The organism is Streptomyces aureus (genome assembly GCF_000725495.1).
GTDB lineage: Bacteria > Actinomycetota > Actinomycetes > Streptomycetales > Streptomycetaceae > Streptomyces > Streptomyces aureus_B.
Window position 1 is genome coordinate 228,940 of sequence record NZ_JNZD01000002.1, and the last position, 55,417, is coordinate 284,356.

The following is a 55,417-nucleotide window of genomic DNA, read 5'->3' on the forward strand; positions in this document are numbered from 1 at the left end:
CCCGCCGTGCGCTGGAGAACCGCGGGCTGGCCTACGCCCTGCTCGCCGCCCCGGCCGAGGCGGCGGTGGGCGCGGAACGGCTCGACTTCCGGCGCCGCTACCGCGCGTTGTTCGCCGAGGTGGTGCGCGAGGGCATCGCCGCGGGGCTGCTGCCCGCCCAGAACGGCGAGATCACCGCCGCGGCGCTCACCGGCGCGGTCGGCGAGGTCCTCGTGGATCCGCTCGGCGCCCCGGGCGGGCAGTCGTCCGACGAACTCCTCGCGGAGCTCACGGCGATGGCGTTGCGGTGCGCGGGGGCGGCTGCCGCACCGGGGCGCTCGGACGAGCCCTAGGGCCTGTCTGACAATTCCCGTCTGCCCGGCCCTGTCGCCGGAGGCGTCGACCGCCGGGCCCGTCACGCGGGCTCGCTGGACCCGGCCCCCTCGGAACGGAGTCACCGCCGCTCCGGGTCCTGACCCACACAACTTCCCGCCTGCCCCTAGTCAGTTCCGCCGCTCCTCCACCCCGCACCCGACCTTCCGCAGCTCCGCCGACCGCCTACGGAGGCTTTCCGTATGACCGAGACCATCACGGAAGACGGCCGCACCGGCCGCACCGGCCGTCCCAGCGCCGTGACGCATGAAGTGACCAACCAGGCACCGCCGTTGACCGGTCACGACGCGGCGGCCGACCCCGTACTGCTGGAAGGCGTGAGCCGCGAGGGCGCCGCGTGGCACGTGGACGAACTCCACCGGTTCGGCCGGTACGTGGGCAGCGCGGAGGCGCGGACGTGGGCCGAGCAGGCCAACCGCCACGAACCCGAACTGCGCACCCACGACCGCTACGGCCATCGCGTGGACGAGGTCGAGTTCCACCCCGCGTACCACGCGCTGATGGACGCGTCGGTGAGTGCGGGCCTCGCGGGCGCCGCCTGGGCCGACGAGCGTCCCGGCGCCCATGTCGCGCGGGCCGCGGGCTTCATGCTGGCCACGATGCTGGAGCCGGGTCATCTGTGCCCGGTCTCCATGACGTACGCGGTGGTCCCGGCCCTGCGCCACTCCCCCGAGCTCGCCAAGACCTACGAGCCCCTGCTCACCAGCCGCGTGTACGAATCCGGGCTGCGGACCCCGGCCGAGAAGCCCGGCCTGCTCGCCGGCATGGGGATGACCGAGAAGCAGGGCGGCAGCGACGTACGGGCCAACACGACCACCGCGGTCGAGGAGGGCGACGGCACCTGGCGGCTGCGCGGCCACAAGTGGTTCACCAGCGCCCCTATGAACGACCTCTTCCTCGTGCTCGCGCAGGCGCCGGGCGGGCTCTCCTGCTTCCTGGTCCCGCGGGTGCTGCCGGACGGAAGCCGCAACACCTTCCGCATCCAGCGGCTCAAGGACAAGCTCGGCAACCGCTCCAACGCGAGCAGCGAGCCGGAGTTCGACGACACGGTGGGCTGGCTCGTCGGCGCCGAGGGGAAGGGCGTGCGCACCATCATCGAGATGGTGACCATGACCCGGCTGGACTGCGTGCTCGGCTCCGCCGCCGGCACCCGCGCGGCCCTCGCCGAGGCCGCCCATCACGCGCGTCACCGCTCCGCGTTCGGCGCCAGGCTGATCGACCAGCCGCTCATGCGCAACGTCCTGGCCGATCTGGCGCTGGAGTCGGAGGCCGCCACCACCCTCGCCCTGCGGCTCGCCGGCGCCGCGGACCGCGCCCAGCGCGGGGACGACGGGGAGCGCGCGTTCCTGCGTCTGGCCACCGCCGTCGGGAAGTACTGGGTCTGCAAGCGCCAGCCCGTCGCGGTCGCCGAGGCCCTCGAATGCCTCGGCGGCAACGGCTACGACGAGGCTTCGGGCATGCCCCGGCTGTACCGCGAGGCCCCGCTGAACAGCATCTGGGAGGGCTCCGGGAACGTCACCGCCCTCGACATGCTGCGGGCGCTCACGCGCGAGCCCGGCTCGATGGACGCGTACCGCGCGGAGGTCGAGGCGGCCACCGGCACCGACCGCCGGTTCGACGCCGCCTGGCGGGAGTTGCGGGACGAGCTCGTCGTCACGGAGGACGCTCCCCTGCGCGCCCGCCACGTCGCGGAACGCGCCGCCCTCGTCCTCCAGGGCTCCCTGCTCGTCCGCCACGCACCCCCCGCGGTGGCCGACGCCTTCTGCGCGTCCCGCCTGGCCGGCGACCGCGGCCTGGCCTTCGGAACCCTGTCCCCGGGTACGGACTTCGCGGGGGTACTGGAACGACTTCCGGCCTGACGGCCTGACGGCCTGACGAGCGGACAGGTGGACGACTGAACGGGTGGACGGCTCGGACCACCGACGGGGACCGGCCGGCGGTCCCGGCCACTCCGGCCTGTCGTCCCGGCCGGGCGTCGGGGCGGTGGCCCGACCCGAGCGGGGCTGAGGTCCCAACCGAGCGGGGCCGAGCTCCCACCCGAACGGGCTGATACCCCCGGCCCGTTCGGGGCGGCCGCCACCCGTGATCACATTGGCCAAAACCGCCCTGCCTGTCATGACCACGACCTGTGATGATCTTTGCTCGTCCCCCGGCCGACCGGGCCGGGGCGAGGGAGGGATCAGCATGCACATCACACGAACGGGCATGGGCACAGCCGTCGCGATCACCGCCGCTCTGGGGGTGAGTCTGGCGACCGCCGGACCCGCCGCGGCCGCGGACGGAGCCTGGCGCGCCTACGGCAACACGAATCCGATCACTTCCAGCTCCAGCACGTGGCGTTGCGCCAGTACCAAGGAGGTCGCCGACAATGTGCACGCGCAGGTCTGTGCGATCAGGTCGGCGGCAGGAAACTCCGTGCAGGGGGCGGTGATCGTGCGCAACGACCGGTCCAGCCTCTACAGCCTGGCGGCCTACATGGACCTGCGTACCTCCTCCGCCAACCTGGGCCTCTGGGAGTGCTCGTCCTCAGGGGTCGGGGCGAACTCCTGGTCGGTGTGCTTCGGGAAGACCCTCACCCAGAGCAGCGCGGTCGACTCGGCGGGCTCGGCCGGGGCCATCTCCCTTGGCGTGTCGCCCAGCGTCTGAGCCGGACCACCGTCACCGCGAGGATGGTGCAGGGCCGGCCGTCGCGTTCCGTCGTCCGCCACGGATCCCTTCCGCTCGCGTCAGACCCGCCGATGACCCGGGTCGCCCGCCGCCGGGCCGCCCTCCAGGACCGGGCGCCGGCGGAGCCGTACGGCGTCGATTATGTGCTCGCCCATCGGATCGGAGTCCAGGTGGGGGTGGGCGTCGATCCGGAGGCGGCGTCCGCCCTGGGAGACCACGTGGTAGGCGAGCACCTTGCCGCCGAAGAGCTTGGCTCCGGGGATCTGCCGTGAGAGCACGAGGCGGTCGACGTCGTCCCAGGTGACGGCCAGAGGGCGGCCGTAGGAGGTGTAGACGAGCCCGTTGGCGTACAGGTGCGTGCGGACGAACCCCTTAGGCATTCTCCACAGCATCACGGGAAGCGCGATGATCGTCAGGATCAGCCCCGCGAGCAGGTAGAGCACCAAGGTGGACGCCAGCTTGTCGAGGCCCGGTATGTCGGACCCGGTCTTGCTCAGGACCCAGTTCACCCCCCACAGCGCTCCTACGATCACCGCGCCGACGGCCACGACGCCGACCACGATCTCCAGCGGGCTGGTGTTCTTGCGGGTGAAGACGTGGTCGCCCAGGGAACGCTCCTCCGCGAGGCGGGTGACGCGGGCGGACGGGGCGTACCCCTTCATCTCGGCGGCGCCGGGGACTCGTTTGATGACGGCCACCCCCAGGACCGTGAGGGCCAGCCCCGCGAGAAGAACCGTGGCGGCGGACGAGGCCGGGGTGTCGCCGAAGATCAGCACCCCGAGGCCGTACAGCATCGTCGCCAGGCCGCCGAGCACCACCAGCAGCATCAGGCAGCCGAGGTTCAACAGAGGCCCCTCGGAGTGTTGTTGCGCTTCGTCCGTCATGGTGTCCCCCAGAGAATTCGTGGATGTCGACGCCGACGGTAGCCGCTCTCCGGTGGTCGGCCGGGCCTCCTGCCCCCGCCGTGACAGTGGCTCCCGCACCACCCGGGGCGCACCCTCTCCACGGGTACGGCTCAGTGGCTCGTGGGACGCGGGCGGCCGAGCGCGAACCGGCTCGGTCCGGGTTCTCCGCGGACCAGCGCGGCCGCCAACTCTCCGACGACCGAGGCGAACTTGAAGCCGTGCCCGGAGAACCCTCCCAGCACGGTGACCGGGCCCTGCCGGTCGATGACGAAGTCGTGGTCGGGGGTGGTGGTGTACAGGCAGGTCACGGCCTCGGGCGCGGTGTGGTCCACGCCGGGGAGCCAGCGCTCGGCGTACGCCGCCAGCTCCCGCAGGACCGCGGTGTCCGGGGTACGGTCGCGCCGGTCGGGGTCGACGACCGGGCCGACGCCGTGGAAGCCCGCCTTGACCCCGTCGGTGCTGCCGAGTCCGTACACCCCGTCCGCGGTGAGTCCGTTCATGGGCAGCGCGGCGCCCGGGTGATGAATGTAGCTGGGCCAGGCGAGCGGGTCCGCCGCGGGGAAGTGCGCGGGCTGCTCCTGGGTGACACGCAGCGCTGGTACGCCGCCGACCAGCGGAGTGGTGCCTCCGCCCAGCATTCCGGGCGCCCAGCCCCCGACCGCGACCACGACCGCGTCGGCCCGCAGTTCCTCCTCCGTGTCCGTGACCACCCGGACCTCGGCGTCGCCGTGCACCGACAGCCCGGTCACCCGGACGCCGTGCCGGACCTCCGCGCCGTGGGCCCGCGCAGCCTGCTGGAAGGCGGCGACCGCGTCGTCGGCGTGCAGGCGTCCGGCCTCGGGGTGGAAGACCGCACCGGTGTCGGCGCGCAGCCCCGGCCAGCGCTCGGCAACCTCCTCCGGGGCCAGCCGCTCGACAGGGCGTCCGGCGGCGGTCAGCGCCTCGTACAGTGCCTCGGTCGTGGCAGCCGGGCCGTGGTCGACAGCTCCGGTGAGGGTGAGCACCTGCCGTCCCGTCTCCTGCTCCAGCAGCCGCCACAGCGGCAGCGACCGCACGGCGAGGTCGACGTAGAAGGGGTCCGTGTAGGCCAGCCGGAAGATCCGCGAGGTGCCGTGCGAACTGCCCTGGTCGTGACCGGCCGGGAATCGCTCCAGCAGGGTGACCCGGTCACCCCGGGCAGCAAGCCGCCACGCGGCGGACGAGCCCATGACCCCGCCACCGATGACGACGACTCGACGAGAAGACACGACGCTCGATCCTTTGATGGACACCCCGAACCACCGGACAACCGGCCACCCCAGGACTTTCCGGTGGCTGCAACCCACAACTTTCTATCAGCCACCGCCCTGGCTTGGCCTCACACGGTCTCTCCGCCCACCGTGAGGCGGCGCCGCCACCAAAGGTCGGCACGCCACTGCCTGCGACGGGCGAAGGGGTCCGGCAGCGTGCGCTCGAGGTAGACGGCGTCCAAGTGGGCCACTTGGCGCTTCAGCTCGGCACTGGGCCGCGGGGGCAGCCGCTGCAGAACCTCCTCGAGGACGTCGCGGGCATGCCGCACATCGCGGAAGGAACATCCGCGGCACGAGCAGTGCGTGTCCTGGGGATACAAGGGCCGCCGCCCCGGCGGTTGCAGGAACGCTCGATAGCGCCGCAGCGCGCGGACCGTGGCGCCGGGGAAGACGTAGTAGTCGCTCGAGAGGCCCTCGACTCGATGTATCGCCAGGCTGGTACGGGCGGAGAGCCCGTGGATCCGGCTCGGCGGCGGGTCCTCCCGGACGCGAGGACCCTGACGCCGGGCGCGCAGGGCACCGGGCCGTCTACGCGGCATCGGCCTTTCGGTATGCGGTCATAGCTGTCATCCTGCCAGCCCCGCGCCTACGGAGCCGGGGATTTGCGGAGAAGCCTTCAGGTGTGCGACCGGAACCGAACAAGGCAGCGTGGTTGTCACCCACGAGGCACGCGGCTTGTCACAACCGCTCATTCGGCAGCCCGTCCGTCACCAGTCCAGCGGCCGGCGGCTGGAGGGGTGCGCAGCCGTGGACGTTCGCCCTGGGGCCCGAACATGATCAGATACTCGACCGGTCCGTCGGATCCGGCGTTCGCGACCGCGTGGGGGACGCGGGTGTCGAACTCGATGACCTCCCCGGCCGTCAGGACGAGGTCCTGGCCGCCGAGTGCGAGTCGCAACCGCCCGTACAGCACGCACAGCCACTCATAACCCTCGTGGGACACCTGCCGGGACCGCCCGGGCGGCCCCGCGACGGCGGGCAGGACGTGCTTGTGGGCGTGCAGGCCGCCGACGTACCGGGTCAGCGGCACCACCGCCTTGTCGTCGCCGAGGCTGCGTGGCGCCGTGCTGCGGGGCTCGGCCGCGGGGACGGGTGCGCTGCCGACCAGTTCGTCCAGGGCGACGGCGTATTCCTTCGCCAGCTGCAGCACCACCTCCAGGGTGGGCTTGCGCCGGCCGGTCTCGATCCGCGACAGCGTGCTGGGCGAGATGCCGGTCGCGCGGCTGACATCGGCGAGGGTGGCACCACGGCGCTCGCGCACGACCCGCAGCCGCGGCCCCATCGCCGCCAGCGTCCGGGCCACGTCGTCATCTGCCACCGTCCCCGTTCCTTCCCGCCGTGGCCGCCGTCCCCGCGTGCCGCTTCATCGCCCTGTCCTGCAAGCTTGCCAGAATGGCAACGCTGATCGCGCCGAGTGGCCACCGCACCGCATGATCGACGGGTACCCGCCGGCCGCCCGCGAACCGAGGAGAAGTCCCCCATGCGATCCGAGCCGACCGCCGTACTGCGCCACCGCACCGTCGAGGTCCCGGCCGGGCGCCTGCACCTGGCAGAGCAGGGCACCGGCCCGCTGATCCTGCTCGTGCACGGCTTCCCCGAGTCCTGGTACTCCTGGCGCCGCCAACTCCCGGCCCTCGCCGCGGCCGGGTACCGCGCCGTGGCCATCGACGTACGCGGCTACGGCCGCTCCTCCAAGCCCGCAGCGACCGACGCCTACCGCATGCTCGACCTGGTGGAGGACAACGTCGCCGTCGTGCGTGCCCTCGGCGAGGAAAGCGCGGTGATCGTCGGCCACGACTGGGGCTCCAACATCGCCGCCGCCTCCGCCCTGCTCCACCCCGGAGTCTTCCGCGCGGTCGGCTTGCTGAGCGTCCCGTACGCGCCGCCCGGCGGCCCCCGGCCCACCGACATCTTCAGCCGGATCGGCGGCCCCGAGCAGGAGTTCTACGTCTCCTACTTCCAGGAGCCCGGCCGCGTCGAAGCGGAGATCGAGCCCGACGTCCGGGGCTGGCTCGCAGGCTTCTACGCGGCCCTGTCAGCCGACACCATGCCGGCCGAGGGCGAGCCCGGCCCGCACTTCGTCTCCCCGGGCCGTCAGCTGCGCGACCGTTTCCCCGCCGGCCCGCTCCCGGCCTGGTTGAGCGAGGAGGACCTCGATGTCTACGCCGGGGAGTTCGAGCGCACCGGCCTGACCGGCGCCCTCAACCGCTACCGCAGCATGGACCGCGACTGGGAAGACCTCGCACCCCACCGCGGAGCCTCGATCGAACAGCCCGCCTTGTTCATCGGCGGCACTCGGGACGCCTCCACCACCTGGATGGCCGACGCCATCGCCGCCTACCCCACCACCCTCCCCGCCCTGTCCGCCTCCCACCTCCTGGACGGCTGCGGCCACTGGATCCAGCAGGAACGCCCCGACGAGGTCAACAGCCTGCTGACCGACTGGCTCGCCACGCTCCAGCACTGAACCAGGCGAGCTACCCGGGCAGCCTGGCGGTGCGTTCCGGGTGGGCCTAGATGGGCGCGTGCCCGTCCGCCCGCAGATGCCGAACAGCCGCCCCGCACGCACTCCACGACGCCGATGACAACAAGCGTGCCCATGTGACAACCACCCTGCGTCGGCTCACCAGCGGTCTTGTGAGCCTTCGGCTCGCTGGTGCCAACTGGACCGCGCGAGTTCCAACCAGAAGTCCTCGTCGCGCAAACGTGTGACCAGGCTCGATAGTTGGCACCAGGTCACGTTCGTGACCTGCACCGATGCCAAGTGGCTTGAGCGGCTGGCCGCATGAAATCAGCAAGATGGTTGGCACTTTGGTACACCGCAGGTCACAACGGGATGTCCTCAATCACCGCCCAGTCGTCCGAATCGCCGCCGCCCGCCCCCGGTGCCCGTCGGCACGCTCGACCGCGGTCGGCTCGATGCACCTCTTCGCCCTGACCGCCGGCTGCGGAAGTGACGGTGGTTTGATGGTGATCCGAGCCGCGTTGAGTCGCTGCCGGCTCTGCTCAGGGCACTCGATGGGCGCCTTGGGCAGTTTTCGGGCCAGTGGGGCAGGGAGCCACCAGACCCATGTGCCGGGCATCGGTATGGTCGCGGGAACGATGAGGCATCGGACGACGACGGCGTCGAGCAGAACGGCAGCGGCAAGGCCGGGTCCGAAGCGCACGCCTGAGGAAGCAGTGTGCGGGAAAGGAAAGTGGCGGCCCGGGGGATTCGGCACGGCCTACTCGGTCAACCGGCTCTGTGCGAACAACAGGAGGTCCTCGCCCTCGATCTCGCGGGGCCGGCCGTCCGGTGTGTCCCATTCCGCGATGAACCACGCCCCGTGCCACTCGACCCGCCACACCTTGCCGTGACGGTTCTCGAACTCGACGAAGCTGCCCTCACCGCCCTCCATCAGCCGAAGCTCCTCCAGCAGGCGCTTCGGTTCGGTCAGGCCGCGTCCCGGGTTGCCGCTCCGGCCCCGGGTGCGCGTATTGGTGTAGCGCATCTTGAGAAAGGGGAGAGGTTCGCGGTCGAAGTTGTTCATCTTGAGCATGCGGTACCGGGAGACGGCCTCTTCGAGGGTCTCGTCTCCGGAGAACTCGCAGGAATGGGCGGGAAACGTCAGGCGGACGTGCGGAGTGAGGTCGGGATTCTCGACCCGGTAGAAGCCGTGCACCTGCGGCCCCACTCCCGCCACCACGTCGAACCGCCTTCCCCCGGGCGCCACGAACCCGCCGGCCGAGCCCAGATGGGGACGGCCCGCGAAGATGTCCTCCTCGTGCTCCCGCGCGAACGCCAGTGTGGCGACAGCCAGTTCCCGGTCGTACGAATTGCGGGCGCTGAGCTGGAGCAGCCGCCGGCCGTCAGCGGAGAGCGCGCCCGCGAAGTCGATCCCCGGAGCGGGTGACCAGTGCCAGGCGTCCGCCAGGCCGGGAAGCGACTCCACATCGCGGAAGCCGCTCACTACGGCACGGATGTCCATGGTTCCTCCACGATCAGGTGCATGAGTAGCCCTCTCCGACTTCCTGGATGTAGGTGTCCGTCATACGGCCACCGCCGCGTGAGTTCTCGCTCCAGTCCATCGGTTCCAGATGATCCGTGTTGTTGTAGAAGCCGTTGCGCGCCGCCCTGTCACTGAAGCGTCCTTCGCGGTTCCAGTGCTGGACCACCGGGTCCAGATGCTCGCGCTCCGTCCGAGCTGGTCTCCGCCGACGGCCGACAGCAGACATGGCCGCGTTGTCGACGCCAGTGCCGTGGTCGCCATGAAGTTCGCGTCGACGGTCACCGAGCAGACCCGGTCTTCCTGGAGGCGCGGCGGTCGAGTGGTGGGAAGTCGCGTTGTCCGTTCCGAAGTGCGGCGGGTCTCACGGGCCGTGCCGGAGCCAGTAGGCCTGGGCGGCCGTCAGGCGGAGACGGCGGGCTTCCAACGAGCGGTCGACCGGGCGGCCCTGCAGAACGGCGGCTGCAACTCACCCCTACGGACAGGGACCGAGGCTGCCGACAGCGGTGACCGATTCGCCACTGAACTGAACTGCCCGGACGACTCCGGACAGCTCGCCTGTCTGCGGGCGAAGAGCCCCGCCGACCTACTTGCCGCCCGGCAAAAGGTCGCCCAGAGCTCCTTTGTCTACGGCACCGCCGTACTGCCGAAGGACCCCTTGGCCCTGCTCAAGGAACGGAAGCTGACCGATCTGCCGATCGTCGTGGGCGGCACCTCCGACGAGTCCCAAGGGGGCGTCTTCAGCGCCTACGACCACCTCGGCCATCCCCTTCACCGCCGACGAGGTCCACGATCTCGTCGACCCGATCTACGCGCAGGGCGCGGATCGAGTGAAGGCCACCTACCCGGTCGAGGACTACTGGTCGCCTTCCGTGGCCGCGGGCGCCATCCAAAGCGGCCAGAGGACCTGCCAGGACCAGACACTGCGCGAACGGCTCGCCGCCGACACCAAGACCTATGCCTACGAGTTCGCGGAGAAGGACGGGCCGTCCTTCACCCCGATCTGGAGACTGGGCAACAGCGACTATCCGTTCGGCGCCACCCGCGTCAACGACCCCGGTTACCCGTGGGACTACCTCGGCACCGCCCTGCCCTTCAGTAGAAGACAAGAACGCCCGGCATGCCCGAACCTCACCAGCCCTGAGAAAGCATCAGGTCAGCAGCCTCAGACAGCCTGCAAGCCAGACCCGCTACCCTCCAGTCCGTGCCGACGATTCGGTGCCAACCATCCCGCTTTTGTGCCAACTAAAAAGCCTCGTCACACAACGCCCTACCGCCGGACCCGTGGCATCCCCAAGCCGATCCACGAGATGATCTCCCGCTGGATCTCGTTGTTGCCGCCGCCGAAGGTGAAGATCACGGCCGAGCGGTAGCCCCGTTCCAGTTCTCCGTGCAGGACCGCGCCGGCCGAGCCCTCCTTGAGGACGCCGGGGGCCCCGACGATCTCCATCAGCCAGGCGTACGCGTCCCGGCGCGCCTCGGAGCCGTACACCTTGACCGCGGAGGCGTCCTGCGGGGTGAGCGTCCCCTCCTGGACGGCGTTCACCATGCGCCAGTTGAGGAGTTTCATGGCGTCCAGCCGGGTGTGCGTGCGGGCGAGGAGGCGGCGCACCCACGGCAGGTCGACCACGCGGCGGCCGTCGGCCAGCTTGGTCTCCATCGCCCAGCGCTGGACGTCGTGCAGGGCCCGGATCGCCATGGTGCCGTGCGCGGCGAGCGTGACGCGCTCGTGGTTGAGCTGGTTGGTGATCAGCCGCCAGCCCTTGTTCTCCTCGCCGACCCTGCGCGAGGCGGGCACCTTGATGTTCTCGTAGTAGCTCGCCGTCGTGTCGTGCGAGGCGAGCGTGTTGATGAGCGTGCACGAATAGCCGGGGTCCGAGGTCGGCACCAGCAGCATGGTGATGCCCTTGTGCGGCGGGGCGTCCGGATCGGTGCGCACCGCGAGCCACACCCAGTCGGCCGTGTCGCCGTTGGTCGTCCAGATCTTCTGGCCGTCGACGGTGTAGTGGCCGGTCTCCTCGTCGCCCTCGCGGACCGCCCTGGTCCTGAGCGCGGCGAGGTCCGTCCCGGCGCCGGGCTCGCTGTAGCCGATGGCGAAGTCGATCTCGCCGGACAGGATCCTCGGCAGGAAGTACGCCTTCTGCTCCTGCGTGCCGAACCGCATGATGGTCGGCCCCACGGTGTTGAGCGCCATCAGCGGCAGGGGCACCCCGGCCTGGGCCGCCTCGTCGAAGAAGATGAACTGTTCCATCGGGCTCAGACCGCGCCCGCCGTACTCCTCGGGCCAGCCGACCCCGAGCCAGCCGTCCGCGCCGAGGCGTCGGATGGTCTCGCGGTAGAAGCGCTTCTGCGACGCCGGGTCCGCGTAGCGGGTGTAGGCGTGGTCCGGTACCAACTCGGCGAAGTAGAGACGAAGTTCGGTCCGCAGCCGCTGCTGTTCCGGCGTGTATTCGAGATGCACGGCGCCTCCTGCCACCCGGGCCCGACCTGACGGCGCACACCGTAGAACGTGTTACAGAAATTGGGAATGCCGACGGCGCAGAACTCGGGCGGGCGGGTGAGCGAGGAGAGCGGCCGGGTGTTCGCCGTCGACGACGAGGGGGCGGCACCCGGTCTCCCGGGTACCGCCCCCTCGTACGGGCCGGGTCACCGGCCGTTGCGGTGTGCCGCCCCTCGCGCGCTCCCCGGTGCCGTCAGTGGCAGGGGAAGCCGAGCAGGTGGCGGGCGTCGTGCACCCATTCGTGGACGTTCTCGCCGGAGACGAGCGAGGTGGCACCCTGCTCGGCACCGACGAAGTAGAGCAGGACCAGCATCAGGATGCCGAAGAAGGCCGCCCAGGGGACGATCGCGCGGATCGGCAGCTTGACGGGAACGGCGGCGGGGGTGACGGTCGGCTGGACGACGGACTGCGCCATGGGGCAGAACCTCCTGGGGAACTCGCGTCCCATCTCGGTGGTGCACTGGACGACAGCCACGGGTCTGACTCGCCCACGTCCCCGCCCCTGGCCGGGGTGGCGTGCGCCGGGCTCACAGTGGCGCGACCGTGCCGGAATTCCACCGGGCTTCCGCCGAACCGTCGTCAATATCCACGTGACCGTACCGCGAAGCAGCACCCCGGCCAAGGGCGCACGCCCCCGGCGCCCTGTGAGAATGACGGCATGACGACCCGAGTGTTCCTGGTTTCGGCGGCGATCGGTGAGGCGCTGCGCGAGGCCCGCTTCGACGACGGGAGCCCGCTGGACGCGTCGGGGCTGCGGGCCGCCCGAACGGCGGCCGACGCGGGCGCCGTTCCGGCCGGCGGGCGACTGTCGCTCTCCCCCACCGTCCGGTGCCGGCAGACCGCGGCCGCGCTCGGCCTCGAAGGCGGCGCCGAGGCAACGGAGTTGGCGCCGCTGGACGTGGGCCGCTGGCGCGGGACGACGCTGGCCGAGGTGAGTGAGAAGGAGCCGGAGGCGGTGGCGCGATGGCTGGGCGATCCGACGTCGGCGCCGCACGACGGGGAGTCGGTGCGGGCGTTCTGCGACCGGGTCGCCGGGTATCTGGACCTCGCGGCCGAACACGACGGCAGGACCGTCGCCGTGGTGGAGCCCGAGGTCGTACGGGCTCTGGTGGTACGGGTGTTGGGGGCGCCGGAGTCCGCGTTCTGGCGCGTGGACGTACCGCCGCTCACCGTCACGGAGTTGAGCGGGCGCGCGGGCCGCTGGAACCTCCGCGCCGGCCGCCCGCTGGCCTGACGTCAGGGCCGGCCGTCCGTGGGCGTGACGTCCGCGCCGGCCGTCCGTAGGCCTGACGTCAGGGCCGGCCGTCCGTAGGCCTGACGTCTGAGGGCCTCCGTCCGTGCCGACCGCCCGTCGGCCTGAGGGTCCCACCCCCGGCCGGCTCGAGCCGCCCGCCCGGGGGTTCCGGCCCCTCGGCCGCTCCCCAAGGGCGACACTCGAGGGCGCTACCGAAGTCCGGCCCGCCGGCCCGGACCGGGGCTCGCACCACTGACCAGTGCCCGCACGGCCGGCGATTCCAGCAAGCGGACAAGGTGACTCCGCACCTCAGCCCAGCGTGGCGATGAAGTCCTCGCAAGCCTGCGCGCAATCACGGCATGTGCGTGCCGCGGCCTCGGCCCCGGGGCATCCGTCGAAGGCCTCGGCGCACTCCAGGCAGACGTCCCGGCACCACTCCACCTGGGCGCGGACGGTCCGCTCGTCCTGCGCCGGCTGCCGGGACAGCACATGACAGGTCGCCTCGCACACCTCCGCGCAGAGGATGCCCGAACGCCGGGCGGACTCCCGCTTCTTCGGGCCGCCGGGGTCCATCATGCTCGCGCGGAGCGCGGACGACCGGGCGCAGTCGGCGCAGGCCTGAGCGCACGCGAAGCGGTCCTCCAGGAACCGGAAGAGCTCCTGCTGCGAAGCCTCCTGCCGAACAGCCGCCGACGAAGGGGGCTTCGGCCCGGAGACCGCCTGCTCGGAAGCCTCTTGCCCGGAATCCCCCTGTGCCGAAGTCGCCCGCGATGAACCCGCTCGTGAAGTCGCCCGTGAAGTCGTCGCCACGACAAGCGGGTTGCCGCAGGACGCCGGTTCAAACGGCGCGAGACGGGATCCTCAGGCGCCCAGGGCGCGGGCGGGGGGGATCCTCAGGCGCCGGCCGCTTCCCGGGAGATCTGCTCGAACTGCGCCCCCATCGCCTCGGACAGCGCCTGCGCCGCCGACAACGGGCGCACCATCACCATGAGTTCGTCGATGCGGCCCTCCTCGTCGAAGTGCAGGAAGTCGCAGCCGTTGATCTCCTTGTCGCCCACCTTCGCGGTGAAGACCAGCGCGTGGTCGCGGCCGTCGGCACCGGCGATCTCGCGGACGTAGCGGAAGTCGCTGAACACGCGCCACACACCGCGCAGGATCGCCGCGGTGATCGGCTTGCCCGGGTACGGCTTGAAGGCGACGGGGCTGGTGAACACGACGTCGTCGGCCAGCAGCTCCTCGACCGCGTCGAGGTCCCCGGCCTCCACGGCCTTGCGGAAGGAGTTCATGACACCCGACCTCTCTTACTCAATTAATTGACTAGGTGCGGATTAGATTAGTCCTGTGGGCGCGGGCCGTCTAGCCTTGCCGGATGGCATTGCGCAACGCGGTACTGGCCGCGCTCCTGGAGGGCGAGGCGTCGGGCTACGACCTGGCCAAGGGGTTCGACGCCTCCGTGGCCAACTTCTGGATGGCGACCCCGCAGCAGCTGTACCGGGAACTCGACCGGATGGAGTCCGACGGGCTCATCGAGGCCCGGCTCGTGCAGCAGGAGCGCAGGCCCAACAAGCGGGTGTTCTCGCTGACCCCGGCCGGGCTCGAAGCCCTGGCCTCCTTCACCTCCGGTCCCGCGAAGCCCACCGCGATCCGCGACGAGCTGATGGTCAAGGTGTACGCGCTCGAGGTCGGGGACGCCGACGCCGTCCGGACGGCGATCGCCGAACGGCTGGAGGCGGCACGCGCCAAACTGGCCCACTACGAGCGGATCGGGTCCCGGCTGCTCGACGGGCGCACCGAGGACGAATACCTCGCGGGTGCCGAACGCGTCGGCCCGTATCTCACGCTGCTGGGGGGACGCGCCTTCGAGCAGGCCATCATCGAGTGGGCGGAGCGGGCACTGCGGGTACTGGAACAGCGGGCGGCTGCGGCCCGCTGATCGCGGCCCGCGCGCATTTGCCTGGTCGCGAACGGGATCCGTCGCGGTTCGGCACGATTCGGGCCGGTTCGGTGTGAGCATGCTGTGGTCTGTTCACATCGGTCCAGGTGCTGAGGAGGGCGGTCGTGGTGCGTACGCTTGGTGTCGCTGTCGTGGGGTTCGGCTGGATGGGGCGGGTGCACACCCAGGCCTACGCCCGCGTCCTCCATCACTTCCCTGACCTCCCCCTGCGGCCCGAACCGGTCACCGTCGCCGACGAGGTGCCCGGCCGGGCCGAGGAGGCCGCCGAGCGGTACGGCTTCGCCACCGCCGTACGCGACTGGCGGGAGATCGCCACGGATCCGCGTGTCGGGGCCGTGAGCATCACCGCGCCGAACTTCCTGCACCGTGAGATCGGTGTCGCGATGGCAGAGGCCGGCAAGCACATCTGGATCGAGAAGCCGGTGGGGCTGACCGCCGACGACGCCCGGGCGGTGTCGGGGGCCGTGGCCGAGGCAGGGGTCCGGGGCGCGGTCGGCTTCAACTACCGCAACGCTCCCGCCGTCATGGCGGCCCGCGAGCTGATCACAGCGGGCGAGATCGGCGAGGTGACGCACGTGCGCATCCGCCTCCTCAGCGACTACGCCGCCCACCCGGAGGGCGCGCTGACCTGGCGCTACGAGCGTGAGCGCGGCGGCAGTGGCGTCCTCGGCGATCTGGCCTCGCACGGCGTCGACCTGGCCCGTTTCCTGGTGGGCGAGATCGAGGCGCTGACGGCGGACACCGCGGTCTTCGTACCGCTGCGGGCCCGCCCGGCCGGCGCGACGGCGGGTCACACCCGCGCGGCGGGCGGCGAGCCGGCCCCGGTCGAGAACGAGGACTACGTCACCTGTCTGCTGCGCTTCGCCTCCGGCGCACGCGGCGTCCTGGAGGCGTGCCGGGTCTCGGTGGGCGAGCAGAACAACTACGGATTCGAGATCCACGGCACCACGGGCGCGGTGTTCTGGGACTTCCGCCGCATGGGCGAACTCGGCGTCAGCCGGGGGACGTCGTACCAGGACCAGCCGGTCAGCACCGTGTACGTCGGTCCGGGGGCCGGGGACTTCGCCGCTTTCCAGCCCGGCGCGGCGAACCCCATGGGCTACGACGACCTGAAGGTCGTGGAGGCGCACGCCTTCCTGCGGTCCATCGCCGACGACAGGCCCTACGGTGCGACGCCGGCCGACGCGGTGCGCAGCGCGACGGCGCTGGACGCGATGGCCCGCTCGGCGGCCTCGGGGGCGTGGGTGACGCTCGAGTCGTAGCCGGCCGCACAGGGGCGCGTCACCTGAGTGTGTCCGTGTCACCGCCATCTCGTAGGCTTCCGGCCATGAACGAGGGGGATTCCGGCAGACGGGTCATAGAGGGGCGCTTCGAGCTGGAGACACGGCTCGGCGGCGGCGGTATGGGCACGGTGTGGCGTGCGCGCGATCTGGTCCTCGACCGGGCCGTGGCACTGAAGGAGGTGCGGCCGCCCGATCCGGGGCTCGCCGAATACGATCCGCAGGCGGCGGCGATGCTGCGGGCTCGCGTCCTGCGCGAGGCAAGGGCGCTCGCCCGCGTCGAACACCCCAATGTGGTGACCATCCATCACGTCGTGGATGGCGGGCAGTACACGTATCCGTGGCTCGTCATGGAGTTGGTGACCGGCGGATCGCTTCAGGACCGGCTCGAGAAGGGGCCGATGGCGCCCGTCGACGCCGCCCGGCTGGGCCGCGAGGTACTGGCAGCCCTGCGAGCCGCCCACGACGTCGGTATCCAGCACCGGGACGTGAAGCCCGCCAACGTGCTGCTGCGGCCCGACGGACGTCCCGTCCTCACCGACTTCGGCATCGCCACCATCAGGGACTCGGCCGCCCTGACCGTGACCGGTTCCATCATCGGCACGCCCGACTACATGGCGCCCGAGCGCATCTCCGGCGGCGAGGGCGACCCGGGCTCCGACCTCTGGTCGCTGGCGATGATGCTGTACGTCGCCGTCGAGGGACATCACCCGCTGCGCCGGGGAACCACCCTCGCGACACTCGCGGCCATGCTGAGCGAGGAACTTCCGCCGCCCGCCCGGGCCGGAGTTCTGACCGGGTTCCTGAACGCCGTGCTCGTCAAGAACCCGGCCGACCGGGCGGACGTGACCACCGCGGACCGGCTGCTCGGGGAGGCGATCGAGAACGGCGCCACGGGTCGAAGTGCCCCCGCCGGGGCGGACGGGGCCACGTCGTTCAGGCTGGCGCCTCCCCCAGGTACGACGCCGGTACGCTCCGCCCCGATCGGCTCCGGACCGGCCCCGGGCTACGGACCGCCCTCGGGCTTCGGACCGGCTTCGGGCTACGGGGCGGCTTCGGGCCACGGAGCGGCTGCGGGCTTCGGGTCGGCACCCGGCCACGGGTCGGATTCGGGTTACGGGTCGACGCCCGGCCACGGAACGGATTCGGGCTACGGGTCGACGCCCGGCCAGGGGACGGTGTCGGGCCACCCTTCGGCTCCCGGCTTCGGCCCGCCGACTCCCTACCCGGCGGGCCCCACGCTGCCGACCACGGCGCGGCCGGGCCGGGCGAGGAACCGCCTGGCGATCGCCTCCTCCGCCGTCGGGACCGTGCTGGTGGGGGTCCTGGTGTGGACCCAACTGCCGGACGGGGGCGACAAGGACAACGGGAAGCCCTCCCATTCGTCCGGCGCGACCTCCAACAGGACGACGGGCCCCTCGTCCAGGACGACCAACCCCTCCTCCAAACCGTCCCGTTCGGCCCCGGCGGCCCAGGCCGACACGAAGACGGACCTGCTCACCCCGGACGGCGTCCGGAAGGCCGTGAAGGAGATCAAGGCCGCGACCGGCACGAACCGCGCGGGCTCCTTCTCCGTCTATCCGACCTACGTCTCCGTCGACATCATGGTCAAGGGCAGCAACACCAAGTACGACAGCTACACCTACCGCCCGGGCCAGGGCGTCGAGAAGGGCATCATCAGCGGCTCCATCATCGGCGGCGACCGCCCCTTCAGTCTCGACGCCTTCGACTGGGACGTCCTTCCCGCCCTGCTGAAGCGGGCGGACAAGGACCTGAACGTAAAGCGGCCGACCCTGCGCTACGTCCTGGTCCGCGCGGCCGACGACACGTTCGACACCCCGCTGGGCCTTGCCGTCTATCTCACGGACGACTACGCGAGCGGCTATCTGGAGGCCGACCTGAAGGGCAAGGTGACCCGGGTGATGCCGGCCGAGGACTGAGCGGCCAAGTCGGCTGCCGCTCAAGGGTGTTGCCCACCGGTCCGACGCCGTTCACATGCGTGATGCGCGTGTTGCTGGGGATGTACGTGAGGAGACACAGGCCCCGGCACAGTGAGGTGCTGCAGACATGGATCGCACGTTCCACCCCCGTACCCGCCGAATCACCCCCTTCGTGGCCCTGACCGCGGCGGCCTTACTGATCGCCACGGGCTGCTCCAGCAGCTCGGGCGGGAAGAAGGCCGAGGAGAGCGCGGGCGGGGGCACGTCGGGCAAGGCGAACACACCGCGGATGACCGTCGCCCTCATCACGCACCAGGCTCCCGGCGACACGTTCTGGGACATCGTCCGCAAGGGTGCCGAGGCCGCGGCCGCCAAGGACAACATCGATCTCGTCTACGCGCACGACCCGAACGCGGGCGACCAGGCCAACCTCGTGCAGAGCGCGATCGACCAGAAGGTGGACGGCATCGCCGTCACCCTGGCCAAGCCCGGCGCCATGAAGGACGTGGTGGGCAAGGCGACTTCGGCCGGGATACCCGTGGTGGGTCTCAACTCGGGCCTCAGCGACTGGAAGACGCTGGGCCTGATGGAGTTCTTCGGCCAGGACGAGACCGTCGCGGGCGAGGCCCTGGGGAAGAGACTGAACGCGGAGGGCGCCAAGAAGGCCGTCTGCGTGATGCAGGAACAGGGCAACGTCGGCCTGACCCAGCGGTGCGACGGCATGAAGAAGACGTTCGGCGGGACGACCGTGAACCTGTACGTCAACGGCACCGACATGCCCTCCGTAAAGTCCACGATCACCGCGAAGCTCAAGCAGGACCCCGCGATCGACTACGTCGTCGCGCTGGGCGCCCCGTACGCCCTGACCGCGGTGCAGTCGGTGAGCGACGCCGGCAGCAAGGCGAAGATCGCCACCTTCGACCTCAACAAGGAGCTCACGGGCGCCATCTCCAAGGGCACCATCCAGTTCGCCGTCGACCAGCAGCCCTACCTCCAGGGCTACTTGGCGATCGACTCGCTGTGGCTCTACAAGAACAACGGCAACTACAGCGGCGGCGGCGAGCAACCGGTGCTCACCGGGCCCGCGTTCGTGGACAAGTCCAACGTCGACACCGTCGCCGAGTTCGCCTCGAAGGGCACTCGCTGATGAGCGCGGCCGGGCCGGCGGCGGCCGCGCCGCCGGCCCCCGGCCCCGGTACGGCCGAGGGACGAGCGACGCGGCGCCCCCTCGCGCTGCGACTGCTCGCCCGCCCCGAGGTCGGGGTGTTCCTCGGCGCCGCCGCCGTGTTCGTCTTCTTCCTGATCGCGGCGCCTTCGGTGCGCTCCGGCAGTTCGATGGCGACCGTCCTCTACCAGTCGTCGACGATCGGCCTGATGGCCCTGCCCGTGGCCCTGTTGATGATCGGCGGCGAGTTCGACCTGTCCGCAGGTGTCGCGGTGATCACCTCGGCGCTGACGGCGAGCATGGTCAGCTACCAGCTCACGGTGAACGTGTGGGCGGGCGTCGTGGTCGCGCTCGTCCTCTCGCTCGCGATCGGGGCGTTCAACGGCTGGATGATGGTCCGCACCGGCCTGCCCAGTTTCCTGGTGACCCTCGGGACCTTCCTGATCCTGCAGGGCGTGAACCTCGCCGTCACCAAGCTGGTCACCGACAACGTCGCCACCGACGACATCAGCGACATGGACGGTTTCGGACAGGCGAAGAAGATCTTCGCCTCGTCGTTCGACGTCGGCGGTGTGCAGGTGAAGATCACGGTGGTGTGGTGGCTCGTGTTCGCGGCGCTCGCCACCTGGGTGCTGCTTCGCACCAAGTACGGCAACTGGGTCTTCGCGGTCGGCGGCGACCAGGACAGCGCCCGCGCGGTCGGCGTCCCGGTGACCTTCACCAAGATCACGTTGTTCATGGCGGTCGGCTTCGGCGCTTGGTTCGTCGGCATGCACGAGCTGTTCTCGTTCAACACGGTGCAGTCCGGCGAGGGCGTCGGCCAGGAGCTCATCTACATCGCCGCGTCGGTCATCGGCGGCTGTCTGCTCACCGGCGGCTACGGCTCGGCGATCGGCCCCGTCTTCGGCGCCTTCATGTTCGGCATGGTCAACCAGGGCATCGTCTACGCCGGCTGGAACCCCGACTGGTTCAAGGCCTTCCTCGGCGTGATGCTGCTCGGCGCCACGCTCGTCAATCTGTGGGTCCGACGCACGGCGACCCGGAGGTGAACGGACCCATGGCAGACAACGGAACCGGAAGCACGGACGGCCCCGCCCCGGAGACCCTCGCTCCGGAGCCCCCCGCTCCGAAGGCCCCCGCTCCGGGCGCTCCCCCCGGAGACGAAGGCGCTCCGCCCGGCGACAAGGGCGCCCCGCCCTCGGACCACGACGCCCCGATCGTCGAACTGCGCGGCGCGGGAAAGTCCTACGGGACCGTCCGCGCCCTCCACGACGTGTCGCTCGCGGTCCGCGCCGGGCGGGTGACCTGCGTCCTCGGCGACAACGGCGCCGGGAAGTCCACCCTGATCAAAATCATCTCGGGACTGCACCGGCACAGCGAGGGCGAACTCCTCGTGGACGGCACGCCGGTGCGCTTCGGCACCCCGCGCGACGCCCTCGCCCGGGGTATCGCCACCGTCTACCAGGACCTGGCGACGGTGCCGCTGATGCCGGTGTGGCGGAACTTCTTCCTCGGTTCCGAGATGACCAAGGGCCCCTGGCCCGTACGCCGTCTCGACATCGCCCGGATGAAGCGGACGGCCGACCAGGAACTGCGCAGCATGGGCATCGTCCTCGACGACCTGGACCGGCCGATCGGCACGCTCTCCGGCGGGCAGCGCCAGTCCGTGGCCATCGCCCGCGCCGTGTACTTCGGAGCCCGCGTCCTGATCCTCGACGAGCCGACGGCCGCGCTCGGCGTCAAACAGTCCGGTGTGGTCCTCAAGTACATAGCCGCCGCCCGCGAACGGGGCCTCGGCGTCGTCTTCATCACGCACAACCCCCACCACGCGTACATGGTCGGCGACCACTTCAGCGTGCTGCGGCTCGGCACCCTCGAACTCAGCGCCGACCGGGGAGAGGTGAGCCTGGAGGAACTCACCGACCACATGGCGGGTGGCGCGGAACTTACAGCACTCAAGCATGAGTTGGCGCAGGTGAGCGGGGTGGATGTGGAGCGGCTGCCGGGGGCGGAGGAGGTACGGGCACCCGTTCCTGGATCCCCGGGCGAGGGCTCCTGACGCTCCCCCATACGTCCGTCCGGCCGGTCGGCGGTGGACACGCTCGGATCACCGGCCGCCGGATCGTACGGACGGGGGACGTTGCGGACGGCGGCCGACCCCCGACGTACGGAGCGGCGGGACGGGCGGACCGGCAGGACTCGGGGACCGGCTGGATTCGGGACCAGCCGGACTCGGGGACCAACAGGACCGGGCGGCCCGACAGGACTGGGCGGGCCGGGCGGACCGCGCGGACGGGACCCCGGGGTCCCGCACCGTCGCGCGAGGGGCCTCCCGGGAGGGGTGAGCCGGCCCGGCGATCACGCCTCTGGAGGGGCGACGGTCACGTTGAAGCAGGAACGGTTACGCTGAGATCATGCCGTCCACACGCCGCACCGCGCGCCAGACCGACCTGCTCGAACGGCTGGTCGCGCTGCTGGTGGCGGAGGGCTTCGCGGCGTTCACGCTCGACGAGCTGACCGAGCGGCTGCACTGTTCCAAGACGACGCTGTACCAACTGGCGGGAAGCAAGCAGGAGTTGGTCCGGGAAGCGGTCAAGCACTACTTCCGGGAGGCCGCCCAGGCCGTCGAGAAGCAGGTGGCCGACACCTCCGCCCCCTCCGAGCGCGTGGTGGTCTATCTGAACGCGGTCGCCGAACAGCTGCGGCCGCTCTCCCGGCAGTTCCTCGACGACATGGCCCGGTTCGAGCCGGCCCGCGAGGTGTACGAGGCCAATACGCGGCTGGCCGCGGCCAGGATCCGACTGCTGATCGCGGACGGTGTCGCCGCCGGTGCGTTCCGTGACGTCCACGCCGCCTTCGTGGGCGAGGTCGTGGCCGCGACGATGCAGGAGATCCAGCGCGGCGAGGTCGCGGCGCGGACGGGGCTGAGTGACGCGGAGGCCTACGCGGAGCTGGCCTCTCTCATCGTGCACGCCGTCTCTCCCTGACCCTCGCCCCTCCCCGCCACCGCCCGGCCCTCCCCTGCCCTTAGCCCCACCCTCGCCCCAGCGGGGCACTCCGGCGGCACTCCGACACCTGGGACATCCGGCACAGCCGCGCCCCACCGTCCGAGCACCCCACTCCCCGGCGCCCGCTGATTCGCACCCCCAGCCAACCCCGCCGACGCCCATCCCTCGGCGCGCACCGGCGAGGACGACGCCCACGCCCCCCAGGCCCCGCACGCGAGCCCGCGCCGCCCCTCCACCGCCCGCCGGATCCCCGACCGATCCACATGGCCCCTCGGTACCAAAAACGATACTGTTGTATCGTCCGGCGTATCAATATCGTCCGGCGAACCGCCACCATCGAGGACACGCCATGCCCGCGACCCGCACGCTCCCCACGTCGGAAGCCGTCGACCTGATCGCTCTCACCCGCGAGCTCGCGGAGAAGGAGCTCGCCCCGCGCGTCGCCGAGGCGGAGGCCGAGGCACGCTTCCCCCGCGAGGTCTTCCGCACGCTCGGACGGGCCGGGCTGCTGAGCCTGCCCTACCCCGAGGAGTTCGGCGGCGGCGAGCAGCCGTACGAGGTGTACCTCCAGGCGCTGGAGGAGATCGCCTCCGTGTGGGCGAGCGTCGCGGTGGGCGTCTCCGTGCACGCGCTGTCCTGCTTCGCCCTCGCCCAGTTCGGCACCGAGGAGCAGAAGCGGAAGTGGCTGCCCGACATGCTCGGTGGCGAGCTGCTCGGCGCCTACTGCCTGTCCGAGGCCCACGCCGGCTCCGACCCCGCCGCGATGCGCACCCGGGCCGTACGGGACGGCGACGACTACGTGCTCAACGGCGCGAAGGCCTGGACCACGCACGGCGGGCACGCCGACTTCTACACGGTGATGGCCCGTACGTCCGACGAGGGCTCGCACGCCATTTCCTGCTTCCTCGTCCCGGCCGACACGCCGGGTGTGGTGGCCGATCCGCCGGAGCAGAAGATGGGCCTGACCGGGTCCGCCACCGCCACCGTGCGGCTGGAGAACGTGCGCGTCCCCGTGAGTCGCCGGCTCGGCGAGGAGGGCGAGGGCCTGCGGATCGCGTTCGCCGGGCTGGACTGCGGGAGGCTCGGTATCGCCGCGGTCGCCACGGGCCTGGCCCAGGGCGCGCTGGACCACGCGCTGCGCTACTCGCGGGAGCGGGAGACGTTCGGCCGGCCCATCATCGAGCACCAGGGGCTCGCGTTCGTCCTCGCCGACATGGCCGCGGCCGTGCAGGTGTCCCGCGCCACCACGCTGGCCGCCGCGCGGCTCAAGGACGAGGGGCTGCCGTTCGCGTCCGAGGCGTCGATCGCCAAGCTGGTCGCCACGGACAACGCCATGAAGGTCACGACCGACGCGGTCCAGGTGCTGGGCGGCGCGGGCTACACCCGCGACTTCCCGGTCGAGCGCTACATGCGCGAGGCCAAGGTGATGCAGATCTTCGAGGGCACCAACCAGATCCAGCGCCTGATCATCGGCCGCGGCCTGAAGGAGAGCGACTGCGGCACCCTGCGCGTGCGGACCGCCGGCAAGTAGCGGAGCCGTTCGCCGCGTGCCGGGAATCCGGGTCCGGTGAGCGCACCCCCGCGCTCACCGGAACGCGTCGGTCCGACAGGCCCGGACTCCACGACCGCCCCCCTCGCCGAGCAAGATCGATTGTCAGTGGTGGATGCGAGAGTAGGGGTATCGAGCGAGTCGGATCGAGGGGGAACTGCCATGGCCGGAGGCCAGAACTACATCAACCACGTCGCCCTGGTGCTGGACGCCAGTTCGTCGATGTCGCACCTGAGCGGCAAGGTCGTCGAGGTCGCCGACCAGCAGATCGAGTATCTCGCGCGCCGGTCCAGGGAGTTGGACCAGGAGACCCGTGTCACGGTGTACGTCTTCGCCGACAAGGTGGAGTGCGTCATCTACGACAAGGACGTGCTGCGGATGCCGTCCCTCCAGCAGTTGTACCGGGTCGGCGGGATGACGGCGCTGCTGGCGGCCGCGCTGAAGTCGCAGCACGAGCTGGCGCAGACGGCCCAGTTGTACGGGGACCACAGCTTCCTGACCTTCGTGCTCACGGACGGGCAGGAGAACGCGAGCCATCGCGGCCCCGACGCCCCCGTCAGGGATCCGCGTCAACTGGTCAAGGCCGTCGCCGAGATGATCGCGACGCAGGAGGACAACTGGACGCTGGCCGTCCTGGTGCCGGACCAGATGGGCAAGCGCGAGGCCATGCAGTGCGGCTTCCCGAAGGACAACATCGCCGTCTGGGACGCCACGAGCACGCAGGGCCTCGAGGAGGCCGGCCAGGTCATCCGGGAAGCCACCGAGAAGTTCATGGTGGGACGCTCCCAGGGCATCCGCGGCTCGCGGGCGGTGTTCTCCATGGGCGCGGAGGCGGTCAACGAGGACACGATCAAGGCGGCGGGCCTCGCCGCGGCGGATCCGTCGGGGTACCGGCTGATCCCGGTGACCCGTGACGCCGCGATCCGGGAGTGGGTCGTCGAATGCGGGCACACCTACCGCACCGGCGGTGCGTTCTACCAGCTCAGCAAGTCCGAGAAGATCCAGGCGCAGAAGCAGATAGCGGTCCTGGAGAAGAAGACCGACCGGGTGTACTCGGGGCCCGAGGCCCGCGCCCTGCTGGGCCTCCCGAACGTGGAGATACGCGTGAAGCCCGACCACAACGACGACTTCACGATCTTCGTACAGAGCACCAGCGTGAACCGAAAGCTCGTACCGAACACGCGCCTGCTGCTGATGCTCTGATCGCGCCGGGTGCGCGCAGGCCCGCCGGCTGTGGACACCGGCGCGCACGGTCGCCGGCGATCGGTCGGCGCGTGGCGCCGTTCGGGGTCGCCCGCGTCGACCGGGCCGTCGCTCACCTGCTCTTCAGCGCGGTCACGTCCTTGGCCAGCCCCGTCACCTGGGCGGCCAGTGCACCGATCTGCTGGCTCACCGTCGTCAGGACCTTGTCCGGGCCCGCGCCACCGTTCCGGTCGGCGGCGAGGCTGCGCGCCCGGGCGACGCCCGCCAGGATCCCGCTGATCTGGATGCCCACGTCCTGCCAGGCCGCCAGGACGGCCAACTGCTCGGGGCTCTCGTCGCCGAACAGTTCCGCGGCCTTCCGGTAGGTCGTGTTCGCGAACTCCTGGAACTGGGTGTCGGCGTTGGACGCCTTGAGCGACTCGTACCAGATGAGCCCGGGAGCCTCCCAGGCGAATCCGCCGATGCGCGTCGCCGCCAGATAGAACGCCTTGTTCGGGATGCCCGAGTTGATGTGCACCCCGCCGAGGTCACCCCTCTCGGTGTCCGGCAGCTTGACGAAGTGTTCCATGTGGTCGGGCTGGGGGTCCTTGCCGAACAGGTCGTTGTCGTACGCGTGCCCCGGGGCCTTCATCGACCGCAGGGCGTCGGCGTCGATTCCCGGAGTGAAGATGTCGGGGCCGATCAGCCAGTCCGCGTCGTCGACCGACTGCTTCAGGGACCACTGCTTGACCAGTGACCCGAAGACGTCCGACATGGATTCGTTCAGGGCGCCGGACTGGTTGTGGTACTTGAGTCCCGCGGTGTTCTCGGTGACTCCGTGGGACAGCTCGTGCCCGATCACGTCGGTGGATCCGGTGAAGTCGGAGAACAGCTTTCCGTCCCCGTCACCGAAAACCATCTCCTGCCCGTCCCAGAAGGCGTTGTTGTACGCCTCGCCGAAGTGGACGAACGCGTCCAGGCGCATGCCGTCGCCGTCGATCGAGTCGCGGTTGAACACCGTCCGGTAGAAGTCTCGGGTCAGGCCGAGCCCGTCGAAGGCGTGGTCGACGGACGGGTCCGCGGACTCCGGCCCGTCCTCCGAGCGAACGAGAACGGCCGAGGGGAGCCGGGTGCTGTGCCTGCAGTCGAAGACGGTCCGTCGGCCGTTTCCGAGGGTGGCGACGCCGGCGAAGGACGCACGGACAGTTCGCTCACCCCGCAACCGGGCGGTGGTCATCAGGGTGTTCAACGCGACCTGACGCATCTCGCTGTCGTCGCTGCCCAGGAGCTTCTCGAGCAGGTGCGGAGGGATGATGCAGTGGAGGTGGCGGGTTCTGGACATGGGGCACCTCGCTCACATGTGGTGGTCGGTGGGATCTGACTCATCGGATGGTGGTGCGTGGACAGCCGACTCGGCATTCGGGAGGCCGGAATTCGACTCGGCATTCAGGCAGGCCGGGAGGTTCCCAAGTCGAGCACGGTGAAGACCTGTTCACCCGCGCGGGCACACCTGCCCCGAGGCAACAGTCGTAGTGGTAAAGGCGGTTCAGAGATGAACCGATGGCGAGACGCGAGGTCTCCCTGCACGGGCGACTCCGACCGCCAAGCGGTCCGCCCGCGGTGACTCGAGCGCCCGAGAACGGGCTCCCGACCCCTCCATCGTCCGCCCTGGCTTGCGCTTTCGCATCCCGGGATGTAAGTGAATTCCCTTTGACGTCCGATATTTGAAGCGGATACGGAGTACGGGAGAAAACCCACTCTTCGCGGTGCGCGCAGAGCGCAGCCTTGACGTGTAAACAGCTGAAGCGGCAATCGACTTCACGCTTGCAAGCCGTCAAAGGCCAACTAGAGTAAGCCATAAGAGTGGAACAGCAGGGCGGTTCTACGTCATGAATCAGGGCTGCACCTGACCTGGATCGCCTCCCAGGACGATCTGACGCTCAACCAGCCGCCGTATGGGAATCCGGAAATCACCGATCCGACCAGAATCCGGGCAGAACAGCGGGTCCCCGTCTCCGCACCCGAGTCGCCGAACGACTACAGACACTCCCCAGTGCCGGGCGGGAAGCCCTCATCAGTTGCTCCGCGCCCGTCCGCCTGGTCGGCCGATCACCCGTCGGCCTTCGGCAGGGGCGACGGAATCACCCGCGCCTCAACAAGTAAGGCCCGCACCGCGGAACTTGACGACAGCCGACAGCCGCCCCGTGGCCCGGCCCGGCCTTGACTCCGGGCGCACGATGGAAGCGAAGGCATCAGCACCGCGGGTCTGACACCCGTCCGCGTCACCGGCGCGAGGAGGCCGACCATGACGGACACCGTTTCAGCTTCGGCAACCGCTTCCGCACCCCCGGCCCCACTGGTACCCGGCGGCACGGAATCGGAGAACCACCCCTGGAAGATACAACTCGTCGATCATCCCCCGCGGTTCGAGTCGACGTTCTTCAAGGCGGCGAAGAAGGCCGCGCACAAGATCCTCGCCGAGATGGGTGAAGCCGACCTCCCCTACGGCCCCCAGCCCTCCGGCACCGAACACTGGGAGATGCACCACGGCGGCAGTCTCTGGGTCAAGGGGGCCGGCGGCTGGCGTATGTACCGTGCACGGGTCGGCATCGAGTGGAGCATGCAGTTCTGCGCCGACCCGGCGAAGGTGGACCGGCTACGACGGGAGGCCGCCGAGCTCGTCGACGCCTTCCCGGACACGCTGCCCGCCCTGGCGCTCTTGGGCTACAAGGACGCCGAACGACTGCTGCGCACGGCGATCACGGACGCCGACGGCGTCGAGCAGTGGACCGACTCCCTGTTCAACGCGTGCGTACCGATGGGCCACGGCAACCACCAAGGCGTCCTGCCCAAGGTGCCCGGAGAACACCACTACCCGTGGCCGGTCAAGGGCGCCGACTTCGTCCGGTACGACGACTTCCAGCTGTGGGTGACGCTGCCCGACGGAACACACGGCGCCGTCGCCCCGGTGGACCGGCGAGGCTCGGGCGACGGCCACGTACGCCTGATGCACGCGCCCGAGGGAAGCCCGGCGGGCGAAACCCTGCTCATGGCTCAGACCCTCGGCAAGATGGCGGTCTTCCCGGCCGACAGCACGGTCGCCCTGGAGGCGTTCGAGCAGCAGATCGAGCCGGGCCGACACACCGCGGCCGGCCCCCTCGTCACAGCGCCGACGCCACGGCGGGGCTGAGCCGGCGCGGCGCACCGAGGGCCCGGCAGAGTTCCATGACCCGGCCATCGGGACCCGCTCCAAGGACTCCCGGGCAAGGACAGGCCGGCACTCGCTCCTCGGGGAGAAAAGAGAAACTCATGAGCCGGGCCGAGACCGACGAGAGATCGATATCCCACACCGTGGCGAAGTCCCGCTGGCGGGTCACCTGCGAGACCCGGACCGACTGGATGGAACGCACGGCCAGGATCGCGGCGATAAAGCGCGATTGTACCGTCGACCCGGTATCAGGAGTATGGAGCGCAGGTCCGGAAGAATTCCACGTCGCCTACAGCGGGGTGCTGCTCAACGCGGCGCAGTCGAAACGGGCCGCGCGATCGCGATGCATACCCTGGGAATACGCGGGTTATGCCGATATCGCCATTTCTCGGATGCAGGCAGCCGACGCACTGCTGGTCCGTCTCCTGACGGACGAAATGCTGTGCGGAGAACTCCCCCGGATCAGGCAAACGGTCCAGAGCCATCTGGAACCCCACGATCAGCGCCGCAGATGGCTCGAGTCTTTCAGGGAAGAGGACGGGAAAGGAATCGCCCCGGTCGACCGTCAACGGATCGAGAGCGCGCTGCGCGGGGCGTACATCGCGAACGGCTTCACCCGTGGCCGACTCCGCACGTTCAACAACATCCTGCTGGTGGCGGCGGCCGTTCTCATCGCCCTGACCGTGCTGCTCGGCGTCCTGAACGCTCACTGGGGCTCGAGCCTCGCCTGCAACGACCTCGGAGACAAGCTGATATGCCCTCTCGGCAACAAACCGAATGCCAGTGACATTCTGCTGATCGAACTCATCGGAGCAGCCGGTGCCACGTTGTCGGCCGTGTATTCACTGGCACGTGCACAGCGGGTCGAAGACCCGTACATGGTCCACGTCGGCCAGGCGATACTGAAGGTGTCGCTTGGTGGAATTACGGCACTTCTCGGGCTGCTCCTGCTGTTCGCGACGCCAGGATTCAGCGTCACCTCGGCATGGCAGATATTCGCCTTCGCTGCGATCTTCGGATACTCACAGCAAGCCTTCACCCGATTCATCGACTCCCGAGGGGACGAACTCCTGAAAGCCGCGTCTCCGAACGGCCCCGAGACCTTCTGGGCCACCGCTCCAAGAGATCATGAACAATAGGAACGGCCTCACCGCTCCTGCCGCGCATTGTCGCGAGGAGGCATCGCATGTCCAAGCGCCTGGTCGTCTGCTGCGACGGCACATGGAACTTCGCCGACCAGCCGAGCAGAACGAATGTCGCCAAGGTCGCCCTGTCCGTCCTGCCGGGTTCCGTGGACGGAACCGAACAGCGCGTCTACTACCACAGCGGCGTCGGCACCAACCGATGGGAGCGCCTCAGCGGCGCGGCGTTCGGCGTGGGCCTGTCCCCGAACGTCCTCGACGCCTATCGGTTCCTGGTCGACACGTACGAGCCCGACGACGAGCTGTTCCTCTTCGGTTTCAGCCGGGGCGCGTTCACCGCGCGAAGCCTGGCGGGGCTGGTACGCAACAGCGGGATCCTGCGCCGCGACCAGGCCGACCGGATCCGGCAGGCGTGGGCCCTCTACCGCGACCGGAAGGAACGGCCGAGCGGAACGGCCTCCACCTTGTTCCGGCGCACCTACGCGCGTGAGCCGGACATCCACTTCATCGGGGTGTGGGACACGGTCGGCACCCTGGGCATCCCGATCCCGGACGCCGTGTGGCTCCGGCCGGCGGTGAACCGGTTCAACCGGCGCTGGGCGTTCCACGACACCGACCTGAGCCGCTGCGTCAAGGGTGCCTTCCACGCGCTGGCCATCGACGAACAGCGCTCGACCTTCCGCCCGACGCTGTGGCACCAGCAGCCCGGCGCAGCGGAGCAGGGACAGGAACTGAAGCAGGTCTGGTTCGCCGGGGTGCACTGCGACGTAGGCGGCGGCTACAGGGAGACCGGGCTGTCCGACATCCCGCTGCTGTGGATGGTGGACCAGGCGCGCCGGTTCGGTCTGCGGTTCGACCCCGACCTGCTCGCCGAAGCCGGGCCGGGTACGACGACGAAGGGCATCGACTTCCTCGTACGACCGGACAGTTCGGGGAAACTGCACAACTCGAGGACGGCGCTGTTCCGACTGTCCAGACCGCTGCACCGGCCCCTCGGCACTGCCGTGAACGGCGAGGGCGTGCTCGACGGCAACGAGTTCCTGGCGGTCCCGGCCAAGGAGCGCTACGACACGGACGCGCACTACCGGCCGCCCGAACTGGAGCGGTGCCTGGCCCGCCGGGACCGGATCCGGCTGGAACCCGTACTGCTCCCGGGACTCGCCGCGGGCCTGCCACCCCTGTCCGCCCCGGAAACCGAGTCGGGTGCATCGACCGACGCCCTGCGCGGGTCCCGCCGTATCGATTGACCCGGCGGCCGACGACGAGGGTGTGATCGCGGCATGATCCTGGAGGCACCGCCCTCCCGCGCTGCCCCGGACTCGGTCGTGGGTCTCAGTACGTGTGCGTCCGTGGAGTTCGGATGGTGCGCGCCCGAATCCGGTGGACCGGTCGGGTGGGGCGATGGCAGGGTCGTCGGTCGTGACGAAGCACGGGTTCCTGGCGTTGGCGCCGCAGTACAGCACGACCTCCGAGCTGCTCTCGACGTCGGCGCGTCGGCGGGGCATGGACGTCGAGGTCCTTCCTGCCCGGGGCGGCGCGGGCAGCGTCGCGGGGAGGCGCGGCGGCCACTACTACGGAGGTCCCCTCTTCGCGGCGGGTGTCGTGGACGCACTCGAGGTCGCGCTCCTGGAGCCGTCCGACGAGTGGCTGGTCACCGTGCCTCCCGCGTACGCCGGACGGCACATCGCCATGGCGACCCTGGGCGAGGCCCGTCGTCTGACCCGGCCGGCCTTCGTCAAGCCGCCGACCGACAAGAGCTTCCCGGCCGCCGTGTACTCCGACGGCGGCCGGCTCCCGGCGGGCCCCGAGCTGCCGCCCGACACCCCGGTGCAGATCAGCGACGTGGTGACCTGGGCGACGGAGTTCCGCCTGTTCGTCCTGGACGGCGAGGTCCGCACGGGGTCGCAGTACGCCACCTTCGGCCGTCTCGACGCCCGGCCCCTCGACGGCCACCGCCAGGAGGACGCCGTCCTGGCGTTCGCGAAGGATTTCCTCGCCGCCTGCGGCGACGGGCTGCCCAGTGCCGTGGTGGTGGACGTCGGGCTCCTGACCCCGCCCGAGCCCGGCGCCACCGACCAATGGGCGGTGGTCGAGGCGAACATGGCGTGGTTCAGCAACGTCTACGCCGCCGACCCCGACCGGGCCCTGGACGTCGTCCTCCGCGCCGCCGGCCCGCGCTGCCGGACGGTCGCGCGCGACCTCCGCTTCTGCCGCACCCCCGAGGCCGCCCGGCCCGCGGGCTGAGGCCTCCCCCGCGCGTCCGCGCGCGTGACCTTCGCCGACGCAAGGTCAATACTGGGGGTGACAGCCCTCTCACCGACTCGCGGTCCCACACTCCGCACCCGGCGTCGGTACCGGCGGGGGCCGACGGCGAGCGCTGCGGAACGGCAAGATCAAGAGAATACCGGCACCAGGTTCTACCAGGGGAAACGCAGACCAGGAACCCTTCTGTCCCTTTCACCGGGAGGTACCCATGAGGATGCTCATCAACGTGGCGGAGACGGTGGTGGCGGACGCACTGCGGGGCATGGCGGCGGCCCACCCGGACTTGACGGTGGACGTCGACAACCGTGTGATCGTCCGCAGGGACGCCCCGGTCGCGGGACGGGTGGGACTCGTCTCCGGCGGCGGTTCCGGGCACGAGCCGCTGCACGGCGGATTCGTCGGCCCCGGCATGCTGTCGGCGGCCTGCCCCGGCGAGGTCTTCACCTCACCGGTGCCCGACCAGATGCTCCGTGCGGCGGCGGCCGTGGACAGCGGCGCGGGCGTGCTGTTCATCGTCAAGAACTACACCGGCGACGTCCTGAACTTCGACATGGCGGCCGAGCTGGCCGAGGACGAGGGCATCCGCATCGCCAAGGTCCTCGTCAACGACGACGTGGCCGTCACCGACAGCCTGTACACCGCCGGACGGCGCGGCACCGGCGCGACGCTGTTCGTCGAGAAGATCGCGGGCGCCGCCGCCGAGGAGGGCGCACCCCTGGAGGCGGTCGAGGCGCTGGCCCGGCAGGTCAACGAGAACTCCCGAAGCTTCGGTGTGGCACTCAGCGCCTGTACGACTCCGGCCAAGGGCAGCCCGACGTTCGATCTGCCCGCCGGGGAGCTGGAGCTCGGGGTCGGCATCCACGGCGAGCCGGGCCGGGAGCGGCGCGCGATGATGACGTCCCGCGAGATCGCCGACTTCGCAGTGCACGCCATCCTGGACGACATGTCGCCGCGCAATCCCGTCCTGCTCCTGGTCAACGGCATGGGCGCCACCCCGCTGCTGGAGCTGTACGGCTTCAACGCCGAGGTACAGCGGGTCCTGGCCGAGCGGGGCATCCCCGTGGCCCGCACCCTCGTCGGCAACTACGTCACCTCCCTGGACATGGCGGGCGCCTCGGTGACCCTGTGCCAGGTGGACGAGGACCTGCTGCGTCTGTGGGACGCGCCGGTGAAGACACCGGGGCTTCGCTGGGGCGTGTGATCCGTCCGGCGGGCCGGGACCGGCACCCGGGCCCGGCCCGCCGCCCCCTCGACGGGTCCTCGACCGGAGGGCTGAGGACCGGCCCTCGTACGGGCCGTCAGGCTCGTCCGACCCCAGGTCAACTCCCCTACCCTGCAAGGAGATTCCGTGCTCGACGCCGATTTCTTCCGCCGCTGGATGACCGTGACCACCGCGTCGGTGGACCGTGAGGCGGAGCGGCTCACCGACCTGGACTCGCCGATCGGCGACGCCGACCACGGCCGCAACCTGCAGCGCGGGTTCGCCGCCGTGAGCGCCGCGCTGGAGAAGGATGCCCCCGACACGCCCGGTGCCGTACTCACGCTCGCCGGGCGGCAGTTGATATCGACGGTCGGCGGCGCGTCCGGGCCGCTGTACGGCACCCTGCTGCGCCGGACGGGCAAGGCGCTCGGCGACGCGGCCGAGGTCAGCGACGAACAGTTCGCGGACGCGCTGCGCACGGGCGTCGACGCGGTCATGGCACTGGGCGGAGCCGCGCCCGGCGACAAGACCATGATCGACGCCCTGGTGCCCGCGGTCGACGCGCTCGCCGAGTCCTTCGACGCGGCGAAGACCGCCGCCGAGGAGGGCGCCGTGGCGACGACCCCGCTCCAGGCCCGCAAGGGCCGGGCGAGCTATCTGGGCGAGCGCAGCATCGGGCACCAGGACCCCGGCGCCACGTCCTCGGCCCTGCTGATCGCGGCACTCGTGGAGGCGGCAGGTGAGTGACACCGAGAAGGGACTCGTGGGCATCGTGCTGGTCTCGCACAGTGCGGCCGTCGCGGCGTCCGTCGTCGAGCTGGCCACGGGCCTGGCCGGCGGCGGCACGCTCGCCCCGGTCTCGCCGGCGGGCGGCACCCTGGACGGGGGGCTAGGTACGAGCGCGGACCTGATCGCCGCCGCCGCGGCCTCCGTGGACCGGGGCGCCGGGGTCGCCGTCCTCACCGACCTGGGCAGTGCCGTGCTCACCGTCAAGGCGCTGCTCGCCGAGGGCGACGAACTCCCCGAGGGCACAAGGCTGGTGGACGCCCCCTTCGTCGAGGGCGCGGTGGCCGCGGTGGTCACGGCCTCGGCGGGCGCCGACCTCGCGGCGGTGGAGGCGGCGGCAGCGGAGGCGTACACCTACCGCAAGGTGTGAGGAGCCGCAGGTTCGAGGACCTGGCAGGTGCGAGCAGCGGCAGGTACGACGACCGGTGGGTGCGACGACCGGCGGACACAAGGGACCGGTGGGTACGAGGAGCGGCGGCGCAAGAGCCGTCGGCGCCGGGGCCGGGGGGGCCGAGGCGGTGCGAGGGGCCGGGTCAGGTGATTCCGGTCGCCGCGAGGACCAGGGCCGAGCGGATCGTCCCGGCCAGCTCCGCCCGGGCCGTCGCGGGATCGGGGTCCGGCTCGTCGGTGCGCCACGCGTAGTGCTCGACCGCCGCGCGCAGCGCCGCGTTGAGCATGGCGGCCTGGACCTCCGAGCGCAGATCGACCGCGCCGAGCCCGGCGCGGTCGGCGAGGGCGCGGGCGAACACCGGCTCGGCCTCGTCGTGGGCCTGGAGCCAGACGGCCCGCAGTCCGGGCTCGGTCCGGGTGAGCCGCAGCAGGGTACGGACCCTCGGCGGCTCCGGCCGCGCCATCAGCACCTCGCCGTTCGTGGACGCCTGCTCCAGAACGTCCTCCAGGGGAACGCCCGAGGGCCAGGACCGCAGCGCCGCGGCGATCGCGTCGATCCCGGCGGCGAACAGCGGGCTCACGCACGCCTCCTTGCCGGGGAAGTAGCGCCACAGGGTCCGGGTGGACAGGCCGACGGCCTGGGCGATCTGGTCCCCGGTGGTGGCGGCCACGCCCTGGTCGACGAACAGTTCCACGGCGGCGCGGGCGATCTCCCACCGGATCTCGGCCTTGCGTTCGTCGGTCAGCGGCGGCCGCCCGGTACGGCCGCGACCCCGGCCGGGGTGTTCGCCGATCGCGCCTTCCGGCACTGAGGACTCCTCGGTTCTCGGTTGCGTCCCTCGAATGCCGCCCGGGATTGCGGCTGCGGCGATTCTAGCGATCTCCGGACCTCCCAAGAGTTTCTGTCATTCAGCGACAATAAGTCGTACTGTGGCGGCGCGAGGCACCACGCCCGCACTCGTACACACCTCTGGGAGAACGTCATGAGCGCCACGGGATCGGACGGCCGCAGCGTCATCGTCACCGGCGCGGGATCGGGTATCGGCCGTGCCACCGCCCTCGCCTTCGCGGCCGGGGGCGCGCGGGTGGTCGTGGCCGATCTCAACGCCGAAGGGGCCGCGGCGGTCGTCGAGGAGATAGCGGCGGCCGGCGGCACGGCCGTGGCGGTGACGGGCGACCTCAGCGAGCAGGAGGTGGTCGACCGGGTGACCGCGACCGCCGTCGAACGCTTCGGCGGCGTGGACGTGCTGGTGAACAACGCCGGGATCATGGACCGCATGTCGGCGGTGGCCGAGGTCTCCGACGCGGAGTGGGAGCGGGTCATCCGGGTCAACCTCACGGCACCGTTCCTGCTCACCCGCGCGGTGCTGTCGCACATGCTCGCCGCGGGCAAGGGGGCCGTCGTGAACACCGCCTCGGAGGCGGGCCTGCGGGGCAGTGCCGCCGGGGCCGCGTACACCGCCTCGAAGCACGGCGTCGTGGGGCTCACGAAGTCCCTCGCCGTGATGTACCGCGACAAGGGGATCCGCGCCAACGCGATCGCCCCGGGCGGCACCAGCACCGGCATCTCGGTGGACGTCGAGGCGGGCGCGCACGGCCCGGCCGCCCTCGGCGCCTACATGGGCAACGTGGGCCGGCTGGCGGAGGCCGAGGAGCAGGCGGCGGCGATCGTGTTCCTCGCCTCGGACGCGGCCAGCAACGTCAACGGCGTGATCCTGCCCGTCGACAACGGCTGGGCGGCCGTCTGACACGGGCCTGCTCCGGAGCCGGTACCACCCCGTTCACCGTCACCGCCGCCGAGCGCTACGACCCGAGCGGCACGACCCGGGAAGCCGGGGCCGTCGCGTCCCGGGCCCGGGCCCCTGGTACCGACCCTGGCCCTGGCCCCAGCCCCGGCCCATGGCTCAGCGGCCCTCCAGCAGCTTCCGGGCCAGCCGCTCCCCCGTGGCCGCCGCCGCGGCGTGGTCCTGGATCGGCGACACCCGGGCGTCCTTGAACACGACATAGGTGACCCCGGACGGCGTGCCGCCGCCGCGCGGGTCGGGGCGCACTCCGAGCCCCGCGGCCGTCGCGTACGAGGCCTCGCCGATGATGTCCTCCGGTCCGACGTCACCCACGACGGCGTACTGCACGCGGTCGCGGTAGATGACGGCAGCCACCGAGCCGGGCCCGATGCCGTGGTCCCGGAAGTTCCAGATGTCGCTGGGCGCCGGGACGACGACATAGGGCAGGGTCTCGGCGCTCAGATACCGGCCGTCGGGCTGCTGGAAGGCCGTGGAGTCGGAGAAGAGCGGGTCGGTCCGGTCGTTGCACAGGGGTCCCGGCCTGCCGTCGCAGTCGATGTCCATGTCGGCCGTCCAGTAGACCGCGCCCCGCGTGCCGCAGACCGGGATGTCGGCGCGGGTGCCGTCGTCGCTGCGGTAACGCCCGTGCGAGACGGCGGTGCAGCCACCGAGTCTCGCCAGCAGTTCCGCGGCCCGGACGGAGCCTTCCCGTGCGGGCGCGGCGGGGCTTCCGGGGCTGCCCGAGGTGGACGTCGTGGACAGCACCACCGGGGCCGAGGCGAGCAGGGCGGCCGCCGCGGCCGCGGCCAGTGTCAGCGGCAGGACACGCACGATGGGAGAACCTCTCCTGGGGGACATGGACGCTCATCTGCCCAAATCTGGTGGGCCTTCGGTGGGGCGTCCACCGGGAGGGGGCCGGACGGTGCACGGCCGTTTCCGCGGGCGCCGTACGGCCGAGGGCCCCGGCCGGACCCGGCCCGGGCCGCTCGGCCGCACGCGTCGGCGCGGGATCAGCGACGACAGCGTTCCGCGCCGCGGGCAGGAACTCCCCTGCTACTGGGGCGAGTTCACACCGCGTCGAGGATCAGCATACGTACTTGCGCGTCGATCCGGTCACCGGCGTCCTGCCTCTTGATGTGGTCGCGTCACCCGTGTCTTATAGGTACAGACCAATCCCCGTCGAGGGAGGGCAGACCCGTGCGCCGCGTTCCCCCCACCGTCCCGCGCGCGCTGCTGTGCGTGATGCTGCTCGCGCTCTCCGGCTGCGGCTGGGGCACCGCCGCGTCCGGCGGGAACGAGCGGACGCCCGCCGCGGCGACGGGTGTGACCGCCGCCGCGGGCAGTTCGACCAGCGTCCATGTCATGTGGAACCTGACCACGGAAAACCCCCGGATCACCCGCTACGAGGTATATCGCGGCACCACCAAGGTCAAGGAGGTGCCTGGTTCGGAGCACATGGTGGACATCACCCGCCTCCAGCCGTCCACCGCGTACGTCTTCAGGGTCCGGGCCCGCAACGCCGACGGGGTTCCCGGCCCCCTCAGCCGGCCGGTACGGGCCACCACCCCGGCGGCGGTGGCGGCCGACCGGACCGCGCCCACCCGGCCGGGCGGCCCGCGGGGCAAGGCCATCGGCGGCCGGGCGGTCCAGCTCTCCTGGGCGAGCGCGTTCGACGCACGGGGCGTGGTGTCGTACGACATCTACCAGGGGACGTCGAAGATCCACAGTGTGGGCGGCGCACAGACGGCCACCGTCGTCACCGGGCTGCGGCCGGGCACGGCCTACGTGTTCACCGTGCGGGCCCGCGACGCCGCGGACAACGTCTCCGCGCCGAGCGGCCCGGTCCGGATCACCACCGCACCGGGCCCGGCGGACGGCCGGGACACGGCACCGTCCGGCTTCCGTGCGACGGCCCACCGGAGCGACGGGGCGTACTACATCGACCTGGCGTGGACCGCTCCCGAGGTCGACGGGGTCGTCACGGAATACGGGATCGAGCTCGACGGGCACGCCGTGACCTCGCTCGTGTGGGGCGGCACCCCGCCCAGCGGCACCTGCGCGTACAGCTTCTACATCGGCCGGAAGGCCGGCGAGACGCATCGGGTGCGGATCAGGGCGAAGCTCCCGGACGGCACATGGGGCGCACGGTCCGAGGAACGCTCGGTGACGACGGGTACGAGCTGAGCGGTCGATCGGTGACGACGGGCGGGCCTGAACGGTCGGTGATGGCGGGCGGGACCGAGCGGTCCTTGACGACACGCGGGACCTGGACCTTCCGGCACGGTCGGCCAGGCATGAGCGTTCCGGCAGAGTCGGCGAGGCGTGAGCTTTCCGGTGTTCGCGGGCGGGCTCTCAGGCGTCCCGCGCCTGCCGACGGAGACCTCACTCGGGACAGGAGCCGCGGACCGGGCGGGCGACCCGCCGGACGTGCCCCGGACATGCCCCCGACGTGCGCCGGACGATGGAATTCGTCACCTGCCCGGTCCCCGTCCGCATGCGCGCCCCGCCCGGGGCGCATTGGCTCGCACCGAGGCAGCACGGGCCCTCCGATCCTCGGCGGTGCATGGGATGTACCGCCAACCGTGCCGCTGGAGGGCAGTTCCTATGCGTACCACTCAGAGACTTCTCCGCTCCGGCCTGACCGTGGCCGCCACCGCTGCGCTTCCGCTCACCCTGGCCGCCCCGGCGGCCGTCGCCTGGGGGTCCGGGATCTCCGTGAGCACCAGTGGCACCTCGGTCTCGGTCACCACCAGCGCCTGCCCGAGCAACGGCAGCAGCTTCGGCAACGCCTCGCTGCTCTCCAGCGGGCAGACGAACTTCGCCCAGGGCCGTCAGATGCCGCTCACCGGGACGAGCAGCAGCCAGTCGGCGGCCTGGACCGGCGTGAGCCCCGGAACGTTCACGGTCATCGTCGTCTGCCAGGACGGTACGACGGCGGGCACCCAGTCGATCATCGTCGCGGCCAGCGCGGCCCCGGCGACCCCCACCATCTCGACGACGGTCTCACCGTCGCCGTCGCGGGGCGTCATGGGCGGACTCGGCGGCGCAGTGAAGGACTACGGCACGGCCACGGTGGTGGGCGGCGGCGCCCTCGTCGTGACCGGCACGCTGGCGGCGGGCTGGTTCCTCCGCCGCCGGTCCAAGCCGCACCGGCTCTGATCCGGGGACGTCGACAACGAGCGGCCGTTCCGCGGGCTCGAATCGCGGACGGCCGCTTCGTGGACTCAGGTCCCCGGACGGCGGTTCTCTCGGCGCTTGAACGCGGGCGGCGGCTCCGTACATCCGGACGCACACCTCAACAAGCCCCGGCCCCGCTCAGTCGCCCTTCTCCATGCTCTCGAACTCGGCCAGGGCATGGGTGAGCCACTGGGTCCAGAAGGTCTCCAGGTCGATTCCGGCGCGCAGCACGAGATGGCGCAGCCGGTCCTCGGGCGTGCTCCGCTCCGGCGGGAAGTCCCGGGCCTGGATCTGCTCGTACTCGGCCAACTGGCCCCGGTGCAGGTCGAGATGACGGCGCAGGTCGGCCTGGATGCCCTCGGTGCCGACGACGGCCGCGGCCCGCAGGCGCAGCAGCATCGTGTCGCGCATCGGCTTCGGTTCCTGCGCGGCGGCGGTCCAGCGCGCGAGTTCGGCGCGGCCGGCGGGCAGGACCTCGTAACTCTTCTTCTGGCCGCGGGCGTGCAGTTCCGGGGGAAGCGCCCTGATGTAGCCCTCGGCCTCCAGTTTTCCCAGCTCGCGATAGATCTGCTGGTGCGTCGCCGACCAGAAGTAGCCGATCGACTTGTCGAACCGCCGGGTCAGTTCGAGGCCCGACGAGGGCTTCTCGAGCAGGGCGGTGAGGATCGCGTGCGGGAGTGACATGGGGTCATCCTAGGGACGGCCCCGGGAGTCCCCCGATGACCGGTCACGCTCCCCCGGTGACCGGCCGTACTCCCGGCTGAGGACCGAACGCACTCCCCAGGGTCGGCGCGGCGCCCGCTCGCCCCGGCGGAACGCGGTGCGTCCGCCGGGGCGAGCCGGGCCCTGCGCCCCCGGACGGCCGCCGCGTCAGGTGCGGCGGCCGTCCTGAGGGGCGGATCAGCGGGTGAAGGTCACCCGCTGCTCCTTGAAGGCGCCGCAGTTGGAGCCGGACACCTGGGTGTACACGTTCTTGATCTGGCCGCCCCAGTCGACGCAGTGGCCCTTGCCGTACACGTACGTCGGTCCCGCGTACGAGGTGTACTGGTCGTAGTCGTCGTCGCCCAGGCCGGTGTCGGGGACGTAGACCCAGGCGGACATGTCCACGGCGGTGCCGGGGCTGTTGCGGATGGTCGTGACGCAGTTCTTGCCGTTGGAGGCGTTGTACGTGAGGTAGACCGTGCCGAGCGAGCCGACGGGCGCCGAGTTCACCGTCTTGTAGGCACTGCCGCAGACCTTCTGCGGCGTGGTGTTGGCGGCGGCCGAGGCGGGCGCCGCCAGCGCGGCGGAGGCTCCCACCAGCACGGCGGCGAAGGTGCCGACCATCAGGGCGGAACGGTTGAATCCCATTATTTCCCCCTTGCGGATCTTTGGAGGCGTTTGCTCCTACCTGATGTGACCGACGACACCCTCGAACGGTTGTGCCGCGCCTCGGAATTCGCCCTAAAGAGCCGCCGCCAGCTCCGTTCCCTGCTTGATGGCCCGCTTGGCGTCGAGTTCGGCGGCCACGTCGGCGCCGCCGATGAGGTGGACCCCGCGGCCCGTGGCGCGCAGCGCCTCGTACAGGTCGCGGCGCGGTTCCTGTCCGGTGCACAGGACGATCGTGTCGACCTCGAGGACCTGGCTGTGGCCTTCGACGGTGACATGCAGTCCGGCGTCGTCGATCCGGTCGTACTGGACGCCCGGAACCATCGTGACGCCGCGGTGCTTGAGCTCGGTGCGGTGGATCCAGCCGGTGGTCTTGCCGAGTCCGGCGCCGACCTTGGACGCCTTGCGCTGCAGGAGGTGCACCGTGCGCGGCGGGGCGGGCCGCTCGGGGGCGCCGAGGCCGCCGGCCGCCTTGTAGTCCATGTCGACGCCCCAGCTGCGGAAGTACGTCGCCGGGTCCTCGCTCGCCTTGTCGCCGCTGTCCGTGAGGAACTCGGCGACGTCGAAGCCGATGCCGCCGGCGCCGAGGATGGCCACGCGGTCGCCGACGGGGGCTCCGTCGCGCAGCACGTCGAGGTAGCCGACGACGCTCGGGTGGTCGACGCCCGGGATCTCCGGGGTGCGCGGGGTGACACCGGTGGCGACGACGACCTCGTCGTAGGACTCCAGCGTCTCCACGGTGGCCCTGGTGTTCAACCGGACGTCCACACCGTGCTGTTCGAGCTGGGTGCGGAAGTAGCGGATCGTCTCGTCGAACTCCTGCTTGCCTGGAACCCGGCGGGCCACGTTGAGTTGACCGCCGATGTCGTCCGCCGCGTCGAACAGCGTGACCTCGTGGCCGCGTTCGGCGGCGCTGACGGCGCAGGCGAGTCCGGCGGGCCCGGCACCGACGACCGCGACGGTCTTGCGCAGCCGGGTCGGCGCGAGGACGAGCTCGGTCTCGTGGCAGGCGCGCGGGTTGACCAGGCAGGAGGTGATCTTGCCGCTGAAGGTGTGGTCGAGGCAGGCCTGGTTGCACCCGATGCAGGTGTTGATGGCCTCGGGGCGTCCGGCCCGGGCCTTGGCGACGAAGTCGGGGTCGGCGAGCATCGGCCGGGCCAGGGAGACCATGTCGGCGTGGCCGTCGGCGAGCAACTGCTCGGCGATCTCGGGGGTGTTGATGCGGTTGGTGGTCACCAGCGGGATCGAGACGGAGCCCATGACCTTCTTGGTCACCCAGGCGTACGCACCGCGCGGCACGGAGGTCGCGATGGTGGGGATACGGGCCTCGTGCCAGCCGATGCCGGTGTTGATGATCGTCGCTCCGGCGGCCTCGACGGCCCGCGCGAGGGTGATGACCTCGTCGAGCGAGGAGCCGCCGGGCACCAGGTCGAGCATCGACAGACGGTAGATGATGATGAAGTCGTCGCCGACGGCCTCGCGCACCCGGCGGACGATCTCGACGGGGAAGCGCATCCGGTTCTCGTACGAGCCGCCCCAGCGGTCCTCGCGCCGGTTGGTCTGCAGGGCGATGAACTCGTTGATGAGGTAGCCCTCTGAGCCCATGATCTCGACGCCGTCGTAGCCGGCCTGCCGGGCGAGCCGGGCGGCGCGCGCGTAGTCGTCGATGGTCTGCTCGATCTCGGCGTCGCCGAGCTCGTTCGGTACGAAGGGGCTGATCGGCGCCTGGAGCGCGCTCGGGGCGACGAGGTCCTGGTGGTAGGCGTAGCGGCCGAAGTGCAGGATCTGCATCGCGATCTTCCCGCCCTCGCGGTGCACCGCGGCGGTGATCTCGGCGTGCTGTCCGGCCTCCGCCTCGGTCGTCAGCTTGGCGCCGCCCTCGTACGGGCGTCCGGCGTCGTTGGGCGCGATGCCGCCGGTGACGATCAGGCCCACGCCTCCTCGCGCGCGGGCGGCGTAGAACTCCGCCATGCGCTCGAAGCCGCGCTCGGCCTCCTCGAGGCCCACGTGCATGGAGCCCATGAGCACGCGGTTGGGCAGGGTGGTGAAGCCCAGGTCGAGCGGGCTCAGCAGGTGCGGGTAACGGCTCATCGGGCCCCTCCGTGGGCGGTGTCGTACGTCTGTTGTAGACGACGGGTCACGCGTTATGCAACTAGTTGCACAATGAGGAGGATCACGTGGCCGTGCACCGGCCGCTTACCGGCCGAACGGCGGCGCGGGGCCGGAGCGGGCTTCAGCCGAGGGCCACCTGGGCCACGAGGGCGGCGACCGCATCGGGCTGGTCGACCATCACGACGTGGCCCGCGTCGGGCACCGGGACCATGGTCACGTTGGGACTGGCCTCCAGCCCGGCCCGCTCCTCGTCCTTCAGGCCGACCTCGTCCCGGTCGCCGCGTACGACCCAGGCGGGCGCACCCGAGTCACGGAGACGGGCGACGAGGGTCCCGTACCGGTCCAGGTAGTCGAAGTACCGCCGGACCATCTGCCGGCAGAACTCCGGATCGTTCTTCGCCAGGTCGGCACCGAGCACCTCGCGGCGGGCCGGCGGCAGCATCTGGCCCACGACCCGCGGTGTCGCCTTCACCACGCCGATCCAGGTCAGCGCCCCGATGCCGGGCACCCGGCCGAGCCCGTTGGTGATCGCGAGCGCCCTGTCCTCGTCGGATGCCGAGAACGTCGGGGACAACAGGACGACGGGCCCGGCGAAATGCCCGCCGGCCACCATCTCCAGGGCGACGTTGGCCCCGATGCTGTGGCCGACCACCACGCCGCAGCCGCGCTCCGCGGCCAGGGCGCCCGCCATCGCCGCATAGTTCTCGATGGAGAGATCGCGCGGCGGCGTGGTGCCCGCGTGGCCCGGGAGGGTCGCGGCCACCAGTCGCACCGGCGCGGAGGCGAGCGGCGGCGCGGCCATCAGGTCGTCGTAGAACACGGTGCCGCACATCCCGCCGGGCAGCAGCAGGACCCGGGCGCTCGCGTCGGCGGGCCCCGACTCCTTGATGTCCCACGCGTCGAACTGCTCGGGGGTGCTGGTCATGTCCGGGCCCTCCTCTGGCACCTGCGGTCAGCCAGAGTGTGGCGCGCGGGACGGAGGGAACGGCTGATCAGGGGCCGAACGCGGCATGTCGCCCGCGCCGGCCCGACGGATCAGGGCTGCACGCCGACACCGGCCAGGGCTTCATGCCGACACCGGCCAAGGCTTCACGCCGACACCGGTCAAGGCTGCACGCCGACACCGGTCAGGGCGGCACGGCGATACAGGTCAAGGCTTCACGCCGATCACGACATTGGCGTACCACTCCTCCGAGACGGCCAGGCGGGCGATCAGTCCGGCGCTCGCGAAGGCCTCGATCGCCGTGGGCGCCTGGCGCTCGCTGGTCTCGATCAGCAGACACCCGCCGCGGGCCAGCCAGCGCGGCGCCTCGACGGCGACCCGGCGGGCGAGGTCGAGCCCGTCCGCGCCCCCGTCCAGGGCGACCAGGGGTTCGTGGTCCCGGGCCTCCGACGGCAGCAGGCCGACCTCGTCGGTCGGGACGTAGGGCACGTTGGCGGCGAGGACGTCGACCCGGCCGCGCAGGGTGGCGGGCAGCGCGGCGAAGAGGTCCCCTTCGTGCACCTGGCCCGCGAACGGCGCGACGTTGCGGCGGGCGCAGCGCACCGCCGCCGGGTCGATGTCCGCGGCGTGCAGCTCGGGTCCCCCGAGGGAAGCGGCCAGCGCGGCACCGACCGCGCCCGAGCCGCAGCACAGGTCCACCACGACGGACGCCTCACGGGCGAGCGCGACGGCCTGCTCGACGAGGAACTCGGTACGGCGGCGCGGTACGAAGACGCCCGGATCGAGGCTGATCCGCAGTCCGTGGAACTCGGCCCAGCCGAGGACGTGTTCGAGGGGCAGTCCCGCGACGCGCCGGTCCACCATCGCGGCGGCCTCGTCCGGGGTGCGGGCGGCGGAGCGGATCAGCTCCGCCTCGTCCTCGGCGAAGACACAGCCGGCGGAACGGAGGGCGGCGACCATCGGGTCGGCGGCGCCGGGAACATCGGGAGAGAAGGGAGGCATGGAACCGAGGGCCTTTCGACGAACCGAAGGGCGCTCCCGCGGCCACCGTCAGACGGGTCGGACGGCGGCCGTGACGTCCGGAGAAGGGAGCACCCGGCCTGACACAGCGGTAATGGGTCCCACCTCCTCGAGTCGCGCCGGCCCGCGACGGTCCGCGGCCGGGACGGCCACCCTACAGGAACGATCAGTCACAGGGCGCACAGAACCCGCCGGGCCCGGTATGAGTAGCTCTCCCCCCTTCCGTCCCCAGTTGTAGTATGCAACCAGGCCGGATCGAGGAGGTCCCGTCATGTCGCCCGAGGACTCCGTTGAGCACGTCGAGGGTGCCCAGGCGCCCGCCGAGCCTGTGACGCCCCAGTCGGCCGTGGAGATCATCCAGAAGGAGATGACGGTGTTCGCCCGCCGCGCCAGGGCCTCGGCGGACCGCATCCATCCCGAGCTGTCGCTGGTCTCGTACACCCTCCTCGGTCATCTGCGGGAGGTCGGCGGCTGCCGGGCGACGGACCTCGCGGCTCACTACTCGCTGGACAAGTCCACGGTGAGCCGCCAGGTGGCGGCGCTGCAGCGGGCCGGGCTGATCGAACGGCGCCGGGACCCCGAGGACCACCGCGTCCACGTCCTGCACCTGACCCACGCGGGCACGGCGATCCTCGCCCTGGTGACCCGCAGCCGCCGGGCGGCGTTCCGCGAACGCCTCGCGGGCTGGCCCGAAGAGGACCTCACCCGCTTCGCCTCGTATCTGCAGCGGTACAACGCGACGGCGAGCGCCTATGAGACGGAGGGGCCGGAGGCCTGAGGGCAGCCGCGCCCCGCGAGTGCGTTGCGACCCCGGCCCGTACGGCTCCCAGGCGCTCGGCCATACGGCCATACGGGCATACGGGCATACGGGCATACGGGCATACGGGCAGGCGTATCGGCGTACGGGATCAGCCCAAGTCCGCGATCCGACCCTCGCCTACCGTCCCGGGCACCCGTGCGGCCATGAAGCGGACGGGCCGGCGCAGCCGGAATCCCAGCGACTCGTAGAGGCGGATGGCGCCGGTGTTGCTCGCCGCGGTGTGCAGGAAGGGGGTCTCGCCGCGCTCCCGGATGCCGTGGGCGACGGCCAGGATCAGCCGGGAGGCCAGCCCTTCGCCCCGGTGGGCGGGATCCGTGCAGACCGCGCTGATCTCGGTCCAGCCCGGCGGGTGGAGCCGCTCGCCCGCCATCGCGATCAGGGCGCCGTTCCGGCGGATTCCCAGGTACGTCCCGAGTTCGACGGTCCGCTGCTCGAAGGGGCCCGGCTGGGTCCGCTCCACCAGGTCCAGCATGGCCGGCACGTCGGCCGGACCGAGCCGTACCGCTTCGGCGTCGGGAGCCGCGTCCAGGCCGTCGTCCACCAGCTGCACGCCGTCGAGGCTGAAGACGACGTCCCAGCCGTCCGGAGTCTGTCCGTCGAAGCCGGCCAGCGGGGCATCGCCTCCGGGTCCGACCAGAGCCGCCAGATCGGCCCAGTCGGCGGCGCCGGGGTCATCGGGCAGCGCGAGCCACGGGGACACGTCCACGGGGTAGCGGAGCACCCGTCCGCGCCGCTCGGCGAAGTGGGCGTGCGGTCCGGTGAGCGAGCCGAGGGCCGGGTTGTCCAGGGGGTGAGGGACGACGGGTGCGGGTGTCGTCCGCGCCTCCGGGCTCTCGACCCCTGCGGAGACGTACGCCTCGGTCATCTGCTCCCTCACTCTCCTTCGTCGCGGTCACCGTTCGTCGTGACCGCGCTCACCGACTGTGCGTGTACGGGCCAACAGAGTCGGCTCCTGGGGCAAGGAAGATCGGGGCGCGGCTATTCCCGAGGCCCGGAAGAGTTCACGCGCACGCAATGATCAACGGGGTGGGCGGCTCGGAGCACGGTGCCGGTGCGCGTACGGTTGACTGGTCAAGCATCGTTGCGTTCCGGGTGGCCGACCCGGGCGCGCACCGGTCACCATCACCGCCGATCCGCGGGCCGCCTCCCCCGGCGACCGCGCTCGATCCGCGGGCCGTCGTCCCCCGCGGCCCTGGAGGCACCACCCGCATGAACGTCACGCGAGGCTTCACCGGGCGCCCGCGCGTCCACAACCCCGGACTGCCGCCCGGCCAGTACGACGCCGGCGACGACTGGCCCGTCCTGTCCGCCGAGGTGACCCCGGACCTGGCGCCCGCCGACTGGAACCTGCGGATCGACGGCCTGGTGGCCGAGCCGCGCACCTGGGACTGGGAGCAGGCGCACGCGCTGGCCGCCTCCTCGTACGAGGGTGACATCCACTGTGTGACGAGCTGGTCGAAGTTCGGGGTGCGGTTCGGCGGGGTCTCCCTGGACACTTTCCTGGAGGCCGTGGGACCGGACCCGGCCGCCACCCACGCGGTGGCGTACGCGCACACCGGGTACACCGCGAACCTCCCGCTGGCCGACCTCACCGGCTCGCGCGCCTGGATCGTCTGGGAGTACGACGGGAAGCCGCTGCCGGCCGAGCACGGCGGTCCCGCCCGGCTGATCGTGCCTCATCTGTACTTCTGGAAGAGCGTCAAGTGGATCGCGGGCATCCGGATCCTCGACCACGACGAGCCGGGATTCTGGGAACAGAACGGCTACCACGCCCGCGGCAACCCCTGGGAAGAGCAGCGTTACTCCGGTGACTGAGACCATGACCTTCGTACCGCCGACCCGGTTCGCCGTGCCCGGACGCATCGCGGTGAGCACGACGACGGCCACCACCTGGCAGACGGCCACGCTGACCGACATCCGCCGTGAGACGCCGCACGCGGCGACGTTCCGGTTCGCCGTGCCCGGGTGGCAGGGGCATCTGCCCGGCCAGCACCTGATGCTCCGGCTCACCGCCGACGACGGCTACGCGGCGCAGCGCCACTACTCGATCGCGTCCTCGCCCGACGACACCGGTCACATCGAACTCACGCTGGACCATGTCGACGGCGGCGAGGTCTCCGGCTGGTTCCACACCGTCGCCCGGCCCGGCGACTCCGTGGAGGTCCGGGGCCCCAACAGCGGCTTCTTCGCCTGGCCCGGGGACCGGCCGGCCCTGCTCGTCGGTGCCGGCTCCGGTGTCGTCCCGCTGATGTCGATGCTGCGCCACCACCGCGCCCGGTCCCTCGACCTGCCGCTGCGCCTCCTGGTCTCCGCGCGCAGCCCGGAGGAACTCATCTACGCGGAGGAGTACGGGCCCGAGACCACGGCCGTGTTCACCCGCTCGGCCCCGGACGGTGTGCCGGTCGGCCGGATGACCGCCGCCCACGTGGCCCCCCTCATGGCGGAACGGCCACCCGCCGGCTGGGAGGCCTACATCTGCGGCTCCAACGCCTTCGCCGAACACGCCTCGCGCCTGCTGGTGGCAGCGGGCCAACCGGTGGACCACATCAGAATCGAACGCTTCGGCTGACCCATCGGGACGCCTTCGCCCGGTCTGCAACGGGCCTTCGACCGACCCACCCCCACGCTTCCGGGTCGAGGTCGAAAAGCCCGTCCCCGCCCCGGATCGCGGAGCGCGTCAAGCTCCCACGACCGCTACCGATCCGGCAGGTCGGGGGTGCCGAACACCGTCGTCCAGCGGTGGGCGAGTTGCGCGTTCTCCTCGGGTGTGAGGAAACCGGGCGCGCCGAGTGCCAGGGCCGCCGCGTACGCCGCGGTCCAAGCTCGCAGCCAGGCCGGATCGTCGAGCACCTCGATCTCGACCTCGTCGTCCTCGTCCGGACCGAACAGGTGCGGGCCCACCCGGCGAGCGGACTCCGTGACCACCTCCTGGAGAGCCGTCAGGGCCCATCCGACCGGAGAACAGGTGGTGTTCTCCCGCAGCCAACGAGCCCACAGGGTCCGGTTCAGCGCCTCTTCGGCCTCGTCCGACTGCGCGGCCAGGGCCTCGGCCTGGGCGGCGGTGAGTGCTCGCGCCCGGTTCATCACCCATTCCACGGCGTCCCCGTGGGGGCCGGCCGCCAGCCATGCGGGCACCTGCTCCACGACCGTGAAGGCCCGGCAGCGCACCCATCTGCTCTGCGGCCACGGCCCCATCCGTTCGAGATCGGTCACGCGCCACAGGCTGGACGGCCACATCGCGACGTCCATGGCGATCTCGTTGACCATCATCCCGTCGGCGTGGACCAGTTGAAGCTGCACCGGTCGCCCGGTCCGGCGCTCACGGGCGACCGCCAGCTTGTCGGGAACGAAGGACACCCGTACCCCGGGGGCGGGTTCCCGATCGCCGTAGAAATGCTCGGCGCCGTCGAAGGCGAAGTAGAACACACGTCCACAGTAGGCGCGTTAACGTGGTGAGCGCCCCCCGTTACGAGGCGTACGAGGCCGTCACCCGCGAGTCACCCACTCTTCTCGAACCGGGCGCGGCATGGGAACATCCCGAACGCCCTTCGGCCGATGGGCGTCCCGCAGAGCCCTTTCGGGCACGGTCGCGCACGGGGTCCGCACCCGCGTGTGTGTATCCGGCCGTCGGCGGGGCAGTCGGGTGTCGCGGGTGGGGCCGGCTCGTGTCCCACCGGTGCTCCCGTTCGGGCAGGGGCGGCGCGCCGCGGGGAGGAGGGCACATGCGGACCCGGATACGCGGCTGGCGCTGGCGCCGCAATCCGCTGCGCCGCCGCTCCGACGTCGTCGAGGCGTGGTGGGCGCTGGCCGTCGGCGTCCTGCTGCTGGTCGGCGCACCGCTCGCGGGGGCGGGTGCGGCACGGTGGACGTACGAGGGGGCGCAGACGCATTCGGCGGCGCGGCGGGCCGCCCAGCAGCACGTGCGTGCCGTGCTCCTCGAGGACACGCCGACGGCGGTCACCGCGCGGCCGGGCGGCCGACCTCGCTCGCTCTCCGCGGACGTCCGCTGGACGGCGTCCGACGGCAAGCAGCGGACCGCACGCGTGCCGGTGCCGCCGGGACTGCGGCGAGGTGAGCACGTCGACGTGTGGACCGACGCGCGGGGCGCGATCGTGCATCCGGCGCCGACCCGTTCGATGATGCTCCAACAGGCGCTGGCCATCGGCGTCTTCACCGTCGCGGGGATCACCTTCACCGTCTCCGCCGCGCATCTGTGCGTACGCCGGGCGCTCGGCCGCCGCCGCCTGGCCCGCTGGGAACAGGAGTGGGCCCGCACGGAACCGGACTGGAGCCGCCGCGCGGCCTGAGTGGCACCGTACGGGCACGGGAGCGGGGTGCGGCCCGAGGGGCTGCGAGCGCCGAGGAGCGGACGTACGGTGTGATCATCCGCGCCCGTGTGCCGAAAGGTGGTCCCCGATGGCCCAGTTCGACCTCCCGCTCGACGAACTCCGCACCTACCGCAGCGCGTCCACCGAGCCCGAGGACTTCGACGCCTTCTGGGCCAAGACCCTCCAAGAGGCCCGCGAACACGACCTCGACGCGCGCTTCGACCGCGTCGACCTCCCGCTGAAGACCGTCACGGTCCACGACGTCACGTTCGCCGGGTTCGGCGGACATCCGATCAAGGGCTGGCTGACCGTGCCGGCCTGGGCGAACTCGCCGCTTCCGACGGTCGTCGAGTTCATCGGGTACGGCGGCGGACGCGGACTCCCGCACACCCATCTCCTGTGGGCCTCGGCCGGGTTCGCCCACTTCGTCATGGACACCCGCGGCCAGGCGAGCGCGTGGGGTGGAGGCGAGACCCCGGACCCGGTGGGCAGCGCTCCCGCCTTCCCCGGCTTCATGACGCGGGGCGTCGAGGACCCCGAGACGTACTACTACCGGCGGCTGTTCACGGACGCCGTGCGCGCCGTGGAGGCGGCCCGTTCGCATCCGCTGGTCGACCCGGCGCGCGTCGCGGCGCTGGGCACCAGCCAGGGCGGCGGCATCACGATCGCGGTCGGCGGTCTGGTGCCCGACCTGGCGGCGATCGCCCCCGACGTGCCGTTCCTGTGTGACTTCCCGCGGGCCATGACCCTCACGGACCGCGCTCCCTACCGGGAGATCGGCAACTACCTCAAGACCCATCGCGGCCGCTCGGAGCAGGTGCGGCGCACCCTCTCCTACTTCGACGGGGCGCACTTCGCCGCGCGCGGCCGCGCACCCGCCCTGTTCTCGGCGGCCCTGGAGGACCAAACCTGCCCGCCGTCCACGGTGTTCGCGGCCTTCAACGCCTGGGGTCACGAGGACAAGGAGATCGAGGTGTACGACTTCAACGACCATGAGGGCGGCGGCCCTTACCAGCAGGCGGCGCAGCTGCGCTGGCTCCCCGCGCGGGTCTGAGGCCCCCGATGGACACGGCGACCGCGGCGCGGCGCTTCGTGCGGGTGTGGCAGCGGGCCTGGGCGGCGCACGACGTCGAGGCGATCCTGGAGCTGTACGCGGACGGGTGCGTCCACCGGTCGATGCCGTTCCGGGAGCCGCACCGCGGCCGGGACGAGCTCGCCGCGTACCTGCGCTGGTCCTTCGCGTCCGAGCACCCGACCGACGTCCGGTTCTCCGAGCCGCTGGTCGGGGAGGACGGCCGCGCGGTCGCCGAGTTCCGCGTCCTCGCGGAGGAGAACGGCCGTCCCTCGACGCTCGCGGGATGTGTCTTCGTCCGCTTCGACGCAAGGGGGCTCGCCGTGGAGACACGGGATTATTGGCACAGTATCCCGGAATCCGTATCCGCTCTCCCGTGGCAAACGGCCTAGCCGAAACCAACTTCGGCAACTGGTGGGTCGACCGCATTTCGACCGGCACCAACGATCTCATCTACGACGACGCCAACGGCGACTCGGTGCGCATCAACCGGTGGACCGACATCACGTTCCCGAGCCGTCCGCCGCTGGTCAAGGACGCAGCCCGGACCCGGCGTCAGAAAAGGCTGTCCCACCGCGCGTCGACGCTCCAAGTGGTCGTGCCCGAGGCGTAGTCGGCGAAGAGCGCGGCCACCTGGCCCCTCTCGCTCAGCACACAGCGGTAGTGGTGTTCCGGCGAGCCCTCCCGGTGTTCGACGGCGAAGCCGCCCTCGGGAACGCCCGCGTTCGGACCGTGGCCGACCTGAAGGAAGTGGCCGTCGCTCCGCTCCAGGATCAGGAACCAGTTCTCCGCGGACAGCCGCCCCACGGCCCGCTCGATCACATCGGGGTCCGCGTCCTCCACCCTGAGCCCGACGCACGGTTGGAGGCTGAGCGCGTCCGTCCCGCGCTGCGCGGGCGGCCGGTGCAGCACCTGGGCCTGGGGGTCGAAGCAGACGAGTCCGTGCCGGCCGGCGAGGGCCACCACCTCGGGCGCCGTCTCGTCGGCGCGGCTCCAGGACATGGGCATGATCACGTGGGCGGCGGAGACGTCGAGGCCCGCGGCCCAGGGCGAGGGTTCCACTTCCGGACCGTCGTCCGCGGCGGACGAGAGCTCGGGGAACCGGCCGGTCAGCTCCCGGTGGAACGCGTCCACACCCTCGTTCGCGACGACTCCGGCCCCGGCGAGGTCCTCGTCGCACAGCCGCATGTAGGTGCGCGTGGCGTCGGCGGCCGAGACCCGCCCGGACTCGAACCACACCGCTAGATCGAAACTCACGTCGCCTCCGTCCGTCGAACCTTGCCGCCGGGAGCCTAGAGCCGTCCACTGACAACACCCCCGCGCCACCGGAGATCCGGGCGGTCCTTCACGGCGGCACCCCACCCGAGGCCGACGCACTGCCCCCTCCTCCGCCGCACCACCTCCGACCTCCGCCGCACCCGCACCCGCACCCGCACCCGCACCCGACGCACCACCTCCCATCGCCGCCCCACCCTCGGCCGGCGCGCCGCCTCCAACAGGCGCCCGCCCCACCTTCAGTCGACGGGCAACCTCCGACCGCCGCAACTCCCCGCACCGCCAAGCCGGTCGAGGCCGCACCCCTCTCCGGCCTACGCGCCGAGCAGGGCCAGGTCCCGCGGGGTCAGCCGCAGGGTTCCCGCGGCGATGTTCTCGTCCAGGTGTGCCGGGTCGGCCGTGCCGGGGATGGCCAGGACGTGCGGCCCGCGGTGGAGGGTCCAGGCGAGCCGCACCTGGGCCGGGCTCGCTCCGTGGGCGCGGGCGACAGCGGCGACCCGGTCGTCCGGCTCCCGCCCGGCGGCGGCTTCACGGCGCAGGCCGGAGACCGCGAAGAACGGCACGAACGCGATGCCGAGCTCGCCGCAGAGGTCGACCAGGCCACTGTCGTCGGACCGGCGCCAGTCGAGCGCGTACGCGTTCTGCACGCAGACCACCGGGGCCATGGACCGGGCCTCGACGACGTGCTCGGGGCGGACATTGGAGAGACCGAGGTGGCGTACGAGGCCCGCGTCGCGCAGCTCGGTGAGCGCGCCGAAGTGCTCCGCGACGGAGTCGGTGGCAGGGCCGTCGCGACGCAGGTTCACCACGTCGAGGTGGTCGCGGCCCAGCTGCCGCAGATTCTCCTCCACCTGGCCGCGCAGCTGGTCGGGGCGGGCCATGCCCTGCCAGACGCCGGACGGATCACGGCCCGGTCCGACCTTGGTGACCACGACCACGTCGTCCCGGTACGAGGAACGCGAGGCGGACAGCGCGCGGTTGATCAGCTCGTTGGCCGAGCGGAGCGGGGAGAAGTAGAAGGAGGCGGTGTCGATGTGGTTGACGCCCTGGTCGACCGCCCTGCGCAGCAGGCGCACCGCGAGGTCGCGGTCGATCGGCGGGCCGTCCGAGTTCCCCTCCATACCGTTGCCGGTCAGCCGCATGGCCCCGTAGCCGATCCGGTTGACCTCCAGGTCTCCCAGTTTCCATGTCCCCGCGTCCGCCGCGTTCACCGTGGCCCCTCTCCCGTCGTCTCGGTCTTGAGTCGTCCGGCCGTCCGGCCGGAGCCTGGAGTATGAGGCGGTCCGGGGTCGTGCCGACAGGGCTGCCGTATGGGCGAAGGGTCACATTCGGATCGGGAACCGACCGCTGTGGCCCGGCCGTTGGACCTGGCGAGAGATGTTCGGGCCGGGCGGCCTTCGCGATCACCCGGTCCGGGGGCTTTCGGTCACGGCGGGCCCGGCGGTCGTCACGACTTCCGGACCTCCCGGCGACCATGGATCGGCGGGGCGGGCAGCGGGCCCTGGACCGCACATCGCAGTCGCCCCAAGGGAGTCGGCGCCCGGCGCGGCCCGGGCCGGGGCACCTGGCGCGCGCCCCGCTCCGACCGGGGCGCGGACGGGATTCGGTCGAAGTCACCGAACCCTCTTTCCTGGTGGTTTAGACCAATGCTAATTGTGGTGGCGCACCGAGCTCACACGGCTACGTTTTGTCACCACAGGAGGCGCGGTCATGGCCCGCACCACCCATCCGTCCGACCACGAACCGCTCTACGCGCGGATCGCCGCACAACTGCTCGGCGAGCTGCGCGAGGGGACCATCCCGCCCGGCGAACGCCTGCCGGGCGAACGCGAGTTGTCCACCCGCTTCGGCGTCAGCCGGGAGACCGTGCGGCAGGCGCTGCAGATGCTGCGACGCGAGGGCCAGGTCTCCACCGACCGGCGCGGCAGCCACGCGACACTGTCCGGCAGCGCCGCCGAGCGCGTCCCGTCCCTGGACTTCCCCGTCGGCGCCTACACCGGCGAGCCCGACGGGTGCCGACGGGCCACCGTGACCTGGGAGACCCCCTCGCCGGAACACGCCAAGGCCCTCGGACTCGCCCCTCGGCGGGCGACGCTGGTCCATCGCTACGAGTCCGCCGCGTCCGACGGCAGCGGACTGCGCTCGGCCGTGACATCGTTTTCCGCCATCGCCGTGACCGAGGTGGAGGAACTCGCCCGCTACCGCGACCGCGCGAACGGCAACTCCTCCGCACAGCTCTCCCGCGCCTACGACTGGATGCGCAAGGCCGGGCTGACCCTGCACCACCGGGACGCGATCACCAGACTCCCCCAGTCGGTACGGGTCACCCGGCGCGTGCACGACCAGTACGACCGCCCGCTGGAGATCACCGACCTGACCGTGGACGCCCAACAGGACGCCCTGGTCTACGAGTTCACCCTTCCGGCGGCCACGTGACGGAATCGGTCCCCGCACGGGTGGCCACGACCATCCGGGCCCGGGGGCTGCCGTCCCGCCGGCACCCGAGGCTTGTCAGCGGGTGCAGCTCCGTCCGGAATCCGGCCCGCGCCAGTTCCCGCTCCACGTCCGCCAGCCGGAACGTGCGGTAGTACATGACGAAGGTCGGGCGCCGGACGGCGTTGCGCAGCCGCATCACCGTGTCGAAGCCCAGCAGGGCCCAGTACCCGGGCGACCCCGGGCGCGGCGGAGCCATGATCGGGAACGCGAAGCTCCCGCCCGGGCGCAGGACGGCGTGGACGCCCGAGAACAGACCGGGCAGCTCACGCCGAAGGAAGTGCCCGAAGGCACCGAAGCTCACGACGAGGTCGAAGGCCGGTCCGAAGGGCAGGGCCCGGGCGTCCGCGCGGACGAAGGCGACCGTCGGCGCCCGGCTCGCGCCCTTCGGGGAGGGCGACTCCTCCGCTCCGGGTCGCGAGTCCCGTGACCGGCCCCCGCCGGCCGCCGACGGGGCCCTGTCGCCGCCCCCGAGCCGTGAGCGTCCGACCGCCAGCATGCCCGCGCTGATGTCGACCCCGGTGACGCTCTCCCGGCACACCTCCCGCAGGACCTCCATGCCCGCGCCGGTGCCGCAGCACAGGTCGAGTCCCGCGGCGAAGGGCCCCATCGGAGCGAGGGCGTCGCCCACCGCGTCGAGGATCACGTCCGGGGTCCGGAACGGCGTGTGGTCGAACTTGGGCGCGAGCAGGTCGTAGCCGCGCTCGATCGACGAGAGGGCCTGCACGGCCAGTTCGCGGAGGCTGGGACCTTGCGGGGTGAACATCCGCCGAGCCTAGTCGTCGGATGCGGAAGTTCCCCCGGAGCCGGCCCGGCGACGTCCGGCGCGTGCGCGGACCGGAGGCCGGACGACGCGTGGAGCGGAACCCGGACCGCGGGTCAGCCGAGCACCGCCACCGTGATCTCGCCCGCCGCGGGGCCGGCCTGGGCGACCGGTTCGCCGCCCGGTCCCCAGACGCCCGAGCCGCCGGAGGTCTCCGGGTAGGAGCCGCTGGGCCCGGC

At 71.4% G+C, this 55,417-nt stretch carries 56 protein-coding genes and 2 pseudogenes (2 of these 58 running past the window's edge); 34 read left to right on the forward strand and 24 right to left on the reverse strand.

Annotated elements, in window-relative coordinates; all coding sequences use genetic code 11:
• The 3 genes from IO36_RS03275 to IO36_RS03285 form a co-directional block, all read left to right on the forward strand.
• Positions 1 to 332, forward strand: partial view of a TetR/AcrR family transcriptional regulator gene (locus tag IO36_RS03275; protein WP_037615804.1) — the 3' portion only. Its footprint begins 298 nt before the window's first position; the window shows 332 of its 630 coding nt (coding positions 299–630); its start codon lies off the left edge, out of view; the stop codon is at positions 330 to 332.
• Positions 333 to 554: 222 nt separating this feature from the next.
• On the forward strand, positions 555 to 2,231 hold the full coding sequence (locus tag IO36_RS03280) for an isovaleryl-CoA dehydrogenase (RefSeq protein ID WP_051899945.1): 1,677 nt from the start codon (positions 555 to 557) through the stop codon (positions 2,229 to 2,231).
• Between the two features lie 325 nt (positions 2,232 to 2,556).
• The gene (locus IO36_RS03285) at positions 2,557 to 3,018 is read left to right on the forward strand and encodes a hypothetical protein (protein WP_037615807.1); all 462 of its coding nucleotides are present in this window, start codon (positions 2,557 to 2,559) and stop codon (positions 3,016 to 3,018) included.
• 80 nt (positions 3,019 to 3,098) lie between these two features.
• Here IO36_RS03285 and IO36_RS03290 read toward each other — a convergent pair whose 3' ends face one another.
• The 4 genes from IO36_RS03290 to IO36_RS03305 all read right to left on the reverse strand — a co-directional run bounded on the left by IO36_RS03290 (position 3,099) and on the right by IO36_RS03305 (position 6,551).
• Positions 3,099 to 3,923, reverse strand: a complete 825-nt coding sequence (locus IO36_RS03290; protein WP_158997176.1) for a hypothetical protein — start codon at positions 3,921 to 3,923, stop codon at positions 3,099 to 3,101.
• Between the two features lie 131 nt (positions 3,924 to 4,054).
• Complete coding sequence (locus IO36_RS03295; protein WP_245173106.1) at positions 4,055 to 5,191, reverse strand: FAD-dependent oxidoreductase; 1,137 nt, start codon at positions 5,189 to 5,191, stop codon at positions 4,055 to 4,057.
• A 110-nt stretch (positions 5,192 to 5,301) separates the two neighbouring features.
• Complete coding sequence (locus IO36_RS03300) at positions 5,302 to 5,772, reverse strand: hypothetical protein (protein ID WP_037615813.1); 471 nt, start codon at positions 5,770 to 5,772, stop codon at positions 5,302 to 5,304.
• A 149-nt stretch (positions 5,773 to 5,921) separates the two neighbouring features.
• Complete coding sequence (locus tag IO36_RS03305) at positions 5,922 to 6,551, reverse strand: helix-turn-helix domain-containing protein (protein WP_037615815.1); 630 nt, start codon at positions 6,549 to 6,551, stop codon at positions 5,922 to 5,924.
• Positions 6,552 to 6,713: 162 nt separating this feature from the next.
• Here IO36_RS03305 and IO36_RS03310 point away from each other — a divergent pair, with 162 nt between their 5' ends.
• The gene (locus IO36_RS03310) at positions 6,714 to 7,700 is read left to right on the forward strand and encodes an alpha/beta fold hydrolase (RefSeq protein WP_037615819.1); all 987 of its coding nucleotides are present in this window, start codon (positions 6,714 to 6,716) and stop codon (positions 7,698 to 7,700) included.
• Positions 7,701 to 8,457: 757 nt separating this feature from the next.
• Here IO36_RS03310 and IO36_RS03315 read toward each other — a convergent pair.
• Positions 8,458 to 9,201 (reverse strand): hypothetical protein, encoded by a 744-nt coding sequence (locus IO36_RS03315; protein WP_037615821.1) that lies wholly within the window; start codon positions 9,199 to 9,201, stop codon positions 8,458 to 8,460.
• A 13-nt stretch (positions 9,202 to 9,214) separates the two neighbouring features.
• Positions 9,215 to 9,448, reverse strand: a complete 234-nt coding sequence (locus tag IO36_RS46640; RefSeq protein ID WP_158997178.1) for a hypothetical protein — start codon at positions 9,446 to 9,448, stop codon at positions 9,215 to 9,217.
• Positions 9,449 to 9,481: 33 nt separating this feature from the next.
• Between IO36_RS46640 and IO36_RS49275 the strand changes: the two are divergent.
• Positions 9,482 to 9,961: pseudogene (locus IO36_RS49275) on the forward strand (carboxylesterase family protein); the annotation flags it as partial.
• Positions 9,962 to 10,049: 88 nt separating this feature from the next.
• Entirely contained in the window at positions 10,050 to 10,592 is a 543-nt protein-coding gene (locus tag IO36_RS47915) for a hypothetical protein (protein ID WP_245173107.1), read from the forward strand.
• Here IO36_RS47915 and IO36_RS03325 read toward each other — a convergent pair.
• Together IO36_RS03325 and IO36_RS03330 are read right to left on the reverse strand one after the other, a co-directional pair.
• Complete coding sequence (locus IO36_RS03325) at positions 10,490 to 11,680, reverse strand: acyl-CoA dehydrogenase family protein (RefSeq protein WP_037615826.1); 1,191 nt, start codon at positions 11,678 to 11,680, stop codon at positions 10,490 to 10,492. The genes IO36_RS47915 and IO36_RS03325 overlap by 103 nt on opposite strands.
• Positions 11,681 to 11,912: 232 nt before the next feature.
• Entirely contained in the window at positions 11,913 to 12,134 is a 222-nt protein-coding gene (locus IO36_RS03330) for a CbtB domain-containing protein (RefSeq protein WP_037615828.1), read from the reverse strand.
• Positions 12,135 to 12,377: 243 nt separating this feature from the next.
• On the opposite strand from IO36_RS03330, the gene IO36_RS03335 reads away from it, so the two are divergent.
• Positions 12,378 to 12,953 (forward strand): histidine phosphatase family protein, encoded by a 576-nt coding sequence (locus IO36_RS03335; RefSeq protein ID WP_037615830.1) that lies wholly within the window; start codon positions 12,378 to 12,380, stop codon positions 12,951 to 12,953.
• Positions 12,954 to 13,262: 309 nt separating this feature from the next.
• Here IO36_RS03335 and IO36_RS03340 read toward each other — a convergent pair whose 3' ends face one another.
• Together IO36_RS03340 and IO36_RS03345 are read right to left on the reverse strand one after the other, a co-directional pair.
• Positions 13,263 to 13,598, reverse strand: coding sequence for a four-helix bundle copper-binding protein (locus IO36_RS03340; protein ID WP_037616177.1), 336 nt, complete (start codon positions 13,596 to 13,598; stop codon positions 13,263 to 13,265).
• A 248-nt stretch (positions 13,599 to 13,846) separates the two neighbouring features.
• The gene (locus tag IO36_RS03345) at positions 13,847 to 14,239 is read right to left on the reverse strand and encodes a nuclear transport factor 2 family protein (RefSeq protein WP_037615832.1); all 393 of its coding nucleotides are present in this window, start codon (positions 14,237 to 14,239) and stop codon (positions 13,847 to 13,849) included.
• A gap of 83 nt (positions 14,240 to 14,322) precedes the next feature.
• On the opposite strand from IO36_RS03345, the gene IO36_RS03350 reads away from it, so the two are divergent.
• From IO36_RS03350 to IO36_RS03390, 9 genes are all read left to right on the forward strand, one after another.
• Entirely contained in the window at positions 14,323 to 14,886 is a 564-nt protein-coding gene (locus IO36_RS03350) for a PadR family transcriptional regulator (RefSeq protein WP_037615834.1), read from the forward strand.
• 125 nt (positions 14,887 to 15,011) lie between these two features.
• Entirely contained in the window at positions 15,012 to 16,169 is a 1,158-nt protein-coding gene (locus IO36_RS03355) for a Gfo/Idh/MocA family protein (protein WP_037615835.1), read from the forward strand.
• Positions 16,170 to 16,234: 65 nt separating this feature from the next.
• Entirely contained in the window at positions 16,235 to 18,127 is a 1,893-nt protein-coding gene (locus tag IO36_RS03360; protein ID WP_037615836.1) for a serine/threonine-protein kinase, read from the forward strand.
• Between the two features lie 127 nt (positions 18,128 to 18,254).
• Entirely contained in the window at positions 18,255 to 19,274 is a 1,020-nt protein-coding gene (locus tag IO36_RS03365) for a sugar ABC transporter substrate-binding protein (RefSeq protein ID WP_037615838.1), read from the forward strand.
• Positions 19,274 to 20,341, forward strand: coding sequence for an ABC transporter permease (locus tag IO36_RS03370; protein WP_037615840.1), 1,068 nt, complete (start codon positions 19,274 to 19,276; stop codon positions 20,339 to 20,341). The genes IO36_RS03365 and IO36_RS03370 overlap by 1 nt, the downstream gene beginning before the upstream one ends.
• A gap of 8 nt (positions 20,342 to 20,349) precedes the next feature.
• The gene (locus tag IO36_RS03375) at positions 20,350 to 21,351 is read left to right on the forward strand and encodes an ATP-binding cassette domain-containing protein (protein WP_078942990.1); all 1,002 of its coding nucleotides are present in this window, start codon (positions 20,350 to 20,352) and stop codon (positions 21,349 to 21,351) included.
• A gap of 355 nt (positions 21,352 to 21,706) precedes the next feature.
• Complete coding sequence (locus tag IO36_RS03380; RefSeq protein WP_037615841.1) at positions 21,707 to 22,279, forward strand: TetR/AcrR family transcriptional regulator; 573 nt, start codon at positions 21,707 to 21,709, stop codon at positions 22,277 to 22,279.
• A gap of 370 nt (positions 22,280 to 22,649) precedes the next feature.
• Positions 22,650 to 23,831: an acyl-CoA dehydrogenase family protein gene (locus tag IO36_RS03385; RefSeq protein ID WP_037615842.1), complete on the forward strand. Its 1,182-nt coding sequence runs from the start codon at positions 22,650 to 22,652 to the stop codon at positions 23,829 to 23,831.
• 180 nt (positions 23,832 to 24,011) lie between these two features.
• A complete protein-coding gene (locus IO36_RS03390; protein WP_037615843.1) occupies positions 24,012 to 25,052 on the forward strand; it encodes a vWA domain-containing protein in 1,041 nt (346 codons plus the stop codon).
• Positions 25,053 to 25,164: 112 nt separating this feature from the next.
• Here IO36_RS03390 and IO36_RS03395 read toward each other — a convergent pair whose 3' ends face one another.
• Positions 25,165 to 26,373 carry a M4 family metallopeptidase gene (locus IO36_RS03395; protein ID WP_037615844.1) on the reverse strand — a complete coding sequence of 403 codons (1,209 nt, stop codon included), beginning with the start codon at positions 26,371 to 26,373 and terminating at the stop codon, positions 25,165 to 25,167.
• A 963-nt stretch (positions 26,374 to 27,336) separates the two neighbouring features.
• Here IO36_RS03395 and IO36_RS03400 point away from each other — a divergent pair.
• The 7 genes from IO36_RS03400 (at position 27,337) to IO36_RS03430 (ending at position 34,003) form a co-directional block, all read left to right on the forward strand.
• Positions 27,337 to 28,221, forward strand: coding sequence for a DUF6424 family protein (locus IO36_RS03400; RefSeq protein ID WP_037615845.1), 885 nt, complete (start codon positions 27,337 to 27,339; stop codon positions 28,219 to 28,221).
• Positions 28,222 to 28,340: 119 nt separating this feature from the next.
• Complete coding sequence (locus IO36_RS03405) at positions 28,341 to 29,378, forward strand: hypothetical protein (RefSeq protein ID WP_158997182.1); 1,038 nt, start codon at positions 28,341 to 28,343, stop codon at positions 29,376 to 29,378.
• Positions 29,379 to 29,425: 47 nt separating this feature from the next.
• Positions 29,426 to 30,628: a DUF2235 domain-containing protein gene (locus tag IO36_RS03410; RefSeq protein ID WP_078942972.1), complete on the forward strand. Its 1,203-nt coding sequence runs from the start codon at positions 29,426 to 29,428 to the stop codon at positions 30,626 to 30,628.
• A 172-nt stretch (positions 30,629 to 30,800) separates the two neighbouring features.
• Positions 30,801 to 31,625, forward strand: a complete 825-nt coding sequence (locus IO36_RS03415; protein WP_425535506.1) for an ATP-grasp domain-containing protein — start codon at positions 30,801 to 30,803, stop codon at positions 31,623 to 31,625.
• Between the two features lie 229 nt (positions 31,626 to 31,854).
• A complete protein-coding gene (gene dhaK / locus IO36_RS03420) occupies positions 31,855 to 32,847 on the forward strand; it encodes a dihydroxyacetone kinase subunit DhaK (protein ID WP_037615848.1) in 993 nt (330 codons plus the stop codon).
• 147 nt (positions 32,848 to 32,994) lie between these two features.
• Positions 32,995 to 33,594: a dihydroxyacetone kinase subunit DhaL gene (gene dhaL, locus IO36_RS03425; protein WP_037615850.1), complete on the forward strand. Its 600-nt coding sequence runs from the start codon at positions 32,995 to 32,997 to the stop codon at positions 33,592 to 33,594.
• Positions 33,587 to 34,003: a PTS-dependent dihydroxyacetone kinase phosphotransferase subunit DhaM gene (locus IO36_RS03430; protein ID WP_037615853.1), complete on the forward strand. Its 417-nt coding sequence runs from the start codon at positions 33,587 to 33,589 to the stop codon at positions 34,001 to 34,003. The genes dhaL and IO36_RS03430 overlap by 8 nt, the downstream gene beginning before the upstream one ends.
• 163 nt (positions 34,004 to 34,166) lie before the next feature.
• Here the strand turns inward: IO36_RS03430 and IO36_RS03435 are convergent, their stop codons facing one another.
• A complete protein-coding gene (locus tag IO36_RS03435) occupies positions 34,167 to 34,832 on the reverse strand; it encodes a TetR/AcrR family transcriptional regulator (protein ID WP_063764818.1) in 666 nt (221 codons plus the stop codon).
• A gap of 174 nt (positions 34,833 to 35,006) precedes the next feature.
• Here IO36_RS03435 and IO36_RS03440 point away from each other — a divergent pair, with 174 nt between their 5' ends.
• Positions 35,007 to 35,771 carry an SDR family NAD(P)-dependent oxidoreductase gene (locus IO36_RS03440; RefSeq protein WP_037615855.1) on the forward strand — a complete coding sequence of 255 codons (765 nt, stop codon included), beginning with the start codon at positions 35,007 to 35,009 and terminating at the stop codon, positions 35,769 to 35,771.
• Between the two features lie 156 nt (positions 35,772 to 35,927).
• Here IO36_RS03440 and IO36_RS03445 read toward each other — a convergent pair whose 3' ends face one another.
• On the reverse strand, positions 35,928 to 36,638 hold the full coding sequence (locus IO36_RS03445) for a glycoside hydrolase family 75 protein (protein ID WP_037615859.1): 711 nt from the start codon (positions 36,636 to 36,638) through the stop codon (positions 35,928 to 35,930).
• Positions 36,639 to 37,004: 366 nt separating this feature from the next.
• Between IO36_RS03445 and IO36_RS03450 the strand changes: the two genes are divergently transcribed.
• Entirely contained in the window at positions 37,005 to 37,991 is a 987-nt protein-coding gene (locus tag IO36_RS03450; protein WP_037615860.1) for a fibronectin type III domain-containing protein, read from the forward strand.
• A 420-nt stretch (positions 37,992 to 38,411) separates the two neighbouring features.
• On the forward strand, positions 38,412 to 38,966 hold the full coding sequence (locus tag IO36_RS03455; RefSeq protein WP_037615862.1) for a hypothetical protein: 555 nt from the start codon (positions 38,412 to 38,414) through the stop codon (positions 38,964 to 38,966).
• 156 nt (positions 38,967 to 39,122) lie between these two features.
• Here the strand turns inward: IO36_RS03455 and IO36_RS03460 are convergent, their stop codons facing one another.
• From IO36_RS03460 to IO36_RS03480, 5 genes are all read right to left on the reverse strand, one after another.
• On the reverse strand, positions 39,123 to 39,668 hold the full coding sequence (locus tag IO36_RS03460) for a PadR family transcriptional regulator (protein WP_037615865.1): 546 nt from the start codon (positions 39,666 to 39,668) through the stop codon (positions 39,123 to 39,125).
• 216 nt (positions 39,669 to 39,884) lie between these two features.
• Complete coding sequence (locus IO36_RS03465) at positions 39,885 to 40,334, reverse strand: hypothetical protein (RefSeq protein ID WP_037615867.1); 450 nt, start codon at positions 40,332 to 40,334, stop codon at positions 39,885 to 39,887.
• A 93-nt stretch (positions 40,335 to 40,427) separates the two neighbouring features.
• Positions 40,428 to 42,443: an NADPH-dependent 2,4-dienoyl-CoA reductase gene (locus tag IO36_RS03470; protein ID WP_037615871.1), complete on the reverse strand. Its 2,016-nt coding sequence runs from the start codon at positions 42,441 to 42,443 to the stop codon at positions 40,428 to 40,430.
• A gap of 142 nt (positions 42,444 to 42,585) precedes the next feature.
• Positions 42,586 to 43,389, reverse strand: a complete 804-nt coding sequence (locus IO36_RS03475) for an alpha/beta fold hydrolase (RefSeq protein WP_037615873.1) — start codon at positions 43,387 to 43,389, stop codon at positions 42,586 to 42,588.
• Between the two features lie 225 nt (positions 43,390 to 43,614).
• Positions 43,615 to 44,409: a putative protein N(5)-glutamine methyltransferase gene (locus tag IO36_RS03480; protein WP_037615875.1), complete on the reverse strand. Its 795-nt coding sequence runs from the start codon at positions 44,407 to 44,409 to the stop codon at positions 43,615 to 43,617.
• A 385-nt stretch (positions 44,410 to 44,794) separates the two neighbouring features.
• Between IO36_RS03480 and IO36_RS03485 the strand changes: the two genes are divergently transcribed.
• Positions 44,795 to 45,205, forward strand: coding sequence for a MarR family winged helix-turn-helix transcriptional regulator (locus IO36_RS03485; protein ID WP_051899982.1), 411 nt, complete (start codon positions 44,795 to 44,797; stop codon positions 45,203 to 45,205).
• Positions 45,206 to 45,335: 130 nt separating this feature from the next.
• Here IO36_RS03485 and IO36_RS03490 read toward each other — a convergent pair whose 3' ends face one another.
• On the reverse strand, positions 45,336 to 46,112 hold the full coding sequence (locus IO36_RS03490; protein ID WP_078942974.1) for a GNAT family N-acetyltransferase: 777 nt from the start codon (positions 46,110 to 46,112) through the stop codon (positions 45,336 to 45,338).
• 344 nt (positions 46,113 to 46,456) lie between these two features.
• Between IO36_RS03490 and IO36_RS03495 the strand changes: the two genes are divergently transcribed.
• On the forward strand, positions 46,457 to 47,062 hold the full coding sequence (locus IO36_RS03495) for a sulfite oxidase-like oxidoreductase (protein ID WP_037615878.1): 606 nt from the start codon (positions 46,457 to 46,459) through the stop codon (positions 47,060 to 47,062).
• A gap of 4 nt (positions 47,063 to 47,066) precedes the next feature.
• A complete protein-coding gene (locus IO36_RS03500) occupies positions 47,067 to 47,816 on the forward strand; it encodes a ferredoxin reductase (protein WP_037615880.1) in 750 nt (249 codons plus the stop codon).
• A 125-nt stretch (positions 47,817 to 47,941) separates the two neighbouring features.
• Here the strand turns inward: IO36_RS03500 and IO36_RS03505 are convergent, their stop codons facing one another.
• A complete protein-coding gene (locus IO36_RS03505; protein WP_037615881.1) occupies positions 47,942 to 48,673 on the reverse strand; it encodes a hypothetical protein in 732 nt (243 codons plus the stop codon).
• Positions 48,674 to 48,969: 296 nt separating this feature from the next.
• Here IO36_RS03505 and IO36_RS03510 point away from each other — a divergent pair, with 296 nt between their 5' ends.
• The 4 genes and pseudogenes from IO36_RS03510 to IO36_RS47920 form a co-directional block, all read left to right on the forward strand.
• On the forward strand, positions 48,970 to 49,554 hold the full coding sequence (locus tag IO36_RS03510; protein ID WP_037615883.1) for an Rv1733c family protein: 585 nt from the start codon (positions 48,970 to 48,972) through the stop codon (positions 49,552 to 49,554).
• Positions 49,555 to 49,663: 109 nt separating this feature from the next.
• The gene (locus tag IO36_RS03515; RefSeq protein ID WP_037615885.1) at positions 49,664 to 50,629 is read left to right on the forward strand and encodes an acetylxylan esterase; all 966 of its coding nucleotides are present in this window, start codon (positions 49,664 to 49,666) and stop codon (positions 50,627 to 50,629) included.
• 8 nt (positions 50,630 to 50,637) lie between these two features.
• Positions 50,638 to 51,039 carry a nuclear transport factor 2 family protein gene (locus tag IO36_RS03520; RefSeq protein ID WP_037615887.1) on the forward strand — a complete coding sequence of 134 codons (402 nt, stop codon included), beginning with the start codon at positions 50,638 to 50,640 and terminating at the stop codon, positions 51,037 to 51,039.
• A gap of 2 nt (positions 51,040 to 51,041) precedes the next feature.
• Positions 51,042 to 51,179 (forward strand): annotated as a pseudogene (locus IO36_RS47920) (beta/gamma crystallin domain-containing protein); the annotation flags it as partial.
• A 23-nt stretch (positions 51,180 to 51,202) separates the two neighbouring features.
• Here the strand turns inward: IO36_RS47920 and IO36_RS03530 are convergent.
• Entirely contained in the window at positions 51,203 to 51,904 is a 702-nt protein-coding gene (locus tag IO36_RS03530) for a hypothetical protein (protein WP_158997184.1), read from the reverse strand.
• A gap of 332 nt (positions 51,905 to 52,236) precedes the next feature.
• Positions 52,237 to 53,133, reverse strand: a complete 897-nt coding sequence (locus IO36_RS03535) for an aldo/keto reductase (protein ID WP_037615892.1) — start codon at positions 53,131 to 53,133, stop codon at positions 52,237 to 52,239.
• 499 nt (positions 53,134 to 53,632) lie between these two features.
• On the opposite strand from IO36_RS03535, the gene IO36_RS03540 reads away from it, so the two are divergent.
• Entirely contained in the window at positions 53,633 to 54,358 is a 726-nt protein-coding gene (locus tag IO36_RS03540; protein ID WP_037615895.1) for a GntR family transcriptional regulator, read from the forward strand.
• On the opposite strand, the gene IO36_RS03545 is transcribed toward IO36_RS03540, so the two are convergent.
• Together IO36_RS03545 and IO36_RS03550 are read right to left on the reverse strand one after the other, a co-directional pair.
• A complete protein-coding gene (locus IO36_RS03545) occupies positions 54,336 to 55,181 on the reverse strand; it encodes a class I SAM-dependent methyltransferase (RefSeq protein ID WP_037615896.1) in 846 nt (281 codons plus the stop codon). The two genes, IO36_RS03540 and IO36_RS03545, sit on opposite strands and share 23 nt — an antisense overlap.
• Positions 55,182 to 55,294: 113 nt before the next feature.
• Positions 55,295 to 55,417, reverse strand: the end of a protein-coding gene (locus IO36_RS03550) for a carbon-nitrogen hydrolase family protein (RefSeq protein WP_037615899.1). The gene runs 603 nt beyond the window's last position; 123 of the gene's 726 nt are visible here — the last part of the coding sequence; the start codon falls outside the window, past its right edge — the gene reads right to left on this strand; it ends in the stop codon at positions 55,295 to 55,297.

What these genes read in the sequence shown, in the direction of transcription:
- IO36_RS03470 (WP_037615871.1), bottom strand. Translation starts at nt 42,443, where the DNA reads ATGAGCCGTTACCCGCACCTGCTGAGCCCGCTCGACCTGGGCTTCACC.
- IO36_RS03485 (WP_051899982.1), top strand. Translation starts at nt 44,795, where the DNA reads ATGACGGTGTTCGCCCGCCGCGCCAGGGCCTCGGCGGACCGCATCCAT.
- IO36_RS03300 (WP_037615813.1), bottom strand. Translation starts at nt 5,772, where the DNA reads ATGCCGCGTAGACGGCCCGGTGCCCTGCGCGCCCGGCGTCAGGGTCCT.
- IO36_RS03390 (WP_037615843.1), top strand. Translation starts at nt 24,012, where the DNA reads ATGGCCGGAGGCCAGAACTACATCAACCACGTCGCCCTGGTGCTGGAC.
- IO36_RS03500 (WP_037615880.1), top strand. Translation starts at nt 47,067, where the DNA reads ATGACCTTCGTACCGCCGACCCGGTTCGCCGTGCCCGGACGCATCGCG.
- IO36_RS03365 (WP_037615838.1), top strand. Translation starts at nt 18,255, where the DNA reads ATGGATCGCACGTTCCACCCCCGTACCCGCCGAATCACCCCCTTCGTG.
- IO36_RS03290 (WP_158997176.1), bottom strand. Translation starts at nt 3,923, where the DNA reads ATGACGGACGAAGCGCAACAACACTCCGAGGGGCCTCTGTTGAACCTC.
- IO36_RS03495 (WP_037615878.1), top strand. Translation starts at nt 46,457, where the DNA reads ATGAACGTCACGCGAGGCTTCACCGGGCGCCCGCGCGTCCACAACCCC.
- IO36_RS03490 (WP_078942974.1), bottom strand. Translation starts at nt 46,112, where the DNA reads ATGACCGAGGCGTACGTCTCCGCAGGGGTCGAGAGCCCGGAGGCGCGG.
- IO36_RS46640 (WP_158997178.1), bottom strand. Translation starts at nt 9,448, where the DNA reads ATGTCTGCTGTCGGCCGTCGGCGGAGACCAGCTCGGACGGAGCGCGAG.
- IO36_RS03285 (WP_037615807.1), top strand. Translation starts at nt 2,557, where the DNA reads ATGCACATCACACGAACGGGCATGGGCACAGCCGTCGCGATCACCGCC.
- IO36_RS03460 (WP_037615865.1), bottom strand. Translation starts at nt 39,668, where the DNA reads ATGTCACTCCCGCACGCGATCCTCACCGCCCTGCTCGAGAAGCCCTCG.
- IO36_RS03510 (WP_037615883.1), top strand. Translation starts at nt 48,970, where the DNA reads ATGCGGACCCGGATACGCGGCTGGCGCTGGCGCCGCAATCCGCTGCGC.
- IO36_RS03375 (WP_078942990.1), top strand. Translation starts at nt 20,350, where the DNA reads ATGGCAGACAACGGAACCGGAAGCACGGACGGCCCCGCCCCGGAGACC.
- IO36_RS03385 (WP_037615842.1), top strand. Translation starts at nt 22,650, where the DNA reads ATGCCCGCGACCCGCACGCTCCCCACGTCGGAAGCCGTCGACCTGATC.
- IO36_RS03455 (WP_037615862.1), top strand. Translation starts at nt 38,412, where the DNA reads ATGCGTACCACTCAGAGACTTCTCCGCTCCGGCCTGACCGTGGCCGCC.
- dhaK (WP_037615848.1), top strand. Translation starts at nt 31,855, where the DNA reads ATGAGGATGCTCATCAACGTGGCGGAGACGGTGGTGGCGGACGCACTG.
- IO36_RS03335 (WP_037615830.1), top strand. Translation starts at nt 12,378, where the DNA reads ATGACGACCCGAGTGTTCCTGGTTTCGGCGGCGATCGGTGAGGCGCTG.
- IO36_RS03540 (WP_037615895.1), top strand. Translation starts at nt 53,633, where the DNA reads ATGGCCCGCACCACCCATCCGTCCGACCACGAACCGCTCTACGCGCGG.
- IO36_RS03440 (WP_037615855.1), top strand. Translation starts at nt 35,007, where the DNA reads ATGAGCGCCACGGGATCGGACGGCCGCAGCGTCATCGTCACCGGCGCG.
- IO36_RS03315 (WP_037615821.1), bottom strand. Translation starts at nt 9,201, where the DNA reads ATGGACATCCGTGCCGTAGTGAGCGGCTTCCGCGATGTGGAGTCGCTT.
- IO36_RS03475 (WP_037615873.1), bottom strand. Translation starts at nt 43,389, where the DNA reads ATGACCAGCACCCCCGAGCAGTTCGACGCGTGGGACATCAAGGAGTCG.
- IO36_RS03395 (WP_037615844.1), bottom strand. Translation starts at nt 26,373, where the DNA reads ATGTCCAGAACCCGCCACCTCCACTGCATCATCCCTCCGCACCTGCTC.
- IO36_RS03520 (WP_037615887.1), top strand. Translation starts at nt 50,638, where the DNA reads ATGGACACGGCGACCGCGGCGCGGCGCTTCGTGCGGGTGTGGCAGCGG.
- IO36_RS03410 (WP_078942972.1), top strand. Translation starts at nt 29,426, where the DNA reads ATGTCCAAGCGCCTGGTCGTCTGCTGCGACGGCACATGGAACTTCGCC.
- IO36_RS03545 (WP_037615896.1), bottom strand. Translation starts at nt 55,181, where the DNA reads ATGTTCACCCCGCAAGGTCCCAGCCTCCGCGAACTGGCCGTGCAGGCC.
- IO36_RS03465 (WP_037615867.1), bottom strand. Translation starts at nt 40,334, where the DNA reads ATGGGATTCAACCGTTCCGCCCTGATGGTCGGCACCTTCGCCGCCGTG.
- IO36_RS03350 (WP_037615834.1), top strand. Translation starts at nt 14,323, where the DNA reads ATGGCATTGCGCAACGCGGTACTGGCCGCGCTCCTGGAGGGCGAGGCG.
- IO36_RS03330 (WP_037615828.1), bottom strand. Translation starts at nt 12,134, where the DNA reads ATGGCGCAGTCCGTCGTCCAGCCGACCGTCACCCCCGCCGCCGTTCCC.
- IO36_RS03310 (WP_037615819.1), top strand. Translation starts at nt 6,714, where the DNA reads ATGCGATCCGAGCCGACCGCCGTACTGCGCCACCGCACCGTCGAGGTC.
- IO36_RS03400 (WP_037615845.1), top strand. Translation starts at nt 27,337, where the DNA reads ATGACGGACACCGTTTCAGCTTCGGCAACCGCTTCCGCACCCCCGGCC.
- IO36_RS03345 (WP_037615832.1), bottom strand. Translation starts at nt 14,239, where the DNA reads ATGAACTCCTTCCGCAAGGCCGTGGAGGCCGGGGACCTCGACGCGGTC.
- IO36_RS03480 (WP_037615875.1), bottom strand. Translation starts at nt 44,409, where the DNA reads ATGCCTCCCTTCTCTCCCGATGTTCCCGGCGCCGCCGACCCGATGGTC.
- IO36_RS03515 (WP_037615885.1), top strand. Translation starts at nt 49,664, where the DNA reads ATGGCCCAGTTCGACCTCCCGCTCGACGAACTCCGCACCTACCGCAGC.
- IO36_RS03370 (WP_037615840.1), top strand. Translation starts at nt 19,274, where the DNA reads ATGAGCGCGGCCGGGCCGGCGGCGGCCGCGCCGCCGGCCCCCGGCCCC.
- IO36_RS03405 (WP_158997182.1), top strand. Translation starts at nt 28,341, where the DNA reads ATGAGCCGGGCCGAGACCGACGAGAGATCGATATCCCACACCGTGGCG.
- IO36_RS03380 (WP_037615841.1), top strand. Translation starts at nt 21,707, where the DNA reads ATGCCGTCCACACGCCGCACCGCGCGCCAGACCGACCTGCTCGAACGG.
- IO36_RS03360 (WP_037615836.1), top strand. Translation starts at nt 16,235, where the DNA reads ATGAACGAGGGGGATTCCGGCAGACGGGTCATAGAGGGGCGCTTCGAG.
- IO36_RS03280 (WP_051899945.1), top strand. Translation starts at nt 555, where the DNA reads ATGACCGAGACCATCACGGAAGACGGCCGCACCGGCCGCACCGGCCGT.